Here is a 55,203-nt window from a genome sequence, read left to right on the forward strand (position 1 = left end):
CCTGGTGATCGCCCAGGATACCGGCTCGGCCATCGTCGGTCCGGCCCGGGGCGACCTCTATCTCGGCACCGGCGCCCGGGCCGGTGCCACGGCGGGGCTCCTGCGCGACCCGGCCCGCTTCGTCGTGCTGCTGCCGAAGCCGGATGCGCCAAGGGATGCGCCGGGGGCTGCGCCGTGACCGAGCCGCGCCGTCCCCGCCGCGTCCGACGCCTCACCACCGAGGAGAGCCGGCTCTGGGCCGAGATCTCCCGCCTGATCGTGCCGCTGCGCGGGCGGGCGCCCGCCCCCGTCGCGCCCTCCCCTCCCCCTCCCCCGGTATCGGTGCCGATGCCCGCCCCTGCGCCCACGGTGCCTCCGCCGCCGAAATTCGTGCGGCCCGCCAAGGCGGCGCGTGCCGCCCCCAAGGGGGCCTCGAAGAGTGCGAGCCCGCCTCCGCCGCCCGCACCGGTGCTGCCGCCGCTGGCGCCCCTGGAGCGCCGGGTGCGGACCAGCCTGCGCCGCGGTTCGCGCAGCGTCGACGCGGCGATCGACCTGCACGGGATGCGCCAGTCCGAAGCGCATGCGGCGCTGATCGGCTTCCTGCATCGCTCCCGCGCCTCCGGGCACGCGGTGGTGCTGGTCGTCACCGGCAAGGGCGGCGGCGGCGACGATCCCTATGCCGAGCGCGGCGTCCTCCGCCGCAGCGTGCCGCACTGGCTGCGCCTGCCCGAGCTGCGCCCCCTGGTCGTCGGCTTCGAGGAGGCCGCCCACCACCATGGCGGCGGCGGCGCGCTCTACATCCGCCTCCGGCGCCGCTGACTGGCGCCCTCATCCCTTCGTCGGTCAAGGCGGCGCGTCACTTTTCCCCCGTGGGGACTTGAGTCGGTGCCGCGGAGCCGCTACATAAAGTCGTTCCCTCCTCCATCGTCTTGTCACGTCGCATCCAGGACCGATCCGGTTCCTCCGCGCGACCTCCGGGACACATCAGGCGACGATTTCGCGACCGGTGCCCGCCTCGGCCACCCCGTTGCTTTCCGCTCAACGCCGCGACCCGCGGCGGCCGGACTTGTCCCGACATGACGACGCTCCCCAGCTTCGCCTCGCACCCCGATATCCCATGATCGAAGACACGCTCGCCCCGATCGAGACCCCGGCCGCCCCCGCCATGCGCGAGGTGAAGCTGCAGGATCTCAAGTCCAAGACCCCCACCGAGCTCCTGGCCTTTGCCGAGGAGGTCGAGGTCGAGAACGCCTCGACCATGCGCAAGCAGGAGCTGATGTTCGCGATCCTGAAGCAGCTCGCTGCCAAGGACGTCGAGATCATCGGTGCCGGCACCGTCGAGGTGCTGCAGGACGGCTTCGGCTTCCTGCGCTCCTCCGACTCGAACTACCTGCCGGGCCCGGACGACATCTACATCTCGCCGACGCAGATCCGCCGCTTCGGCCTGCGCACCGGCGACACCGTCGAGGGGCCGATCCGGGGCCCGAAGGACGGCGAGCGCTACTTCGCGCTGCTCAAGGTCAACACCATCAACTTCGAGAACCCGGACAAGATCAAGCACAAGGTCCATTTCGACAATCTGACGCCGCTGTTCCCGACGCAGCGCTTCAAGCTCGAACTGGCGGAGCCGACCCGCAAGGACTTCTCGCCCCGGATCATCGACATCGTCGCGCCGATCGGCAAGGGCCAGCGCGCCCTGATCGTGGCGCCGCCGCGCACCGGCAAGACGGTGCTGATGCAGAACATCGCCCAGTCGATCACCCTGAACCACCCCGAGTGCTACCTCATCGTCCTGCTCATCGACGAGCGGCCGGAGGAGGTCACCGACATGCAGCGCTCGGTGAAGGGCGAGGTCATCGCCTCGACCTTCGACGAGCCGGCGACCCGCCACGTCCAGGTCGCCGAGATGGTGATCGAGAAGGCCAAGCGCCTGGTGGAGCACGGCCGTGACGTCGTCATCCTGCTCGACTCGATCACCCGGCTCGGCCGCGCCTACAACACCGTGGTGCCGTCCTCCGGCAAGGTGCTGACCGGCGGTGTCGACGCCAACGCCCTGCAGCGGCCCAAGCGCTTCTTCGGCGCCGCCCGCAACATCGAGGAGGGCGGCTCGCTCTCGATCATCGCGACCGCGCTGATCGACACCGGCTCGCGCATGGACGAGGTGATCTTCGAGGAGTTCAAGGGCACCGGCAACTCGGAGATCATCCTGGACCGCAAGGTCTCCGACAAGCGCATTTTCCCGGCGATCGACATCACCCGCTCGGGCACCCGCAAGGAGGAGCTGCTGGTCCCGCCGGACGCGCTCAAGAAGACCTACGTGCTGCGCCGCATCCTCAACCCGATGGGCGTCACCGACGCGATCGAGTTCCTGCTCGACAAGCTGCGCCAGACCAAGAGCAACGGCGACTTCTTCGACTCGATGAACACCTGATCCGGCCTTTCGGTCGCGATCGTCAGGCTCACGCGCGGCGCCCCGAGAGGGGCGCCGTTTTCGTATCCAGCCCCTGCTCCCGGGTGCCGCGTTCCGCTGCCCGGGTGCCCGTGCGTGGCCCCCCGGTAGGTGGCCGGCGACACGGGGTCTTTCGCCAAAGGGGGTGGGTCCGAGTTCGCCGCCCGCTTGCGTGCACCCGTCTCCGCCCGCCTGGGTCCGGCGCCGGACAAGCCACGGTATCGCGGGCTCTCCACGGAGGCGGCACTACGCTCCGGCTGTCGACGCGATTCAGCAAGCCACCGCCCGTCCCGATCCGTTCGGCGGCAAGACCGGATCGTGCTAGCCACGGCGCCACCCTTTCGACGCCCCCTCCCCCGATTGCCCGATGCTCGCGCCCGACACCATCTTCGCCCCCGCCACCGGCTACGGCCGTACTGCCGTCGCGGTCATGCGGATCAGCGGCCCGCAGGCGGGCCCCGCCCTCGCAGCGCTGATCCGGACCCCTTTGCCGCCGGCGCGCCGCCTCACCCTGCGCACTCTGCGCGAGCCGAAGACGGGAGAACTTCTCGATCAGGCCCTCGTCGCCTGGCTGCCTGGCCCCGGGACCGCGACCGGCGAGGATATGGTCGAACTGCACCTGCATGGCGGCCCGGCGGTCCGTGCGGCGGTGCTGCGCAGCCTCGGCGCACGGCCGGGCCTGGTGCCGGCCGAGCCGGGTGCCTTCACCCGACGGGCCTTCCTCAACGGCCGGATGGACCTCACCGCCGTCGAGGGGCTGGCCGACCTGATCGAGGCCGAGACCGAGGCGCAGCGGCGTCAGGCCGTGCGCCAGCTCGACGGGGCGCTGGGCCGGGCGGTCGAGCGCTGGCGCGACACGCTGCTCACTGTGCTCGCCGGCACCGAGGCCGCCCTCGACTTCTCCGACGAGGGCGATGTCGACGACGACGCCCTGACCGCCTCGGGCCGGATCGAGGCCGCGCGGGTTCGGGACGAGATCCGCGCCGTCCTCGCCGACGGCCGGCGCGGCGAGCGGCTGCGGGACGGTTTCACGGTGGTGCTCGCCGGCGCGCCCAATGCCGGTAAGTCGACCCTGCTCAACGCGCTCGCCCGGCGCGACGTGGCGATCGTCTCGGAGGTGCCGGGTACGACCCGGGACGCGATCGAGGTACGCTGCGACCTCGGTGGACTGCCGGTGCTGCTGGTCGATACGGCCGGACTGCGCGAGACCAGCGACGCGATCGAAGTCGAGGGTGTCGCCCGCAGCCGTCGCCGCATCGAGCAGGCCGACCTCGTCCTCTGGCTGCGCGAGCCGGGCGGAGCCGAGCCCCCTGCCCTGCCGGTTCCTTTTCGCGTGGTCTCGACCAAACGTGACCTGCCGGGAGACCGGGCGGAGGGAGAGATCGCGATCTCGGCGCGGACGGGGGACGGCGTCGATCGTCTCCTGACCGAGATCGAGCGTGAAGCCGCGACCTCGCTCGGGAGCGGCGACGCCCTGGTCACCCGCGAGCGTCAACGTCTTGCCCTCGAGGCCTGCACGCGTCACCTCGACCGGGTGGCGGCTCAGGGGGGTACCCTGCCGGCGGAACTGGTCGCGGAGGACCTGCGCCTCGCGGTCCGCGCCCTCGGCGAGGTCGCCGGTCGAGTGGGCGTCGAGGAAATGCTGGACCGGCTCTTCGCCGGGTTCTGCATCGGCAAGTAGCCTTCTCGCCGCCGGTCCCGCGGAGTTTTCACGTGAAACGCGCGTGGCGCCCACAGGGTGATTGACGTCGTCGGGCGGCGCCCCCTAATCACCCCATGCACAGAGATGATTCCTCCTTCGACGTGATCGTCGTCGGCGGTGGGCATGCGGGCGCCGAGGCGGCCGCCGCCGCCGCGCGTTACGGGGCTCGCACCGCCCTGGTGACCCATCGCCGCGACACGCTCGGGGCGATGTCCTGCAACCCGGCCATCGGCGGCCTCGGCAAGGGCCACCTCGTCCGCGAGGTCGATGCCCTCGATGGAGTGATGGGCCGGGTCGCCGACCGGGCCGGTATCCAGTTCCGGCTCCTCAACCGCCGCAAGGGCCCAGCGGTGCGCGGGCCCCGCACCCAGGCCGACCGCAAGCTCTACGCCCGGGCGATGCAGGCCGCACTCGCCGACACCCCGAACCTGACCATCGTCGAGGGCGAGGTCGCAGACCTCACCGTCGCCGCCGGCCGGGTCGCCGGCGCCGTGCTGACGGACGGCCGTGCCCTCCCCTGCCGCGCCGTCGTCCTCACCACCGGGACCTTCCTGCGCGGCCTGATCCATATCGGCGAGGTCACCATGCCGGCCGGCCGCATCGGCGAGGCGCCGGCGCTTGGCCTCTCGGCGACCCTCGACCGGCACGGCTTCGCGCTGGGCCGCCTCAAGACCGGGACACCGCCGCGCCTCGACGGCCGCACGATCGACTGGCACGGCATCGACAAGCAGGCCGCCGACGACGAGCCGGTGCCGTTCTCGACCCTGACCGCGCGCATCACCACGCCCCAGATCGAGTGCGGTGTCACCCGCACCGGCCAGGCGGCGCACGACCTGATCCGCGCCAACCTGCACCGCTCGGCGATGTATTCCGGCGGCATCACCAGCCGCGGACCGCGCTACTGCCCGTCGATCGAGGACAAGGTCGTGCGGTTCGGCGACCGGGACGGTCACCAGATCTTCCTCGAGCCGGAGGGCCTCGACGATCCGACGGTCTATCCGAACGGCATCTCGACCTCCCTGCCGGAGGAGGTGCAGCACGGCATCGTCCGCCTGCTGCCCGGCTGCGACCGGGCGGTGATCCTGCGCCCCGGCTACGCGATCGAGTACGATTACGTCGATCCGCGCGAGCTCGACCCGACGCTCCAGACACGCCGCATCGCCGGCCTGTTCCTCGCGGGCCAGATCAACGGCACCACCGGCTACGAGGAGGCGGCCGGCCAGGGGCTGGTCGCCGGACTCAACGCCGCCCGCCTGGCGGGCCAGGCCGACCTCGCAGTGTTCGACCGGGCCGAGTCGTATATCGGCGTGATGATCGACGACCTCGTGACCCACGGGGTCAGCGAGCCCTACCGGATGTTCACCTCGCGCTCCGAGTACCGGCTCAGCCTGCGGGTGGACAATGCCGATGAACGCTTGACCGGCCGTGGCTTCGGGCTCGGCTGCGTTTCGGCGGAGCGGGCCGCCCACCATGCTGCGCGGCAGGACGCCTTGGCGCAGGCTCGCCGGATGCTCGAGGATCTCAGCCTGACCCCGAGCGAGGCCGAGCGCCACGGCATCATGCTGAACCGCGACGGTATCCGCCGGTCCGCCTTCCAGCTCCTGTCCTACCCGGAGATCGGGTGGGAGCGGCTTACCGCGGTCTGGTCCCAGCTTGCCGCGATCCCCCCTGCCCTCGCCGAGCGGGTCTGCACCGACGCGACCTACGCGGTCTATCTCGACCGGCAGAAAGCCGACATCGCGGCGTTCCGGCGCGACGAGGCGGTGACCCTGCCGGACCATCTCGATTACGGCGGCATCGCCGGCTTGTCGAATGAGCTGCAGTCGAAGCTCGACAAGGTTCGCCCCCTCACCCTCGGACAGGCGGCCCGCATCGAGGGTGTGACCCCGGCAGCGCTGACCCTGCTCGCGGCCCATGCCCGACGTACCCCCTCCCTCCAGGTTTCGGCTGAATGAAGACGTCCGCTATCGGCCGCGATGCCGTCCTGCGCCAAGCCGGCGTTTCACGTGAAACAGCCGAGGCGCTCGACCTCTACGTCGCCCAGCTCACTCGCTGGCAATCGATCAAGAACCTCGTCGGTCCCTCCACGCTGGCGGAGGTCTGGACCCGCCACGTCGCCGATTCGCTTCAGCTCCTGGCGCTGGCGCCCGACGCAACGCGCTGGCTCGACCTCGGCAGCGGTGCCGGCATCCCGGGCCTGATCCTGGCGATTGCCGGGCGCGATCGGCCGGGCTTCCACGTCGACCTCGTCGAGAGCAACGGCCGCAAGGGCGCCTTCCTGCGGGAGACCGCCCGGCTCACCGGCGCGGCGGCCAAGGTTCATGTCGCGCGGATCGAGACGGTGATCGGCGGCTTCACCGAGGCGCAAATCGTCACCGCCCGGGCGCTGGCGCCGCTGTCCCAGCTCCTCGCCTGGACCGCCCCGCTGTTGAAAAACGGCGCCACGGGGCTTTTTCCGAAAGGCCGTGATGTCTTAACCGAATTGACCGAGGCGGAGGAAAGGTGGAGATTTACCGCGGATCTGATCCCGAGTCGGACCGATTCTGATGCCAGGATCGTCCGCATCTCCACTGTGAGCGGCCTTCTCCCATGATCGCGGAATCTCCCGAGGCGCAGGCCGGCGACAGCGCGCGGCCCCTGCGCATCATCGCGCTTGCCAACCAGAAGGGCGGCGTCGGCAAGACCACCACGGCGATCAACCTCGGTACCGCACTGGCGGCGATCGGCGAGCGCGTGCTGATCATCGATCTCGACCCGCAGGGCAACGCCTCGACCGGCCTCGGCATCGACCGGCGCCAGCGGCGCCTGTCGACCTACGACGTGCTGGCCGGCGAAGCGCCCCTGGCGGAGGCGGTGCAGGCCACCGCCGTCCCGCGCCTGTCCCTTGTGCCCTCGACCATGGATCTCCTCGGGCTCGAGATGGCGATGGCGAGCGCGGCCGACCGGGCCCAGCGCCTGCGCCGGGCCCTCGACCCCCTCGACCGGGGCGAGATGCCGGAGGACCAGCGTTTCACCTACGTGCTGATCGACTGCCCGCCCTCGCTCAACCTGCTCACCCTCAACGCGCTCGCCGCGGCGCATGCGGTGCTGGTGCCGCTGCAATGCGAGTTCTTCGCCCTCGAAGGCTTGAGCCAGCTGCTGCGGACCGTCGAGCAGGTGAAGGGCGCCCTCAACCCGCGCCTGGCGATCCAGGGCGTGGTGCTGACGATGTTCGACCCACGCAACAACCTGTCGGCCCAGGTCGTCGCCGATGTGCGCGAGTTCATGGGCGACAAGGTCTACGAGACCATGATCCCCCGCAACGTGCGGGTCTCCGAGGCGCCGTCGCACGGCAAGCCGGTGCTGCTCTACGACCTCAAATGCGCAGGCTCGCAGGCCTATCTGCGCCTCGCCTCGGAGGTCATTCAACGGGAAGGCCGCCTCCCGGCCGCCGCCTGAACCGACGTAACGGAGTTGTTGAGAGGATGAAGGGCATGGCGGAGGAGGGAGCGCGGCCGCGCCTCGGGCGGGGTCTCGCGGCGCTGATCGGCGATTTCGGCGAGGACATCCCGGCCGCCACGGAGAAGCCGAAGGCCGGACAGCGGCGGGTGCCGATCGAGTTCCTGCGACCGAACCCGCGCAACCCGCGCCGCCACTTCGCCGAGACCGAACTCGAGGAGCTGTCGGCCTCGATCCGCACCCGCGGGGTGATCCAGCCGATCGTCGTGCGGGCGCTGGCCAACCTGCCGGACGCGTTCGAGATCGTCGCCGGCGAGCGGCGCTGGCGGGCGGCACAGCGCGCCGGCCTGCACGAGGTGCCGGTGGTCACGGTCGAGATCGACGACCGCACCTCGCTCGAATTCGCTATCCTGGAGAACGTCCAGCGCGCCGACCTCAACGCCATCGAGGAGGCGGCGGGCTACGAGCGGCTGATGAGCGAGTTCCGCTACACCCAGACCGAGCTCGCCGAGATCATCGGCAAGAGCCGTAGCCATCTCGCCAACACTCTCCGCCTGCTGCAGCTGCCGCCCTCGGTCCAGGAGCACGTCGTCGCCGGCAGCCTGACCGCCGGCCATGCCCGCGCGCTCCTGTCGGTCAAGGATCCGGAGGGCGTCGCCCGCCGGGTGATCGAGGACGGAATGACGGTGCGCGAGGTCGAGGCGCTGGCCGCTGGCGAGCAGGCCGGCACCGGGCCGCGCCCCGGCCGGCCGCGCAAGGCGGCGGTCGAGAAGGACGCCGATACCCGCGCCCTGGAGCGGCGCCTCGAGGATGTCCTGGGTGTCGTGGTGTCGATCGACGCCAAGGGCGGCGGCGGCGAAGTGCGGCTGCGCTACGCCAGCCTCGACCAGCTCGACGGCCTCTGCCGGCGGCTGGAAATGCAGATCGGCGAATGACGCGAAGGCCGGACCGGAAGGGTCCGGCCTTTTTCGCGACAGGCCGCCGCCTCATCCACGGGCCGAGGATCTTGTTCGGCGGGCGGATCGGAGGCCCGCCGTTGCGGGGCCGAACCGGCCGCCGCGACGATGGGGGAGGGGGCCTTCACCCCCGCCGCGCCGCCTCGCTGGCGAGGCGCAGGAAGAGGTCGGCCGCGATGGCGTGCGAGAAGTCGCCGCCGGCCCGGCGGGCGCCCAGCACCGCGTCCTGCAGCAGCGTCACCGCCCGGCGCAAGGAGGCCGGGCTCCAGCGGGCGAGCTGCGTCTCGACGATGCGCTGGCGGCGGAAATGCAGGCCGCGCCAGCCCGCCACCATCGCGCCCGGGCTCTTGCCCTCGCCGTCGAGACGGGTGGCGAGCAGCGTCAGGGCATGGCGCAAAGCGGCGCCCAGCATCACCGAGGCATCCATGCCCTCGATCTGGAAGCGGCGATAGCTGCGCTCGGTTTCGGCGATCCGCCCGGCGAAGGCGGCATCGACCAGGGTATTGAGCATCGAGCCCGAGACATCGCTGCCGATCGCCTCGACATCCTCGATCCCGACCTCGCCCTGGCCGCGGGCGTAGAGCGCCAGTTTCTCGATCTCGCCGAGGCTCGCCCGCCGGTCGCCGCCGAGGCCGGCGGCGAGGAGGTCGCGGGCATCGCGGGTGATGCGCAGGTTGTCGGCCCGGAGCGTCCGGTCGATCAGGTCGGCGAGCGTGCCGGCATCGTCGGCGTAGCAGGGGATGGCGAGCGCCCGGGGCGAGCGCTCGCAGACCACCCGCAGGGGCGCCGACTTGGCGAGGTCGCCGGCCTCCACCACGATCCGGGTGTCGGCACCCTCCTGCTTGAGCGCGGCCTCGACCGCCGGGGCGTAGTTGCGGCTGCCGGGGCGCACCCAGACGGCCCGCTTGCCGCCGAACAGCCCGACCGTGGCGGCCTCGTCGACGAGGCGACCGGGATCGCTCGCCAGCACGTCGCCGTCGATCTTGACCAGGGCGAAGGGATCGGCGGGATCGTCGACCGCCTTCTCGGCGAGCAGGCGGGCGCGCTCGGCGACGAGGCCGGTATCCGGGCCGTAGACCAGGATCACGGCGATGCGCGGGTCGGGGCCGCGGCGCAGCAGCCCTTCGACCTCGCCGGCCTTGATGGCGGTCACGACGCGCTCAGGGCTGGGTCGCCAGGATCGCGGCGACGCGGGTCTTGATCTGCTCGGAGAGGAGCTTGGCGAGCCGGATCTCGGCGTCGCGGGCGGCGCGCAAGCTGGCGAAGCGCTGGGACGAACGGTCGTAGGTGGCGGTGCCCTGGGCCACGCCCTCGGTGAGGATGCGGTCGCCCGACAGCGTCTGGACCTTGTAGGCGGCAGTGCCGAGCAGGGTCGCCGATTCCGCCCGGCCGGTGATCGAGCTGACGATCGGGGTCTGCACCGTCTCGCTGGCGGTGAGCGTCAGGCGGTACTTCTTGTCCGAAGGCTGGCCCGAGCCGTCGAGGTCGAACACCAGCTCGCTGCGCAGGTAATGGCCGAGGCGCTCCTGGCCCTGGGCGGTCTTGGCCGGATCGACCTGGATCGAGGCCAGCACGGCGCTCAAGGGGGCGCCGGACGCGGTCGGTCCGTAGAGCGGGCGGAAGCAGGCCGAGAGGCCGAGCGCCAGGGTGGCGACGAGAGTGAGGTTCCGCGCCGTCTTCACCGTGCTGCCTGCCATGAAGCCTGTCATGAAGGTCCGTCCTGCCGCCACACGTCCCGTTACCGCCCCGCCGGAGCTCTGCCAAGTGGCCGAGCGCCCCCGGGGAGCACCCCGACGAAGTCCGGCCTCGCGGGCCGTCAGGGTAGGGGCGGAGCCTAAAGAATCTCTGCGGCGACAGCAGGGCCGTGCGACCCGAAGAGGAAGAATAGCGGGGACGGCGCCGACGAGAGAAGGGCCCGGCGATCGTCGGATCGCCGGGCCCTTCAGGAGGTTCGGATCGTCGCCGCGGTCAGACGACGATGTTGACGATGCGCAGCGGCACCACGATCACCTTGCGGGGTGGCTTGCCCTCGAGCGCGCGCTGTACCGGCTCGAGCGCCAGCACGGCGGCCTGCACCGCGGCCTGGTCGGCGTCCCGCAGCACCGTCACGTCGGCGCGCTTGCGGCCGTTGATCTGGACCGGCATCGTCACGCTGTCCTCGACCAGGAGGTCGCGGCGGACCTCCGGCCAGCCCGCCTCGGCGACGAGGCCGTCCTGCCCGAGCGCCGTCCAGCAGGCCTCGGCGAGGTGGGGCATCATCGGGGCAATGAGCTGCACCAGGATCAGGGTCGCCTCGCGCAGGGCGGGGGAGGGGGCGTGGCCGCGCTCGGCCGCGACCGCCTCCTGCAGGCTGTTCGCCAGCTCGTAGACATGGGCGACGCAGCGGTTGAAGCGCAGGCGCTCGATGTCCTCGCCGACGGCGGCCAGGGCCTTGTGCGCGGCTTTCAGCACCGCTTGGCTGTCGGTGCCGGCCGGCTCCGCCCCGCCCTCGGCGACCTCGCCCACCATGCGCCAGACACGCTGGACGAAGCGCGAGGCACCCTGGACGCCGTCCTCGGTCCAGATCACGTCGCGCTCGGGCGGCGAGTCCGAGAGCATGAACCAGCGGGCGGTGTCGGCGCCGTACGAAGCGATGATGTCGTCGGGGTCGACGACGTTCTTCTTCGACTTCGACATCTTCTCGATCGCGCCGATCGAGACCGGCGCGTCGGTTTTCACGTGAAACGCCTTGCGGGCGCCGTCCTCGCTGACGATCCGGACATCGACCGGCTGCACCCAGGCGCCGGCCTCGTCGCGGTAGGTTTCGTGGACGACCATGCCCTGCGTGAACAGGCCCGCGAAGGGCTCGTCGACACCGGCCCAGCCGGTCTGGCGCATCGCCCGCATGAAGAAGCGGGAGTAGAGCAGGTGCAGGATCGCGTGCTCGATGCCGCCGATATACTGGTCGACCGGCAGCCAGTGATCGGCCACCGCCTTGTCGGTCGGCGCATTCTCCAGCCACGGCGCGGTGAAGCGGGCGAAGTACCAGGACGAGTCGACGAAGGTGTCCATCGTGTCGGTCTCGCGCCGGGCCGGCTTGCCGCAGGACGGGCACGGCACGTTGCGCCACGCGGCATCGCGCTCGAGCGGGTTGCCCGGCACGTCGAACGAGACCTCCTCGGGCAGCCGTACCGGCAGGTCGGCGACCGGCACCGGCACCGCACCGCAGGCATCGCAGTGGATCACCGGGATCGGGCAGCCCCAGTAGCGCTGGCGCGACACGCCCCAGTCGCGCAGGCGGAACTGCACCCGGCGCTTGCCGACCGAGGCGCCGTCGAGGGTCTCGGCCTCCAGGCGGTCGGCGACGGTCTTGAACGCCGTGTCGGTGTCCATCCCGTCGAGGAAGCGCGAGTTGATCATCCGGCCGTCGCCGTCATAGGCGGTGTCGGTGATCGTGAAGCCGGCCGGGTCCTGGTCCGGCGGGCACACGACCGGGGTGTTGCCCAGGCCGTACTTGTTGGCGAAGTCGAGGTCCCGCTGGTCGTGCGCTGGACAGCCGAACACCGCGCCGGTGCCGTACTCCATCAGCACGAAGTTCGCGACGTAGACCGGCAGGGTCCAGGACGGGTCGAGCGGGTGGCGAACCTTGAGGCCGGTGTCGAAGCCCAGCTTCTCCGCCGTGTCGATCGCCGCCTGCGCGGTGCCCATGCGCCTGCACTCGGCGATGAAGTCCTGCAGGGCCGGATTGTCCCTCGCCACCGCGGCGGCGAGCGGATGGTCGGCGGCGACCGCCAGGAACTTCGCGCCGAACAGCGTGTCGGGGCGGGTGGTGTAGACCGTCACCTCGGAGGCCGCGCCCTCGGGCGCCGTCTCGAGGGCGAAGCGCAGCTCCAGCCCCTCCGAGCGGCCGATCCAGTTGCGCTGCATCAGCCGGACCTTCTCGGGCCAGCGCTCCAGCGTGTCGAGCCGGTCGTCGAGGTCCTGGGCGAAATCGGTGATCTTGAAGAACCACTGGGTCAGCTCGCGCTGCTCGACCAGCGCGCCGGAGCGCCAGCCGCGCCCGTCGATCACCTGCTCGTTGGCCAGCACGGTGTGGTCGACCGGGTCCCAGTTCACCTTGGCGGTGCGGCGCGAGACCAGCCCGGCCTTCAGGAAGTCCAGGAACATCCGCTGCTGGTGCTTGTAGTATTCGGGATCGCAGGTCGCGATCTCGCGGCTCCAGTCCAGCGACAGGCCCATCGACTGGAGCTGCGTCCGCATCGTGGCGATGTTGGCGTAGGTCCAGTCCCGCGGGTTGACCTTGTTCTGCATCGCGGCGTTCTCGGCCGGCAGGCCGAAGGCGTCCCAGCCCATCGGATGCAGGACGTTGAAGCCCTTGGCGCGCTTGTAGCGCGCGACCACGTCGCCCATGGCGTAGTTGCGGACGTGGCCCATGTGGATGCGCCCCGACGGATAGGGGAACATCTCGAGGACGTAGTATTTCGGGCGAGGATCGTCGTTGCGGGTGCGGAAGATCTCGCGCTCGGCCCACACCTGCTGCCAGTGGGGCTCGGAATCCTTCGCGTTGTAACGTTCGGCCATGGGCGGCGTCTTTGCGACCGGTCGGCGCCGGCGCCGTGAGCACCGGCGGCAGGGATGAAGGGAAAACGTCACGGCCGCAAACGGTTGAGCTTGCTCGGCGCGGCGCCGGCGGACTAGGACACGGTTTGGTCCCGAGGGTCAACAATGGAGAGGCGCCAGTCATGATCGACCCGCAGACCGTCACGTCGAACCTGGCCGAGGTGCGCTCGGCGATCGCCCGGGCGGCCGAGGACAGCGAGCGCGATCCCGCCGGTGTCGCCCTGATCGCGGTGTCGAAGACGGTTCCCGCGGAGGGGATCCGGCCGGCGCTGGAAGCCGGGCAGCGGTGCTTCGGCGAGAACTACGTCCAGGAGGCGAAGGCCAAGTGGCCGGCCCTGCGCGAGGCCTGTCCCGACGTCGAGCTGCACCTGATCGGCCCGCTGCAATCGAACAAGGCCCGCGAGGCTGTCGAGCTGTTCGACGTGATCCATACCCTGGACCGGACCTCGCTCGCCGCGGCCCTGGGCAAGGAGATCCGGCGCAGCGGCCGGCATCCGCGCCTGCTGGTGCAGGTCAATACCGGCGAGGAGCCGCAGAAGGGCGGCGTGGCGCCCGGCGCGGTCGAGGCCTTCCTGGCCGAGTGCCGGGACGTGCACGGCCTCACGGTGTCGGGCCTGATGTGCATTCCCCCGGCGGAGGACCCGCCCTCGGCGCATTTCGGGCTGCTGGCGGCGATCGCCCGCCGCCACGCCCTGCCGCTCCTGTCGATGGGGATGAGCGCCGACTACCCGGCGGCGATCCAGATGGGGGCGACCCACGTGCGGGTCGGCAGCGCGATCTTCGGAGCGCGCCAGCCGAAGGACACCGCCGAGGACGAGAAGGGCTGACGCGCCGCCGTCAATTGGCGTGCAGGCAGCGGATCTCCTCCCGCGCCTGCTCCAGGAAACGGACGCGGTCTTCGTCCGTCAGCAGCACGGGGGAGTTCGGCAGCCCGTCGCGGTAGCGGGCGGAGCCGTTCCAGAGGGTGCCGCGCGGTCCCTCGACGGCGTGGATCTGGCGGGCCCGAACGATCTCGGTCGCGGTGTAGGCGTCGAGCATGCGTCTCTCCCTGCGTCCCGTGCGGTTTTTGTGTGGCAGTCGAACCCTAGCGCATGTCCTCGCGGTGCGCGAGTGTGGCAGCGTTACCAAATCTAAAGATTTCGTTGTGCCCTGCAGCATGGTTCGACGGGGAGGAGCCCCGTCCAATGCAGCGCAGGATTGGAGAAGATCTTTCTCAGATCGTCAGGCGTGTGCCGGGGCCGAGGCGGCGCAGGAGACGCACCAGGTCGGGGCGGCGCAGCGCGACGCAGCCCTCGGTCGGCCGGAAGCCCGGACGGGCGACGTGCAGGAAGATGGCGCTGCCATGCCCGGGGCGGATCGGGCCGCGGTTGTAGTCGAGGTCGATCACGAGGTCGTAGAGCCCGTCGTCGCGCCACATCGCCTCGGCGCTGATGCCGGGAGCCGGGAGGGACATCGGCCGGTTGTAGCGCCGGTCGCGCGGGTCGTCGCACCAGCCGTCGCCGGGGCGGATCGCCCGCAAGGGGAGGGCGGTCGGCGGCCGGGTCCCGAGCCGGTCGGGCCGGTAGAAGCCGCCGCGCAGCCGGAACGTGCCGCGGGGCGAGGCGCCGTCGCCCTCGCGCTTCACCTGCCGCTGGCCGCCCTTGCCCAGCGCGCAGGGGATCAGCACCGGGCCGGCGATCAGGGTGCCGCGGCGGCGGTCGAGGGGGTTCGGGCGGACCCGCAGGTGCGAAAGGGTGGTGCGCTTCATCGTCCTCCTCTTTAAGGCTCCGTCCGCGCCGGCTCCAGCGCCGCGACGGGGCGCCGGGCGCCGCCAGCCGCGCGCGGCCGATCCACGCTCACCGGGTGAACCCTCGACGCGATGCCGGAGTCGACCCCATCCCCCGTCCCGGACTGGCTCGGCTGGCTGCCGCCGCGCCTCGTCGCCCTCGACGTCGAGGCCACCGGCCTCTCGGCCGGCGACCGGATGGTGAGCGTCGGCGCCGTCGCGCTTGCCACCGCCTCCCTTGCCGCCGGCCGGCCCGAGATCGTCTGCCATCACCTGGTCGTCGATCCGGGGCGGCCGAGCCATCCGGCGGCGCTGGCGGTGCACGGCTACGACGACTGGCTGCTGCGCCATCAGGATCCGGCGGCGCTGCATCTCCCGGCCCTGGCGCAGGTCCTGGCGGGGACAGACCTCGTCGTTGCGCACAATGCCGCCTTCGACCTCGGCCTCCTCAACCGTGAGATGGCGCTGGCCGGGCTGCCGCCGGTCGCTCCCAGGGTCTACTGCACCATGGAGGCCTATCGCCGCCGGGGCGAGAAGGGCCGGGCCGCCCTCGACGCGGTGTGCCGCCGCATCGGGCTCGCCCGGTCCGGCGCCCGCCACGGCGCGCTGGAGGATGCCTGGCTGGCGCTGCGGGCCTATCTCTGGCTCCAGGCCTGCCCGGTGGCGGTGGCGCGCCCGGAGCTTGCCGCGCCCAGCAACCTGCGCCCGGTCCCGCCCCGTCCCGAGGGCCCGCTGCCGCCGCGGGGCTGAGCGCCGGGGCCGTGGACAGGCGGGGCCCCGGCCCTTGCCGCGGCTTGCCGCTCCGCTACTCTGCCCCGCACGCTGCCAGGCTGCGCTCCGTCCGGGACCGCAGCTCCGGCCGGCGGCAGGGCCCGGCCCGGCCGGCGGCCGTCCGTCCTGTTCGAGAGTGCCGGTTCGATGTCGAACGCCCACCGCCTGCTCGTCGTCGACGACGATCCGACCCTGCGCGACACCCTGACCGAGCAGCTCGCCCTCTCGGACGCCTTCGACGTGGTGACCGCCGAGACCGCGCAGGGCGCGATGGAGCGGGTCGCCGCCGAGCGGATCGACCTCGTGGTGATGGATGTCGGCCTGCCCGACCTCGACGGGCGCGAGGCGGTGCGGCAGATGCGCCATGGCGGCTTTCGCGGACCGGTGATCATGCTGACCGGCCAGGCCTCGGATTCCGACACCGTGCAGGGGCTGGATGCCGGCGCCAACGACTACGTGACGAAGCCGTTCAAGCTCGCGGTGCTGCTCGCCCGCATCCGGGCCCAGCTGCGCCAGTACGAGGCGAGCGAGGACGCGGTGTTCCAGATCGGCCCCTACACCTTCCGGCCGGGCGCCAAGCTGCTGGTCGGCGAGCGCGGCTCGAAGCTGAAGCTCACCGAGAAGGAAACCGCGATCCTGCGCTTCCTCTACCGCGCCGGCCGGCAGGTGGTGGGGCGCGACACGCTGCTGGCCGAGGTGTGGGGCTACAACGCCCAGGTCACCACCCACACCCTCGAGACCCACATCTACCGCCTGCGCCAGAAGATCGAGCCGAACCCGGCGACGGCCTCGATCCTGGTGACGGAGGGCGGCGGCTACAAGCTGCTGCCGTAGGCTGCCGCCGTCAGGGGGCCGCGCTCACGACGCGATCAGCCCCCGCGCCGCCACTGGCAGCGTCCCGACGATCGCGCCGCCGCGCACCGTCACCAGCGTGTCGACCATGTTGACGACGACGCAGACGTGGTTGGGCACCACCTCGACGAGCGTCCCGACCGGCGGGCGGTCCGTGCAGGCCGAGAGGTCGAGGAAGCCGTGCTCCTCGGCAAAGGCGTGGATGCGGGCGCCCGGATGATCGGGCAGGAGCCCGAACCCGTCGAGCCCGCCGCCGGTGTCGCTGGTGAGCGTCTTCGAGCCGGCATCCAGGATGCCGCGCTCGGGGCCGGCCCGGCTCACCACCCGGGCGAGCACGGCGAGCGCGCACTCCTCCAGGCCGGCGACGCCCGCTTCCATCATCATCCGGTCGTTGAAGATCACGGTGCCGGCCCGGTGCTCGGTGGCGCCGCGGATCTCGCCCAGTTCCGGCAGGTTCGGCGTGCCGCCGGTCGAGACGATGCGGGCCTCGAGCCCGTGGGCGGCGAGGCCCGCCTTCGCCTCGTCGAGGAAGGCCCGGGCCCCGGCGGCGGCGCCGGCCGGGGGATAGAGCAGCAGGCCCGCAAAGGCGAGGCCGGGCCGGGCCGCGATGTCGCGGGCGAGCGCCACCGCCTCGCCCGGGGTCTCGACGCCGGCGCGCTTGCGGCCGGTGTCGCATTCCACCACAACGTCGAGGGTGCGGCCGCCGGCACGCGCCGCCTCCTCCAGCCCCGCCACGGTCACCGGGTTGTCGGCCGCGACCGTGAGCCGGACCGGGCTCTCGCGCAGGAGCCGTCCGAGGCGCCCGACCGCGTGCGGGCCGACGAGGTTGTAGCTCACCAGGATGTCGTCGATGCCGGCCGCCGCCATCACCTCGGCCTCGCCGAGCTTCTGGCAGGTGATGCCGCGCGCGCCGGCCGCGACCTGCATCCGGGCGAGGACCGGGCTCTTGTGGGTCTTGATGTGCGGGCGGTTCGCGAGACCGGCCGCGTCGCAGGCGGCCTGGAGCCGGGCGATGTTGCGCTCGACCCGGTCGAGGTCGACGACGACCGCCGGCGTGCCGTAGCGGCGGGCGATCTCCTCGCGCAGGGAGAGGGGGATCATCGCGCGGTTTCCGCTGCGCGCCCCGCCCGCCTCGTCCGTTCCCGGCCTTGCCTCGCCGCCCATGGTCGTTCCTTCCCTGCGGGTCCCGCCCCGATCGTAGCCGTAAACCGGGCCCGCCGGCCACAGCCCGAAACGGTGGACGGGCAAGGCTCGGGCGCAACCCAATCTTAGACTTCGGGTCATACACCGGTCGTATTGCAGGCACTGCGCAACGGAGCGCCGATGCACCCTCGAGCCCGTCGGCGGGGTCCCGCCGCGTCCCGCATGCTGGCCGGGTCGATCGTCGCCGTCACCCTGGTGATCGGGGCCGCCTCCGGCCTGACGGTCATGCAGATGCGCCGCAGCGCCTGGGAGCAGGTCGGCCGGGTGTCGCAGAACCTGCTCGAGGCGGTCGAGCACATGGTCGACCGCAACATCGAGTTCTACGACCTGTCGATCCGGGCGGTGGTCGACGGCCTGCAGAACCCGGCGATCGACGAGAGCCCGCCGGAGCTGCGCCAGCTCGCGCTGTTCGACCGGGCCGCCACGGCCAACGGCCTGGGCGCGATCCTGGCGCTGGATCCGCAGGGGCAGGCCTTCGCCGATTCCGCGAGCGCGGTGCCGCGGGCGCAGGCCTATCCCACGGCGGACTTCTTCCTGGTCCACAAGCAGCGGGAGGATGTCGGGCTCTACATCGGCAAGCCGTTCCGCATGGCGCCGGATGGCCGCTGGGTGATCCCGCTCAGCCGGCGCCTGGCCTATGCGGACGGGGCCTTCGCCGGCGTGGTGATGGGCACGATCGACATCGGCTACTTCAACGGCCTGTTCGCCCGCCTCAGCATCGGCGACCAGAGCCGCATCGCGTTCTTCCGCGAGAGCGGCGAGCTCCTGGTGCGCAGCCCGGTGGTCGAGAGCATGATCGGCCAGAACCTGTCGTTCCTCGCGCATTTCCGGCGCTTCTTCGAGGGCAATGCGGGCCAGTTCGTCGCGACCGGCCACCCGGACGGGGTCGAGGCCCTGTTCACCTATTGCCGGGTGGGCCACCATCCGCTGGTGGCCACGGCGGTGGTGCCGACCGAGGTGATCACGGCCCTGTGGCGGCCAAAGGCCGTCGCGATCGGCGTGCTTGTGACGATCCTGTGCGGCGGCATGATCGCGCTGACCCTGCGGCTCCAGCGCGAGCTGGAACGGCGCAGCCGGGCCGAGACGCTCGCCCTCGACGCCAACCGCGACCTCGCCCGCCTCGCCCACACCGACGGGCTGACCGGCCTTCCGAATCGGCGCCACTTCGACGAGGCCTTCGCGCGCGCGCGCGAGCAGGTCCTGGACGGGACGCGGCTCTGCCTCGTCCTCCTCGATGCCGACCGGTTCAAGCGCTACAACGACACCTACGGCCACCTCGCCGGCGACGAGGTGCTGCGCGCCGTCGCCCGGGTGCTGCAGCGCCAGATCCGCGGGCCGGCGGAGATCGCCTGCCGGATCGGCGGCGAGGAGTTCGCCGTGCTGCTGCCGGGCGCCTCGCGCGCCGAGGCGGTCGCCCGTGCCGAGCGCATCCGTCTGGCGGTGGCCCGGCTGCTGATCCCGCATGCCGGCAACGAGGGCGGCGGCGTCACGGTGAGCCTCGGCGTCGCCGAGGCCGGTCCGGGCGAGAGCGACGGCCGGTGCTTCGCGGCCGCCGATGCGGCGCTCTACGAGGCCAAGCGCCGGGGCCGCAACCGCGTGATGGCGGCGCCCGCCGACGACGCGACGGGCGCGCAGGTCGCGTGATGCCTTCGCGGGGAGGTCCGGCCGGGCTCGGCGCGAGCGGCCGCGCACCGTAAGTGGGATCCGCCCGCATGGTGCCGCGGCGCCGGATCGGCTAGAGCTTGGCCGGATCGCCCGGGGGCGGGACGGTCGCGCCGGGGTTGCACGGCAGGGGGAGAGCGGGGCCGTTGGCGCTCGACGACGACATCTCGATCCTGGCCGCCGCGCCGCTGTTCGGATTGATGGACCGGGACGCCCTGCGGCTGATCTCGTTCGCGGCCGAGCGCCGCCGCTTGGCGCCCGGCGCCGTGCTGTTCTCCCGCGGCGCGCCGGCCGATGGCGGGTTCGTGGTGACGAGCGGCACCGTGGTGCTGGAGCCGCGCTCGCCCCACGGCGCGCCGGTCGCGGCCGGGCCGTCCGCGCTGATCGGGCAGACCGCCCTGTTCCTCCCCTTGGAGCGGCCGAGCACGGCCCGGGCCGGCGACGACCCGGTCGAGGTCATGGTCGTCACCCAGGCACTGATGCGCCGGGTGCTCGAGGTGTTTCCCGACGCGGCCGCGGTGATCCACGACGCGCTCGCCGACGAGCTCGCCGCGCTGACCCGTACCTTTGCCGGCAGCCGCGCCGCCGACCCGGCGTGACAGCGGGCCCGAGGCTTTGATAGAGGGGACGCCGATACGACTTTCCTCCCGCCCTGGACGCATCCCATGTCGCACGCCGATCTCGCCCGGACCATCGAAGCCGCCTGGGAGGACCGCGCGACCATCGGCGCGGACACGCGCGGGCCGGTGCGCGAGGCGGTCGAGGCCGCCCTGGCGCTGCTCGATTCCGGCGAGGCCCGCGTCGCCGAGAAGGCCGGCAACCAGGACTGGCACGTCAACCAGTGGCTCAAGAAGGCGGTGCTGCTCTCCTTCCGCCTCAACGACATGGCGCTGATCGAGGGCGGCCCCGGTGGCGGCGGCTGGTGGGACAAGGTGCCGTCGAAGTTCGAGGGCTGGGACGCCGCGCGCTTCCGCGCCGCGGGCTTCCGGGCGGTGCCGGGCGCGGTGGTGCGCCGGGGCGCCCACATCGCCCCCGGCGTGGTGCTGATGCCGTCCTTCGTCAATCTCGGCGCCCATGTCGGCGAAGGCTCGATGATCGACACCTGGGCCACGGTCGGCTCCTGCGCCCAGATCGGCAAGCACTGCCACATCTCCGGCGGCGCCGGCATCGCCGGCGTGCTCGAGCCGCTGCAGGCCAACCCGGTCATCATCGAGGACAACTGCTTCATCGGCGCCCGCGCCGAAGTGGCCGAGGGCGTGATCGTCGGCGAGGGCAGCGTGCTGTCGATGGGCGTCTATATCGGCGCCTCGACCAAGATCATCGACCGGGCCACCGGCGAGGTCACCTACGGCCGGGTGCCGCCCTACTCGGTGGTGGTGTCGGGCACGCAGCCCGGCAAGGCGCTGCCGGACGGCACCCCGGGCCCGTCGCTCTACTGCGCCGTCATCGTCAAGCGCGTCGATGCCGGCACCCGGGCGAAGACCGCGATCAACGACCTGCTGCGGGACTGACGTCCCGGGCGGGACCGACGTCCCGGGCGGGGTCGGACTCCGCCCGCCGTCGCGGCCGCGTCAGACCGCGACGTTGTCGATGAGGCGGGTGCGGCCGAGATAGGCCGCCACCAGCACCCGGGCCGGGCCCGCGACCCGCTCCAGCGGTGCCAGGCTCTCGGCGTCGTTCACCGACAGGTACTGCACGGGCCCGAATCCCGCCGCCTCGAGCGCGGCCCGGCCCTCCGCCAGGGCGGGCGCCGTCGCCGCGCCGCCGCGCACCGCCTCGGCCACCCGCTGCAGCACCGCGTGGATCGTCGGCGCGGCCCGCCGCTCCGCGTCCGAGAGGTAGCGGTTGCGCGACGACAGGGCGAGGCCGTCGGCCTCCCGCACCGTCGGCACGCCCTCGATCGCCACCGGCACGTCGAGGTCGCGCGCCGCGCGCCGGATCACCTGGAGCTGCTGAAAGTCCTTCTCGCCGAACAGGGCGAGGTCGGGCAGGGCCTGGAGCAGCAGCTTCGTCACCACGGTGGCGACACCCGCGAAGTGCCCCGGGCGCACCGGGCCGCACAGGACGTCCGTCAGGCCTGCGACCGTTACGGTCGTGGCGAAGCCCGGCGGATACATCGTCGCGACGTCCGGCAGGTAGGCGGCATCCGCCCCGGTCCTGGCGAGGAGCGCGATGTCGTCCTCGAGCACGCGGGGATAGCGCGAAAAGTCCTCGTTGGGTCCGAACTGCGTCGGGTTGACGAAGATGCTGACGACCACCCGCCGGCAGCGCGCCTGCGCGTGGCGCACCAGGGCGAGGTGCCCCTCGTGCAGCGCTCCCATGGTCGGCACCAGAGCCACGGTCTCCCCGGCGTTCCGCCAGGCCCGCACCTGCGCCCGCAGGGCGGCGACGTCGCCGAGGCGCAGGACGGCGGAAGGGGAGGGGGGTGGCGTCATCGTGGAAGGCTCCTGTCGGTCGGACTGGCGGCGACGGTAACCAGGGCGACGAGGCCACGCCAGGGGAGCCTTTGGAAGGGGGAACCTTGGGAGATGGAGTCTTGGGAGGGAGGCGATCGGCCGATCGCAGATGGCGGACTGCACGACGCCGAACGAATGGGATGTCGCGATCCCGCGATCGCCGTGCACGCCGCCGCCCTCCGCGAGGAGGCGCCCCCCGTGACGCCGCGCGGCATCGACGGGGTCGATCCGTTCAAGCCGGTCGCAATGGTCCACGTGCGCCGTCCCGGTAAGGCGGCCGGCAGCGACACCCCCGGCGACCGATCCCCGACCCGGCGACCTACCAGCAGCCCCGAGAGAGGCGCCGGCCGTACGGATCGTCGACGCCGCGCGGGGGCGGGAAGCCGTAGTAGCTCGGCTTGCCGATGCCGAAGGGCGAGCCGACATAGGTGGGATCGCCCGGCGCGTTGGTGGGCACGAAGCCCTGGCAGCCGGGATCGCCCCGGGGGCCGAGCGAGGCGTCGCTGTCGCCGCGGGGGAAGTAGCGCGGGGCCGGAACGGGGCCCGGCACGCGGCGCGGCTCCGGCCAGTAGCCCGGCTCGGGCATGTCGGCCGCCATCGCCGGCCCGGCGAGGCCGAGGACGATCGCGCCCGCCAGGAGCCTCACACTGTGACCCATCCCACGTCCCCGCCTGCGATCCGGGACCAGCCTTGGCGGATCGTGGTTAACGGGACGTTTCCGTCAGGTCACGGCCTCGGTCCGCGCCTGCAGCACGCGCACGAGGTCGTCGGGCCTCACCCGCACCTGCAGCCCGCGCTGGCCGCCATTGACGAAGATCTCGGGCAGCGCGAGGGCGGTTGCGTCGACCAGGGTCGGTACCGCCCGCTTCTGCCCGAGCGGGCTGATGCCCCCGACATGGTAGCCGGTCAGCCGCTCGGCCTCGGGCGGGCGCATCATCGCGGCGGACTTGCCTGCGAAGACCGCGGCGAGCTTCTTGAGCGAGACCTCCCGGTCGGAGGGCACCAGCACGCAGACCGGCTTGCCGTCGACGGCGGCCATCAGGGTCTTGAACACCTCGCCCGGCGACACGCCCATCGCCTCCGCGGCCTGGAGGCCGATGCGGGTCGCCTCCGGGTCGTAGTCGTAGGCGTGGACCGTGTGGGGGATGCCGGCGCGGGCGAGGACTTGCGTGGCGCGGGTGGTCTTCGACATCGGTGGCCGGGTCTTCGCAGGAGGCGTCTTCGCGGGCAGATCAGGCGCCCGGGAAGCTCCGGGCGATCAGACGGCCGACCTCGGCGTGCAGGGTGTCGCGCGCGGCGGGTTCGGCGGGTGATCCGGTGAGATACACCGCCGCGAGGATCGGCGCACCGTCCGGGCGGTGGATCAGCGCCACCACGTTGGCGGTGCCGTTGTCGCCGGTGCCGGTCTTGTCGGCCGTGCGCCACCCCTCCGGCAGGCCGGCGCGCACGCGCTTGAGGCCGGTCGGGCTCTCGTGCATCCAGCCGACGAGCTTGCCGCGCGATTCCGCCGAGAGGGCCTGGCCGAGCAGCACGTTGTCGAGCAGCCCGACCATCGCCGCCGGGGTGGTGGTGTCGCGCGGGTCGCCGGCGATCGCGGTGTTGAGCGTCGGCTCGGTGCGGTCGAGGCGGGTGACGCCGTCGCCATGCGCCCGCCCGAAGGCGGTGATGCCGGCCGGACCGCCCATCGTGGCCAGCATCAGGTTGGCGGCGGTGTTGTCGCTCCACACCACGGCGGCGGCGCAGAGCTCGGCCAGCGTCATGCCGGTCGCGACGTTCTTCGACGTCACCGGAGCGTAGCTGAGGAGGTCGTCGCGGCCGTAGGAGATGCGCCGGTTCAGGTCGTCCTGGCCCTTGTCCGCCCGGGCCAGCACCGCGGCGGCGGCGATCGCCTTGAAGGTGCTGCACATCGGGAAGCGCTCGTCGGCCCGGTGGCCGAAGCGCCGGCCGGTGGCGGTGTCGCGGACCTCGACGCCGAGCCGGCCGCCGTCGCGCCGCTCGAGCTGGGCGAGGCGGGCGGCGGCGTCCTCCATCGCGGCGGCGCCCCGCACCGCGCAGGTCGCGAGCGCCGCACCGATCAGGGCGGCGCGACGGGTGAGGCCGGTGGCGGACCGGGAAAGGGCGAGATCGGACATCGTGGCGGCTCCCTGCTGCACGCGGTACGTCAGGGATGTCCGCGTGCCGCACGACCTGGGCGATATCACGCTGAGGCCGTGACGGGATCGGGGCGCGGCGCCGGGGTCCGCTGGGGCGCTCCGGAGTGAGCCGCGCCGGGCGGAGCGCCCGGCGCGGCCGATGGTTTCACGGGAAACACCGTGGGCCGCACGGACGTGCCGACGCTCAGTGCGAGCGCGGCGAGCGGCCCTTGCCGTCGGGGTCGTGGGCGTGGTGCCGATCGCGCTCGCCGCCGCCGCCCGAGACGTGCGAGCGGCTGTCGCTGGTGGCTTCTCCCGGGGCCGGGCCCGCCTGGGCGGTGGGGTCCGGCCGGTCGGGCCGCTGATGGCTGCTGCCGGGGCCGCCGTGATGGCGGTCGGCGGCGTCGGTCTTGGTCGACGTGCTCATGTCCGGGGACTCCCTCGCGGTTCAGCGGTCCTGCTGATGGCCCTGATGGGTCGTGTTCACCTTCGCGTTGCCGGACTGGCCGATCTTGTCCGGATCGCGGGTCTGGCCCGTGTCCTTGGCGCCGGTCTCGGTCGGGGCGCGCTCGGCGCTGCCAGGTCCCTTGTCGGAGCGGTTGGCCGGCGGCACGGAGGGCGGGGAAGCGGTCATGCGGATCTCCCTCGTCTCAAGCGTCGGCCGATCGAGCGCTCGAGGCCCGTCGCCGATGGGGGCGGTCAACGCCTGCTGCCTGCCCGCGTTCCGCGCGACACCGGTTCCTAGATACTGCTTCATAGTATGAGTATTTTTCAGAACCGGCCCAGATGGGCGACGTTGGGCCGGACAGCCGATCCCGACCGGGATCGCCGCGCCGAGAAGGACCCCGCGATGCCCGAGGATATCCGTTCGCTGTACGTGACCGCGCTGAAGAACACCCATGCCCTCGAATTGCAGGCGCTCCAGATCATGGAGCGGCAAGTCGAGCGGCTGGAGCGCTACCCCGACATGGAGGCGGCCTTGCGCCGGCACATCGCCGAGACGCACGGCCAGCGCGACCGGCTCGACGAGGCGCTGGCGGCGATGTCGGAAAGCCCCTCGGCCCTGAAGGAGGGCGTGCTCGGTGTCATGGGCAACATGGCGGCGTTGGCCCATGCGCCGGCCCAGGACGAGATCCTGAAGAACGCCTTCGCCAACCGCGCCTTCGAGAATTACGAGGCGGCGGCCTACGACGCGCTGATCACGCTGGCCGAGGCCGCCGGCCAGGGTGCCCGGCTGCCGGCCTTCGAGATGTCGCTGCGCGAGGAGCTGGCGATGGCCCAGACGATGGCCGACCTCGTGCGACCGACGACGCGGCGTTACCTCGAACTCACGGTCAGCGGCGACAAGGCGGATCGCTGAAGACCAGAGCCCGTCGACGCATCAAGAGTGATGCTGATTTGTATCTTCCATCCCACCCATGACCTCATCCTGAGGTGCGACTGAAAGGAGCCTCGAAGGAGACCTCCAGGAATCGCAGCGATATCTGGATGCCTCCTTCAAGGTCAGACGATTGTCGATCGGCCGACACCTCAGGATGAGGTTGAGGGTGAGATAGAGCGACCAAACACGCTGTCATACGAGATCCGGAAGATGACTTCCGGATCTCGTATGACCAGCCAGCGCCGCGCCTGAGCGAAGCCGCTTTCCGCATCGCGAAGCGATCGATCGGAAAGCGTATCAGAGCCGGAACAGCCCGCCCCGGCCGGTGATCCGGCCGGGATCGGCACCCGCCGCGCGCAAGGCCGCCCACAGGGTGACGGCGATCGAATCGAAAACCGGAATGCCGAGCTCGGCCTCCAGCTCCTCGGCCATCGCCGCACCCGCCATGTTGGTGCAGACGATCGCCACGGCTTGCGCGCCCTCGGCGGCCACCGCCCGCGCCATGGCGGCGACCTCGGAAGCCGGCACCTCCGCGAAGGAGAAGTTGTCGGACAGGCCGCAATGCCGCTCGGCCGTGCAATCGAACCCGGCCGCCCCCCAGTTCGCCTGGATCCTGGCTTGCACGTCGCCGGTATAGGGCGTGACGAGGCCGACCCGGCGGATGCCCGCGCGGGTGAAGGCGTCGCGAAAGCCCAGCACGGCGGTTGCCGCCGGGATGCCGGTGACGTCGGTGATCCGGGCGCACAGGGCCTCGTCGCGGGCAAAGCCCAGCCACGCCGCCGAGGTGCCGTTCCAGGCGATGGCGTCGACCTTGGCGTCGGCGAGGAACCCGGCGGCCGACAGGATCGGCGCCTCGTCGAACTGCCCGAGCCCGGCCGCCGACAGGGTGATCTCGGTGACGCGAAAGCGCGAGAAGTGGGCGGTGATCCCGGGCGCGTCGTGCAGGAGGGCGGCGGTCGCCGGTTCGAGCCGGGTGTTCGACGACGGGGTGAGCATGCCGAGGCGAATCATCAGGCGGCGGCCTTCCTGGTCGATTCCTCGCGGATCATCCCGAGCACCCGGCGCTTCATGTCGTTGAAGTCCGGGCTCGTCACGTCCCGCGGCCGGGGCAGATCGAAGGGGATGAACTCGCGGATGCGGCCCGGGCGCCGGCTCATCACGGCGATGCGGCTCGCCAGCACCAGCGCCTCGTCGACCGAGTGGGTGACGAACACCACCGTGGCGCCGACCCGCTGCCAGATCGCCACCAGCTCCTCCTGCATCTCGATCTTGGTCTGGGCGTCGAGGGCGGCGAAGGGCTCGTCCATCAGGATCACCGCCGGGTTCATCAGGAGCGCCCGGGCGATGCCGACCCGCTGGCTCATCCCGCCCGAGAGCTCCGCCGGGTAGTGCCGCTCGAAGCCGGTGAGCCCGACGAGATCGATGTAGGTCTTGGCCCGCTCGTGCCGCTCGGCCTTGCCCATCCCCTTCAGCTTGAGATGGAAGGCGACGTTGTCGATCACCGTGAGCCAGGGCATCAGCGTCGGCTGCTGAAAGACCACGCCGCGGTCGGCGCCCGGCCGCTCGACCCGCCTGCCCGCGACGCGAACCTCGCCGGTGCTCGGCGCCTCGAAGCCCGCGATCATGTTGAGCAGGGTGGACTTGCCGCAGCCCGAGGGGCCGAGCAGGCAGACGAACTCGCCCGCCTCGATCGTGGCCCGGGTGCGGTCCACCGCCACGAGGTCGCGCCCGTCGCGGTCGCGAAAGACTTTCTGGACGTCGGCGAGGTCGATCGCGCTCATGGGATTCTCCGCGGGAAAGGAGCGGGGCGGATCACCGCCCCTGCACCGTCGTGCCCTTCTGCCAGTGCAGCACCGAGGCCATCAGCGCCTTGAGGCCGAGATCGGACAGGTATCCGAGCAGGCCGATCGAGATCATCGCGGCGAGCACGATGTCGTAGCGCAGGAAGTAGTAGGAATCCCACAGCACGTAGCCGAGCCCGCTCTTCACCGCGACCATCTCGGCGGTCACCGTCAGCATCCAGGCCGAGCCGATGGCGATGCGAAGGCCCGAGAAGATCGACGGCAGGGCGGCGGGCAGGACGATGTCGGTGAGGAGCTGGCGCTCGGAGGCGCCCATCATTGCGCCGGCCCGAATCAGGTTGCGGTCGACCCCGCGCACCCCGTGGATGGTGTTCATCAGGACGGGGAAGAACGCGCCGAGGAAGACCAGGAAGATTGCCGGCTTGTCGGCGATGCCGAACCAGATGATGGCGAGCGGGATCCACGAGACCGGCGGGATCGGCCGCAGCATCTGCAGGGTCGGCTCGACGGTGCGCTCGACGAGGCGCCACCAGCCGATGGCGACCCCGATCAGAACCGCCGAGACCGCCGCGATGGCGTAGCCGGCGGCGACCCGGGTCAGGCTCGCCAGCGCGTCCGCCACCCAGTGGCCGGAATAGGTCTGGGTGCTCTCGTCGATCCCGAAGAGCCAGTCGCCCAGCGCGTGCAGCACGGCGCTCGGGGCCGGCAGGAGCGCCGCCGGCAGGGCGCCGGAGCGAGCAAACGCCTCCCAGCCGGCGACGAGGAGGAGCGGCAGCGCCGCCCGCTCGGCGAAGCCGACGAGGCGCCGGGGCAGCCGGCGGGTGGGGGCTGCCGCGGGGGCGAGCGGCGCGGTCTCAGTAGCCGAGGCCATCGCGGGTCTTCCTGGTGGCGGCCTCGAGGAACGAGAAGTCCATGTGCTTCTCCACGTCGGCCGAGACGTCGCGGCCGATGTATTTCAGGTCCCGCATCATCGCGGCGATCGCCAGGGTCTTGGCGCGGTGCATCCGGTAATCGGGCTCGGCGTTCTCGATCGCCGCGGCGGCGACCTCCTTCGACAAGCCGGTCTTCTGGTTGATGACGTCGACCCAGACGCCCTTGTCGGCCTTGAGCTTCTCGACCAGGGCCACGTCGGCATCGACCACCGCCTGCACGCCGGCGCGGTTCTTCGCGATCACGTCGGAGCGGGTGACGATCAGGTTCGTCAGGTTGCCGGCCGCCTGGTCGTAGGGCAGCACGAAACGCGCGGCGGCGCCGGCCATGCGGATCTGCGAGGCGAAGGGCTCGACCGAGCAGACCATGTCGATCTCGCCCCGCTGCATCGCCGCGAGGTGGTCGGACGGGTTCGGGATGTTGACGAACTGGACGTCCTTGTTCGGGTTGATGCCCTGCTTGAGGAAGGCGCCGCGCATGTGGATGTCCTGCGCGTTGCCGCGGGAGGCCGCGACCTTCAGCGGCGTGCCCGCCGCCTTGGCCTTCTCGACCGCGGCCTTGAACCCGGCCCAGTCGTCGGCCTTCAGGTTCAGCGCCTTCGACGACAGGCATTCCGAGCCGCCATTCACCTCGCCGGCCACCGCCACGATGTCGAAGCCTTTGTCGAGGGCGGTGACGTAGTGGAGGTAGGTCACCTGCGCCACGTCGAGGCTCTTGGCGATCAGGGCGGTGAGCACGTCGTTGCCGGAATTGAAGCCGGTGGCGTCGATCGTCGCGCCTTTGGCCAGCCCCGGCAGCAGGGCGACCGGCAGGCAATGGGCGCACTTGGCGTAGCCGACCTTGACCGGCACATCCTGCGCCGCGGCGGGGGCGAGGGAGGCGGGCGTGACGGACCACAGGGCGGCGGCCAGCAGGGGGCCGAGGGAGCGGCGCATGGGGGACCTCGCGGTGGGGCGGCGCGCCGTCGATGCTCGGGCTCGACGTGCGGTCGGACGCGGCGTTCCGGGTGCCGCCGGATCAGGGTGTGACGGGCTGCAGACCCGCGCAACGCATTTTTGGTGCTCTGCATGCAATTTATGCCAAATGACGAGTTAGACAGCAGAAATGCCTTGAATTGATGCGCCCGTTGCCGGTCCGGGCGGCTATGGTCTCGAACCGTGAGGATGAGGGAGAGGACACGCATGGATCCGGTCCGGCGCCCCCGCGGGCGCCCCCGCAAGCCGGTGCTGCTGGCGCCCGAGGCCCTGAGTCCGCGGCGCGGCCTGCACGATCAGGCGGTGGAGCGCCTGCGCGCCCTGATCGTCGCCGGCACCCTGCCGGCAGGGAGCGCACTGGTCGAGACCGAGCTGTCGGCGGCGCTCGGCATCTCGCGCACGCCGTTGCGCGAGGCGCTGAAGCTGCTGGCCGTCGAGGGCTTGGTGGAGCTGCGCCCCAACCGCTCGCCGCTCGTGGCGGAACTGCGGCCGGACGCGGTGAGCGAGCTGTTCGAGGCGATCGCCGCCATCGAGCGCGGGGCGGCGGAGCTCGCCGCCGCGCGCATCACGCCGGCGGAGCTCGCGCGGTTGCGGCAACTCCAGGCCGAGATGGAGGCGCACCATGCCGCCGGCGACCTCGCGCCGTACTTCGCCCTCAACCAGGAGATTCACGCCCTGATCGTCGACGCCGCCCGCAACGCGCCCCTGCGGGAAGCGCACGAGGCCCTGCACGCCCGGGCCGAGATCGCCCGGCGCCGCGCCCTCGACAGCCGGGCGCGCTGGGACGAATCGGTCGCCGAGCACCGGGCGATCCTGGACGCCCTCGAAGCCCGCGACGCGGCGGGCGCCGGCCGGCTGCTCGCCGAGCATGTCGGCCATACCGGCACGGCCCTGCTCGCTGGCCTCGCCCGGCCCGCCGCCGCCTGATCCTTCGCCCGATCTTCGGCCGCCCGACGAAAGACCCCCGATGCGCCTGCTGCTCCTCAACCCCAACACCAGCCGGGACGTGACCGAGCTGATGCGCGCCACCGCCGCGGCCGTCGCCGCGCCCGGCACCGAGATCCTCACCGCCACCGCCCCCCGGGGCGTGCCCTACATCGCGACCCGGGCGGAGGCGCAGATCGGCGGGGCCATCGCGCTCGAGATGCTGGCCGAGGCAGCCCCGGTCGACGCCGCGATCATCGCGGCCTTCGGCGATCCGGGCCTGTCGGGTGCCCGCGAGCTGTTCGACCATCCGGTGATCGGCCTGGCGGAGGCCGCGATGCTCACCGCCTGCACGCTCGGCCGGCGCTTCGGCCTCGTCACCTTCGCGCGCGCCCTGGTGCCCTGGTACGAGGAGACCGTCGCCGCCCACGGGCTGGAGCGGCGCTGCGCCGGCGTGCGGGCGCTCGAAGGGCGCTTCTCCGCCCTGTCGGCGGTCCAGGACGAGAAGGAGGCGCAACTCCTCGACCTCGCCCGGGCGATGGTGGAGGAGGACGGCGCCGACGTGCTGATCTTCGCCGGCGCCCCCCTGTCGGGCCTTGGCCCCCGGGTGCGCGAGCGCCTGCCCGTCCCGGTGGTCGACCAGGTGGTGGCGGCGGTCAAGCTCGCCGAGGCGGTGGCGGCGCAGCGGCCGCGCAAGGCGACCGCCGGCACCTTCCGCCGACCGGACCCGAAGCCGAGCACCGGCCTGGCGCCGGCGCTGGCGGCCCGGATCGGGCGGACGGACTGACCCGTTTCCGCCCGGCTCTTCAGGCGGCCGCGCGGGCGGGCGCTGCGGCCGCGCCCGGTGCCTTGAGGGCGCAGAGCGTCCGGGCATCGAGCGGCCCGGAGGACAGGGTGATGCCGAACTGGCCCTCGTCGCTCCAGATCACGCGAGCCTGATGCGAGGCGCCGCCGAGCTCGACCGCCACCGCCGTGCCGACCGGCAGGGGCGGGCCGAACGCGGTGAGGCGCGCGCCCGTCGCGCTCACGTCCTGCAGGGTCGAGCGGTGGTGCCGGCCCGCGACCGTCACCCCGACTTCCGCCGCCGCCGGGAAGCGTTCCCCGCCGCGGCGGTCGGCGATCTCGACGAGGAGGTGGTTGATCTCGCCGTTGACGAGCCCGGCCTCGCCGCTCAGGTCCGACGCCATCGCGGCGAGCCGGGTCGCCAGGGCGTCGGTCTCGCGCGCGAGCCCCGGCAGGACCGCGATGCCGGTGATCACCGTCTGGGTCCGGTTCGCGACGGTCTGCATCATCTGGGTGATCTCGCCGGTCGCCGCGTTCTGCTCCTCGACCGCGGAGGCGATCGAGGTGCCGATGTCGGCGATCGTCCCGACCGTCGTGGCGATGCCGTCCACGGCGCCGAGCACGCTGCCGGAGGCGGCCCGCAGCGAGCCGACCTGCCGGTCGATCTCCTCGGTCGCCCGGGTGGTCTGGCCGGCCAGCGACTTGACCTCGGCGGCGACCACCGCGAACCCCTTGCCGGCCTCGCCCGCGCGGGCGGCCTCGATCGTCGCGTTGAGGGCGAGCAGGTTGGTCTGGCCCGCGATGGAGTGGATCAGGCCGGTGATGCTGCCGATGCGGTCGCTCAGCTCGGAGAGCTGCACCGCGAGGGCGCGGGCCGCCGCCGCCTGCCCCCGTGCGTCCTGCATCGCCGCGGTCGATTGCGCCGCCTGGCCGGCGATCTCGCCGATCGACGCGGAGAGCTGCGTCACCGCGCTCGCCGCGCCGGCGACCTCGGCGGCGGTGCCGTTGAGGTCCTCGACCGAGCGCGACAGCCGCTCGCGGGTATCGATGGCGTGGCCCTGCACGTCCGCGCTCGCTTCCTGCATCGCGCCGGCGACGTCCTGGAAGTGCCGCACCCCGCCGCCGACGGTGTCGCGGATCCGGGCGGCGAGCTGCGCCATGAACCGGCGCTCCTGCTCGACCATCTCCCGGCGGTGCTCGTCGTCGCTCGCCCGGGCGATCCGCTCGACGGTCCGATCGCGGAAATGCACGATGGCGCGCGCCAGGGCGGCGATCTCGTCGCCGCCGCCCGCCTCCGGTACGTCGGCGTCGAGCGACTGGTCGGCGAGGGCGCGCACCCGCCGGTCGAGCGCCGCCAGGCCGCGCACGACCGAGCGCGCGAGCAGGAAGGCGAGCAGGAAGGCCAATACCGTCACAGAGCCGGCGGCCCCGAGCGCCAGCACGAGGCGGCCCTGGAGGCCGGCGATCCGCGCGGCGAGCAGCCGGTCGAGCGCGACGGCGCCCTGCGACCACAGCCGGTCGGCGCGGGCGACGAGGTCGGCGGAGGCGGCCTGGAACGGCGCGAGGTCGGCCGCGCCGTGCCGGCCGGCCGCGTGGCCCTCGGCGAGGCCGGCGGAGTGCCGGCCGAGCGCCTCGACCACCTCGCTCAGCGCGGCGGCCGGCGCTGCCAGGGCGCCCTGGACCGTGCCGTCGCCGTTGGCCTTGAACGCCGCCTGGAGGGAGGCCTGGAGGCCGTCGGCGCTCGCCCGGAGCTTGCCCTGCTCGATCAGGAACCGCGCCGCATCCGACGGCGTCAGCGCCGGCCGGCCGCGCAGCTCGCCCGCCAGGGCCACCAGGGTGCCGGCCTGCTGCAGCAGGTCCGGCAGCTTCGTCACGACGGCGTCCATGACGTAGAAGGAGTCGAGGTCGGGATCGAGGATCAGGTTGGAGCCGTCGCCGACCTTGCCGATCAGGGTCCGGGCCGCGTCCACGACGGCGGCCGCTCCCTTGCCGCGGGCGAGCGCGAGGTCGCGGGCGGCCTCGCCGGTCCCCATCGCCGGATCGAAGCCCGCGTGGATCCTGTCGAAGGCGGCCCAGACGTCGTCGGTCGCCGCGGCGGGAATCCGGGACATCGTGCCGGACCGCAGGATCGGCCATGCCGCCGTCAGGTACGAGACCCCCGCCTGTTCCTGGCCGGCGAAGTCGATATCCTTGCGCGACTGCATCACGAACAGGCCGGCGAGCAGGGCGATCGGGATCAGGAACAGACCTATCGTGGAGATGAGCTTCGTACGGATCGTCAGCAGTCTCGACATCACCTTACCTCGCAGCCGATCGAACGCCGGGTTCGATCTCGTCGGGAGGCCCGCGTCGAAGCCGTCGCGCGCTGCCTGGCGGCGGCAATCGTCGATCGAAGTCTGGTGGGCTATTTAGGACTATAAGCCCAGATTGGTTTAAATATTTGTAAGATAATACAATAGGCCCCTACGCCGAAGGGCATAGTCGGGCCGGTTTTTCGGTCTAGGCAGGTCCGAGGACGGGGGCGTCCCCGGAGGCCGAGCCGGGGAGGGCCGGTCGTCCGGCCGCCCCCCGACGGGTCGCTCAGCCGCCGCTGCCGGCCTCGTCCTGGCAGCGGATCAGCTTGGTCTGGGCGGCGGCCCGGCCGGGCTCGGCCAGGCGGAACTCGCCGGTCTCGGGGTCGCGCACCCGCAGCTGCCCGGTGGCGATGCCGAAATGCGCGCCGTGGAGCTGCAGCTTGCCGCGTTCCACCAGGATCTTCACGCAGGGGAACGTCATCAGGTTCTTGAGGCTGTTCGTCACCGTGGCGAATTCGAGCTGCTCGAGGTAGTCCGGCCCGCGCGGCTCGTCGCCGAGCGCCTCCGCCGCGGGGCGGATCAGCGACACCCAGCGGCCGATGAAGTCGCCCGGCGAGAGCGGCGCGGCGTCGTCCGCGAAGGCGCGCACGCCGCCGCAGCGGGCGTGGCCCAGCACCACGATGTGCTTCACCTTGAGCGCCTGCACGGCGAATTCGAGCGCCGCCGAGGTGCCGTGGTACTCGCCGCCGGTCTCGAACGGCGGCACCAGGTTGGCGACGTTGCGCACCACGAACAATTCGCCCGGCCGGGCGTCGAAGATCACCTCGGGCGAGACCCGGCTGTCGCAGCAGCTGATGATCAGGATCTCGGGGCTCTGCCCCTCGGCGAGGCTGGCATAGCGGTCCTGCTCGCGCACGAACCGGTCGTCCAGGAAGGCGCGGTAGCCGTCCGCCAGCGCCGGGGGAAACGACAGATCGTCGGCCATGGGTCGTGATCTCCTTCGGATAGCCTCTGCGGCAGGCTTACGCCGCGCCCGGCCCCCAGGACAACGTCACGACCTCCGGGATCGTCTCGCCGGCCACGAGCCTTTTGGCCAGATCGGCGAGGCCTTGCGGCTCCACTCGCTCGTGGGTGGCGGCAAGCTCGTCGAGCGGCCACCAGCGCGTGCCGTAGACCGGGTTGTCCTCGGTCTCGGCGAGCCGGCTGGTATCGACCTTGTCGTCGGGCAGCCGCACCACGAAGTAGCGCTCGCGGGCGAAGCGCGACTTGTTGAACAGCGTGAAGGCGCCGTCGCAGCGGGCGACCTGGGGCCCGAGCGGAGCATCCTCGACGCCGATCTCCTCGTGCAGCTCGCGCCGGCAGGCCTCTTCCGGCGTTTCGCCGGGCTCGATGCCGCCGCCGGGCATGAACCAGAACGTCCGGTCGCCCGGCCGGGCGGGATCGACGTCGCGCGAGGCCTCGTAGGCGATGAGCAGGAGGCGGCCGGCGGGATCGAGCACCAGGGCGCGGGCGATGTCGCGGGTGGGCAGGGCGGCGGAAGCGTCGGTCATGCGGGGGCCTCGCTGTGGACAAAGGTCCGGGGCGAGCGTCCAGATCGCGGCCGTCAGGCCGTGGGCGTCGCGCTCCGGCGGATCGGGATAGGGCACGCCGCGGCCCTTGGCGATGGCCCGCGCCACGGCGAAAGCCGCCAGCGCGTCGAGGAGGTCGTCGGGCTTGGCGCCGCGCGGGACCGGGAGGTCGGCGGGCAGGCCGGCCCGGGCCAGGAGGTCGCGCCGCAGGGCCGCGCCCGCGGGCTTGCGCTTGGTCTCGGCCAGCGGCGTGCCGCCATTGAGGCTCCGGAAGGCGAGCTCCGGGTGCACCTCGTAGACCCGCGCCTGCAATTCGGGCCGGGCGCGCAGGAGGCTGTCGGCCTCGCGGATGCGCGGAAAGATCGCGTTGGCGGGCGGGGAGGGCGCGAAGGGCTGGGTCTCGGGCCGGCGCGACAGGGCGATGGCGGCGGTGTAGTCGGCTGCGTAGACGACGCTGCGGGCCGAGGTCGGGAAGACCGAGGCGCGCCGTGGGCCGAGCAGCGCCCGCACCAGCACTTCCGCCGTGCGGCCGCCGGGCCCGACCCGGTCGGGCAGGCCGATCGGGATATCGACCGCCACGATCGCCGGCGCTTCGGGCGCGTCGCAGATCGCCGCGAGGCTCGGCAGCACGCGGGCGCGGATTTTTTCGGGGTCGTCGCCGTCGCCCGGTCCGAAGACCGCGACCCAGCCGCCCGGGCACCCGTCCACCCCTGCGACCCATGGCATGCGCCGGCTCCCCATTCGGGGCGGGATCTAGGGCGGGGGAGGCGGTTGTCGCGAGGCGTGTCTTTGCCGAGACCGTTCTTCCAACCCGCGACCTCATCCTGAGGTGCTGGCGATCGGAGATCGCTGAGCCTCGAAGGAGGGCTCCAGACATCACCGAGGCTTCTGGAGCCCTCCTTCGAGGTCAGCCGATTTTCAATCGGCTAACACCTCAGGATGAGGTTCTGGGTTGAAGAGGACGACTTGCCGTCGTGGGATGCGTTCAAGTCGAGGTCGCGGCAGTGATACGGATCCCGGGCTCCGCTTCGCGGCCCCGGCATGACCCGGAGGATGTCGGTAATCGCGGGTGAGAGCGACGCCCCTCACGCTGCCTTGGCGTAGCGCGATTCGGCCAGATCCTGATGGTCGATCTCCGGCGCGCGGCCGCCGATCAGATCGGCCAGCAGCCGGCCCGAGCCGCAGGCCATGGTCCAGCCGAGCGTGCCGTGGCCGGTATTGGTGTAGAGGTTGTCGTAGGCCGTGGCGCCGACGATCGGGGTGCCGTCCGGGGTCATCGGGCGCAGGCCGGTCCAGAACTTCGCCTGCGAGACGTCGCCGCCCTGCGGGAAGAGGTCGAGGACCGAGCGCTCCAGGGTCGCCCGGCGCGGGCCGCGCAGAGCCTGGCTGAAGCCGGCGAGCTCCGCCGTGCCGCCGACGCGGATGCGGTCGCCGAGCCGGGTGATCGCCACCTTGAAGGTCTCGTCCATCACGGTCGAGACCGGGGCGGCCTCGGCATTCGTGACCGGCAGGGTCAGGGAGTAGCCCTTCACCGGATAGACCGGCAGCTCGATGCCGAGCGGCTTCAGCATCATCGGGGTGTAGCTGCCCATGGCGGCGACATACCGGTCCGCCGTCAGCACCTCGCCGCCGGCGAGCCCCACGCCGGCGATCCGGCCGCCTTCCTGGCGAAGGCTGGTGATGGTGGCGCCGTACCGGATGGTGACGCCCATGCTCTCGCAGATCGCCGCGAGGCGCTGGGTGAAGAGATGCGCGTCGCCGGTCTCGTCGCCCGGCAGGCGCAGGCCGCCGACGAAGGAGCCGCCGACCCGGGCGAGCGCCGGCTCGGCCGCGATGCAGCCCGCCGGGTCCAGCACCTCGTAGGGCACGCCGTACTCGTCGAGCACGCCGGTGTCGTCGCCGACATGGTCGAGCTGCTTCTGGGTGCGGAAGAGCTGGAGCGTGCCCTTCTCGCGGTGATCGTAGGTGATGCCGGTCTCAAGGCGCAGGTCGCGCAGCACGTCGCGGCTGTACTCGGCGAGCCGCACCATCCGGCCCTTGTTGCGGCGGTAGGCGTCCTCGGTGCAGTTCGCCAGCATCTTCGCGAGCCAGCCGTAGAGCTTCGGCTCGAGGCTCGGCCACAGCACCAGCGGGCGGTGGCGCATCATCAGCCACTTCATCGCCTTGACGGGAATGCCCGGGGCGGCCCAGGGCGCCGAGTAGCCGGGGGAGACCTGGCCGGCATTGGCGAAGCTGGTCTCGAGGCCCGCACCCGGCTGGCGATCGAGCACCGTGACCTCGTGACCGGCCTTGGCGAGGTAGTAGGCCGAGGTGACGCCGACCACGCCGCCGCCGAGGATCAGAACGCGCATCGCCGCAAAACCTTCTGTCGCGCCTCGCCTCTCGGTGTCCGACCCGGCGCCTGGTCGATGGAGAGAGTGTCGCGCAAGGATCGCCGAATTTCTCGCCGGATCGGCGCACGGCCTGCGAGAGTATGCTACGATACGCAACGATCTGCGGCTCGACGACAGGAAATTGCGCGGTGGCGGGACGGGACGAGATCGACGCGCGGATCCTGCGCGTCCTGCGCGACGATGGGCGCATCAGCAACGCCGATCTCGCCGCCAAGGTCGGCCTGTCGCCCTCGGCCTGCCTGCGCCGGCTGCGGCTGCTGGAATCGAACGGCACCATCCGGGGCTACACCGCCCTGATCGAGGCCGACGAGCGCGAGCACCACATGGTGGTGCTGACCCAGATCACCCTGGAGCGGCAGACGGAAGAATCGCTCAACCGCTTCGAGGCCGCGGTGCGCCGCTGCCCGGAGGTGCGCGACTGCTACCTGATGACCGGCCTGTCCGATTACCTGATGCGGATCGAGGTCTCGGATGCGGGCGATTACGAGCGCCTGCACAAGGAGGTGCTGTCGCGCCTGCCGGGGGTGGCGCGGATCCAGTCGAGCTTCGCGATCCGGACGGTGGTGGGGCGTGGGTAGGGGGCATCACCGCATGCGAGCGGCCCTTTTCCCGGACGACTGAAACGCAGTGGAAGGAGATCTGGGATCCAGCAGGAGAATTGCCGCGAAGCGGCTCTAAATACTGCGCCGGTGCCGGCGAACGGACGCTTCGCGACATTTAGCGCTGGTTCCCGGATCTCCTTCCGCTGACGCTCCACTCGTCCGGGAAAGGGGTGGGATGCCTAACTGATCAGGCGAAATAGGCCGGCCACCGCGCCCGGATCTCGTCGCCGAGCGCGATCGACTTCGAGAGGTGATCGCGAAGGGCCTCCTGGGCGGCCTCCGGCTCACCCTCGGCGAGCGCCGCCACGATGCGCCGGTGATCGGCCACGATCTGCTGCGCCTTGCCCTCCACCGGCAGGTGCAGGCGGCGCAGGCGGTCGATGTGGCCGCTGCGGCGGCGGATCAGGTCCCAGAGGTCGGGGACGGCGGCCGCCTCGCACAGGGCGCGGTGAAACGCCTCGTCGCTGGCCGACAGCCGCGCGAAGTCGCCCGCCTCGGCAAACAGCGCCTGCTCGGCCACGAAGGCCTGGAGCCGCACCACCAGCGCCCGGTCGGGTGCCCGGGCCAGGGTGCGCACGACCTCCTGCTCCACGGCGCGGCGCAGGAACTGCGCCTGGCGGGCCGCCGCGAGATCGATGCGGCTCACCACCGTCGAGGATTGCGGGAAGATGTCGACCAGCCCCTCCTCCTGGAGCCGCAGGAGCGCATCGCGGATCGGGGTGGCGCTGAGGCCGAAGCTCGCCTGCAATTCGGGCCGCGACAGCACTGTGCCGGGCGCGAGATCGAGCGACACGATCTTGTCCCGGATGAGGTCGAAGACCTGCGGGGCGGCGTGGCGCGAGCGGTCGCGGAGGCGCTGCGCACCGGCGAAGACGGCGTTCATGACGGTCGGACTCGGCAATGACCCGGCACCGCCGGAGCGGCCCTAGCGGCAGCCTAGCACGACTCGGCTCGGGTTGACATACTAATGCATTACCATTTTAGTGAGGTGGCTGGACCGGCGATCGACAACAAGCCGGCTTGCGCCGCCCCGCGGCGGCCTCGGGAGAACGCTCATGATCCACTCGCCCACGCGCCGCGCCCTCGCGGCGGGCTTTCTCGCTGCCGGCCTGCTCGCCTCCGGCTCGGCGCGGGCGCAGCAGAAGAGCGAGGTGGCGATCACTCGCCAGCCCGGCATCATCTACCTGCCGACCCACGTCATCGAGAAGCAGGGGCTGATCGAGAAGCATGCCGAGCGCCTGGGCGTGCCGGGCGTGAAGACGAAGTGGCTCACCTTCACGGGCGGCGGCACCCAGACCGACGCGCTGCTCGCCGGCAACGTCGACATCGTCAATACCGGCACCGGCAACCTGCTGCTGCTGTGGGACCGCACGCGGGGCGGGGTGAAGGGCATCGTCGCCACCTCGGCGCTGCCGCTGCTGCTCGTCAGCCGCGACCCGAAGATCAGGACGATCAAGGACATCGGCCCGGGCGACAAGGTCGCGGTGCCGACCGTCAAGGTCTCGACGCAGGCGATCCTGCTGCAGATGGCGGCGGGCGAGGCCTACGGCGCCGACCAGTCCGGCCGGCTCGACGCCAACACGGTGCAACTCGGCCATCCCGACGCGGCGATCGCGCTGGCCAACCCGACCCACGAGATCAAGACCCACTTCGCGGCGCCGCCGTTCCAGTACGTCGAATTGCGCACCGTGCCCGGCGCCCACATCGTGGCGCGCTCGCCCGACATCATCGGCGGGCCGCTGACGCAAGGCCAGTTCTTCACCACCACCAAGTTCGCCGACGCCAACCCCAAGATCGTCCAGGCGGTGCGGGCGGCCTCCGAGGAGGCGCAGGCCTTCATCCGCCAAGACACGCGAAAGGCCGTCGAGATCTACCGCGAGGTGACCGGCGACAAGACCAGCGTCGAGGACCTGCTGAGCTACCTGCGTGAGCCCGGCATGATGGAGTTCAACCTCCAGCCCCAGGGCACGATGCGCTTTGCCGAGCATCTCGGGCGGATCGGTACCCTGCGGACCAAGCCCAAGGCCTGGACCGACTACTACCTGCCGGTCGCCCACGACCTCAGCGGCAGCTGAGCCCTTCCGGTTCGAGAGGACACGACACCATGACCGCGCTCCTCGACGTCCGCGGCGTCACGCTCCGCTACAAGACCCCCAACGTGCTGGTCACCGCGACAGAGCGCGTCAGCTTCCGGGTCGAGACCTCCGACCGCTTCGTGCTGCTCGGTCCGTCGGGCTGCGGCAAGTCCACCCTGCTCAAGGCGGTGGGCGGCTACCTGCACCCGAGCGAGGGCGAGATCCGCATCAAGGACCGGGTGGTCAAGGAGCCCGGCGCCGACCGAATGATGGTCTTCCAGGAGTTCGACCAGCTCCTGCCCTGGAAGACGGTGCTGGAGAACGTCACCTTCCCGCTCCTCAACGCCCGCAAGATGACCCGCCGCGAGGCCGAGGAGCGGGCGCGGGCCTATATCGAGAAGGTCGGCCTGACGCGAGCCATCGACAGCTACCCCCACACCCTGTCGGGCGGCATGAAGCAGCGCGTGGCGATCGCCCGCGGCATGGCGATGGAGCCCGACATCCTGCTCATGGACGAGCCCTTCGCGGCGCTCGACGCGCTCACCCGGCGCACCTGCCAGGACGAGCTGTTGCAGCTCTGGGAGGAGACGAAATTCACGGTGCTCTTCGTCACCCACTCGATCGCCGAGGCGATCAAGATCGGCAACCGCATCCTCTTGCTCTCGCCCCATCCGGGCCGGGTCAAGGCCGAGGTGCGCGACGTCGACAAGGTGTCGTCCCAGGACGGCAGCGCCGGCCAGCTCGAGCAGCAGATCCACGATCTGCTGTTTTCCGACGAGCCCGCCCACCACTGACCGATCGTCGAGGAGGCACCCCCATGAGCAGCACGACGAGCGTCACGACGAACTCCCCGATGCCGGCCCGCATCATCATGAGCGAGGCGGCGCCCGCCGCCGACGGCGCGGTCGAGCGCCAGCTCGGCACCGCCGAGATCCTCTGGAACAGCGGCTTCGTCCGCAAGACCGTGATCATCGTGGTGCTGGCGCTGGTCTGGGAGGTCTACGCCCGCTTCCTCGACAATCCGCTTCTCTTTCCGACCTTCTCCGACACCGTCACGACGCTGTGGCAGCAGACCCTCGACGGCACGATCCCGAACCGGGCGTTCACCTCGATCAAGGTGCTGCTGATGGGCTACGTCGCCGGCATCCTGCTCGCCGCGACGCTGACCATGGTGGCGATCTCGACCCGCATCGGCACCGACTTCCTCGAGACGATGACGGCGATGTTCAATCCCCTGCCGGCCATCGCGCTGCTGCCGCTGGCGCTGATCTGGTTCGGCTTGGGCAACGGCAGCCTGGTCTTCGTGCTGATCCACTCGGTGTTGTGGGCGGTGGCGCTCAACACCCATTCGGGCTTTCGCGGCGTCTCGAATACGCTCCGGATGGTCGGGCGCAACTACGGGCTGAAGGGCCTGCCCTACGTCACCAAGATCCTGATCCCGGCGGCCTTCCCCTCGATCCTCACCGGCCTCAAGATCGGCTGGGCCTTCGCCTGGCGCACGCTCATCGCGGCGGAGCTGGTCTTCGGCGTGTCGTCGGGAGCCGGCGGCCTCGGCTGGTTCATCTTCGAGAACCGCAACCTCCTCGACATCCCGGCGGTCTTCGCCGGACTGCTGACCGTGATCATCATCGGCCTCGTGGTCGAGAACCTGATCTTCCGCACGCTGGAGCGGCGGACGGTGCAGAAGTGGGGCTTGCAGCACTGACCTGAACCCTCCCCCCTCTGCGGGGGAGGGTGCCCCGCGGAGGCGGGGCGGGAGAGGGGCAGCGCGACGCTGGTCCAGACGGCGCCCGTCATCATGGCCGCGACCTCTCCGGAAGCGGCGTCCCTCTCCCGGCCCCCGTTCGGGGGCCACCCTCCCCCGCAGAGGGGGGAGGGGACGGGCGGCGCGCGCCGGCGATAGAACGAACGACACCGACAGGAGCCTGGAAAAAGATGGCCCGCGATCCGCTCCCCCCGCCCGAGCTCGAACCCGGCGCGATTCCCGACGGCCCGCAGGCCGTGCGCCGCGAGCCCTCGTCCCTGCGCTCCGCCCGCTGGTTCGGGCCGGCGGACCTGCGTTCCTTCGGGCACCGCTCGCGGGCGATGCAGATGGGCTACGCGCCCGAGGAGTGGACGGGAAAGCCGGTCATCGCGATCCTCAACACCTGGTCCGACCTCCAGCCCTGCCACGCCCACTTCAAGCACCGCGTCGACGACGTGAAGCGTGGGATCCTGATGGCGGGGGGCTTCCCGGTGGAGCTGCCGGCGATCTCGGTCTCGGAGAGCTTCGTCAAGCCGACCACCATGCTCTACCGCAACATGCTGGCGATGGAGACCGAGGAGCTGTTGCGGTCCCACCCGGTCGACGGCGCGGTGCTGATGGGCGGCTGCGACAAGTCCACGCCGGGCCTGCTGCTGGGGGCCACCAGCATGAACCTACCGGCGATCTACATTCCGGCCGGGCCGATGCTGCGCGGCAACTGGCAGGGCAAGGTGCTGGGCTCCGGCTCCGACAGCTGGAAGTACTGGGATGAACTCCGCGCCGGCAAGATCACCGACCAGGACTGGCTCGGGATCGAGGGCGGCATCGCCCGCTCCTACGGCACCTGCATGACCATGGGCACCGCCTCGACCATGACGGCGATCGCCGAGGCCGTCGGCATGGTGCTGCCCGGCGGCTCGTCGATTCCGGCGGCGGATGCCGGCCATATCCGGCTCTCCTCGGAATCCGGCCGGCGCATCGTCGACATGGTGTGGGAGGACCTGACCCCGCAGCGGATCCAGACCCGGGAGGCCTACGAGAACGCCATCGCGGTCGCGATGGCGATGGGCTGCTCGACCAACGCCATCATCCACCTGATCGCCATGGCGCGCCGGGCCGGCCACGCCATCGGCCTCGACGATTTCGAGCGCTACAGCCGCATCGTCCCGGTGATCGGCAACGTGCGGCCGAGCGGCAACACCTACCTGATGGAGGATTTCTTCTACGCCGGCGGCATCCGCGCGCTGATGAACGAGATCCGCGAGCACCTCCATCTCGATTGCCTGACGGTGAGCGGCCGGACGCTCGGCGAGACGATCGAGGGGGCGCGTGTCCACAATGCCGACGTGATCCGGCCGCTGTCGAACCCGGTCTACGGCCAGGGCTCGCTGGCGGTGCTGAAGGGCAACCTGGCGCCAAGCGGCTGCGTCATCAAGCCGGCGGCGATGGACCAGCGCTTCCTCAAGCATTCCGGCCCGGCGCTCGTCTTCGACGACTACCCGTCCCTGAAACGCGCGATCGACGACGAGAATCTCGACGTCACCGCCGACCACGTGCTCGTGCTGCGCAATGCCGGGCCGCAGGGGGGGCCGGGCATGCCCGAATGGGGCATGCTGCCGATGCCGAAGAAGCTCCTCAAGGAGGGGCACCGCGACATGCTGCGCCTGTCGGATGCGCGGATGAGCGGCACCAGCTACGGCGCCTGCGTGCTCCACGTCGCGCCCGAATCCTTCGTCGGGGGGCCCCTGGCGCTCCTGCGCACCGGCGACATCGTCAGCGTCGACGTCGAGGCGAGGGCGATCCGCATGGAGGTGTCGGACGAGGAACTGGCGCAGCGCCGCGCCGCCTGGACCCCGCCGGCACCCCGCTACGAGCGCGGCTACGGCGTGATGTTCTCCCGCCACATCCAGCAGGCCGACGAGGGCTGCGACTTCGACTTCCTGCGCACCGAGTACGGCGCCCCGGTGCCCGAGCCGGCGATCTACTGACGATCAGGCCGGCGCGCCGCCCACCAGCGCGGCGGCGCGCATCACCCCCGGCAGGATCCGGGCGATCGCGTCCGGGTCGCCCCACCGCCCGGCCTCGCCGGCGACGTGCAGGGCGCCGAACGGCCGCCGTGCCGCGTCGGTGAGCGCCACCGCGACCACGACCTCGTCCTCGATCACCTCGTGGGCGGCGACCGCGTAGCCGTCGCGCCGTGCCTGCGCCACCAAAGCCATCACCTCCTCGATTCCGGTGCGGGTGAAGCGGGTCAGCGGCCGGCGGTCCTCCGCCGTCACCAGGGCGCGGGCCTCCGGTTCCGCAAGGGCGGCCAGCACCGCGCGCCCGCCGGCACTGCAGAAGAGCGGGATCCGGCGCCCGACCAGGTTGGTGTAATAATGCTCGGCCCGCGCCTGCAGCCGCAGCGCGTAGACCAGCGACGATTGCGAGAAAAGGCTGAGGTCCACCCGCGCGTCGCAGGTCCGGCGCAGGTCCATCAGGATCGGGGTCGCCCGCTCGATCAGCGGATGGTGGCGCAGGAAGGCGTAGCTCAGGTCGAGCACCCGATCCGCCAGGGCGTAGCGCCGGGTCGTCGCGCATTGGTCGAGATAGCCGAGCTGCGCCAGCGTGTGCACCATGCGCTGGCACGTACTCTTGTCGTGACCGCTGCGCTCGCTGATCTCCTGCAAGGACAGGGCGCGAACGCCGTGGAATGCTTCGAGGACGCTGAAGCATTTTTCGACGGAATGAACAAACAATCGGCTTCGCGCGGTTTCGCCGCTGGCATCCGTTGACATCGTGTCGTCCCTTGAACCAGCATAACATGCAATGCAACGTATTGCATAGCAATACGAACGCGCGGGGAACCGGATGGACGGCACGGTCGTGAGGATCGAAGCGGGGCAGGCGCGCGCGGGGATCGACCCGCGGGCCCGGCGGGCGATCGCCGCAGCCTGCATCGGCAACATGCTCGAATGGTACGATTTCGGGGTCTACGCCTTCCTGGCCGGGGCGATCTCGGCGGCGTTCTTCCCGTCGAGCGATCCCACCGCCTCGCTGCTCGCGACCTTCGCGGCCTACGGCGTCGGCTTCCTGGCCCGCCCCTTCGGCGGCGCGGTGATCGGCCGGCTCGGCGACCGGCGCGGGCGCAAGGTCGCCCTCGTCCTCACGCTCCTGATGATGGCGCTCGGCACGATCGGGCTGGGCCTGCTGCCGACCTACGCCCAGATCGGGATCGCGGCCCCGGCGCTGCTCGTCGCCTTGCGCATCCTCCAGGGTATCGCGGCGGGCGGCGAGTGGGGCGCCTCGACGGCCTTCATCATCGAGTGGGCGCCGGAGGGCCGGCGCGGCCTGTTCGGCTCGTTCCAGCAGGTCAGCACCGCGTCCGGCATCCTCCTCGGCTCGGGCGTCGCCGCGCTCCTCACCTCGCTCCTGACCCCGGAGGCGATGCTGGCCTGGGGCTGGCGGATCCCGTTCCTCCTCGGCGCCTCGCTCCTCGTCGTCGGCATCCTGATCCGCCGCAGCGTCGACGAGACGCCGGTCTTCGAGGATCAGGTGGCCCGGAAGGACGACGCGCCGGTCGCGCCCGCGCCGGAGAGCGGCCCGCGGCTCGGCCTGCGCGCCTTCGGCTTCACGATCTTCTGGACCGTGTCGTACTACATGCTGCTCTCCTACATGCCGACCTTCACCCAGAAGTTCGGTGCGCTCACCGCCTCGCAGGCCCTGTGGTCGAACACGATCGGCCTCGTCGCGATGGTGCTGGCGGTGCCGGTCTTCGGCCACCTCTCGGACCGGATCGGCCGCAAGCCGCTCCTGATCGCGAGCGCGGTCGCGGCGATCCTGCTGTCCTACCCGCTGTTCGAGATCGTCGCCGGCGGGGCGGGCTTCCTCACGGTGGTGGCGATCCAGGTCGTGTTCGGGCTGATCGTCGCCCTTTATTCCGGCCCCGGCCCGGCGGCGATCTCCGAGATGTTCCCGAGCCACCTGCGCTCGACCTGGATGTCGATCGGCTACACGCTCGCGGTCGCGGTGTTCGGCGGCTTCGCGCCCTTCGTCGCCACCTGGCTCATCGCGGTCACCGGCTCGCCGCTGGCGCCGGGCGCCCTCTACCTGATCCCGATGGCGGTCCTCACGCTCGTCGTCGTCGCGCGCATGCCCGAGACCGGCAAGAGCCGGCTCGCCTGACCGGAGGACGTTCCCATGACCGCCCCCTCGACCGCCCCCTCTTCCACCGACCTCAAGCCCTGGCAATGGCCCGAGGAGCACTGGCGCCGGCGCGTCGCCAAGGTCCGGGCCGGGCGCAGCCTGGCGCCGGCCTGGCCCGACGGCAAGCGGTGCGCCGTGGCGCTCTCCTTCGACGTCGACCACGAGACGAACGAGCTGCGCGACGGCGGCAAGTCGCTGGGCCGCCTCTCCTGGGGCCAGTACGGCCACCGCCAGGGCATGCCGCGCATCCTCGAGCTGCTGGCCGCGCACGACGTGCCAGCGAGCTTCTACGTGCCGGCGGTGGTGGCGATGCTCTATCCCGACGAGCAGCGCGGCGTGGTGGCGGCCGGCCACGAGATCGGCATCCACGGCTGGATCCACGAACTGAACTCGATCCTGCCGGCCGAGGCCGAGCGCGACCTGATGCTGCGCAGCGCCGACGCCCTGGAGCGGATCACCGGCACGCGCCCGGTCGGCCTGCGCACCCCGTCCTGGGACTACTCGGACGCGACGCTGGCGATCATCCGCGAGATGGGCCTCCTCTACGATTCCTCCCTGATGGCCGACGACACCTGCTACGAGCTGATGGAGGACGGCGCGCCGACCGGCATCGTCGAGGTCCCGGTCGAGTGGATCCGGGACGACGCGCCCTACTTCATGATGAGCCGGTTCGAGGGCCTGCGCCCGCATATCGGGCCCGAGGACGTGCTGGCGATCTTCATGCGCGAGTTCGAGGGCGCCTACCGCGAGGGCGGGCTGTTCCAGCTCACCATGCACCCGCACATCATCGGCTACCGCTCGCGGCTGTGGATCGTCGAGGAGCTGATCCGCGCCGCCAAGGCCAAGGGCGACGTGTGGTTCGCCACCCATGCCGACATCGCCGCGCACGCCGCCACCGCGTTGCGGTCATGAGTCCCCTCCCGGTGATCCCCGTCCCCGATCCGGCGGACCTCGCCCCCGCCCTCGACCGCCTGCGCCGCCTCGTCCTGTGCGAGACGCCGAGCTACGCGCCCGACGCGCTCGCCGCCGGGCTCGCCCTGATGCGCGCGGAACTGGAGGCGGACGGCCTCACGGTGGCGGACCCCGATCCCGATCTCGATGCCGCCGGGGCCGTCCGGGCCACCTATGACCGTGGTGGGGCACTCACCGGACCTCCGATCCTGATCCTCGGCCATCTCGACACCGTCCACCCGGTCGGGGAACTCGCCATCAACCCGTGGCGGATCGAGGGGGAGCGTGCCTTCGGGCCCGGAATCCTCGACATGAAGGGCGGGATCGTGCTGGCGCTCGAGGCGCTCCGGCGCGCCGGGCCGCACCTCGCCCGGCCGGTCGAGGTCCTGATCACCACGGACGAGGAGATCGGCTCGCCGCGCTCCCGCGGGCTGATCGAGGCGCGGGCGAAGGCGGCGGCCTGCATCCTGGTGCCCGAGCCCGCCCGCGACAACGGCGGCCTCGTCGTCGGCCGCCACGCCATCCTGCGCTTCGCGCTCTCGGCGACCGGCCGGCCCGCCCATGCCGGGCGCGACCCGGCCCGGGGCGATTCGGCGATCCATCGCCTCGCCCGCGCGGTCGTGGCGCTGGAGAGCCGCAGCGTCCCGGGCGCGAGCCTCAGCGTCGGGGTGATCGGCGGCGGGCTCTGGGTCAATTGCGTGCCCGAGCGCGCCGCGGCCGAGATGCTGTGCGTGGCCGCCGACGACGCGCGGCGGGACGAGATCCTGCGGATCGTCGCCGGGGAGGCCGACGACCGCCTGGCGATCGAGCTTGCGAGCGAGCGCCCGCTCTGGCGCACCGGCCCGGACGACCGGGCGCTCTACGGGGCCGCGCAGGCCATCGCGGCGGAACTCGGGATCGCGGTCTCGCCGGAGGTGTCGGGCGGCGGCTCGGACGGCAACTTCACCGGCGCCCTCGGCCGGCCGACCCTCGACGGGCTCGGGCCCTGCGGGGCCGGGCTGCACGCGCACGACGAGCACCTGGACCTCGCGAGCCTGGGGCCACGGATCGCCCTGATGGCGAACCTGCTGGTCCGGGTCGGACACCTTCCGACAGGCGATTGAGCCTGTTCACGGATACTGCGGCCCAAGCCCCCCGGAGAGCGCAGGGCTGTCCGGGGAAAATCTCTTTAAGAATCAAGCGCGGGATCCCCTCTCCCGGGTGGGAGAGGGGTAGGGGTGAGGGTGACACGTTTCCGTTTGAAGCGAAGAGCGTGGTGCTGGTAGCTGGACCTTCAGAGCCAGACTAAGAACCGTAGCACCCTCACCCCCTGCCCCTCTCCCACACGGGAGAGGGGAGACGCGCCACTTCTTTTCCCCGGACAGCCCTGCCGAGAGCGGGAAGGGGCCAGGTCCACGGGACGCCGTTCATCCGTTCCGCCATCGTCGCGGGGTCCACCCCCCGCTGCACGCAGCCACGCGGGATAGGGGCGTCGCCGCGGGTTCGGCACGAGCGGAGGGACGACGTGAAGGCGCCGATCCTCAAGCCGGCATCCCGGCCCGCAGCGGCGGGCCGGTGAGCACGGCCCGATAGGCTTCGAGCACGCCCGCCGTCATCGCCTCGACCGTGTAGGTCTCGGCCCGCGCCCGCGCGTCGGCGCCGAGGCGCGCCCGGATCGCGGGATCGGCCGCCACCATCTCGATGGCGTGGGCGAAGCCCGCATCGTCGTCGGGCGCGATGAAGATCGCGGCCTCGTCCCACAATTCGCGGAAGGTCGGGATGTCGGAGAGCACCAGGGCGCAGCCGGCGCTCGCGGCCTCGAGCACGCCGAGGCCGAAGGGCTCGTAGCGGGCGGCGGAGGCGTAGATCGGCGAACCGGCGAGCCAGCGCGCCACGTCCTGGTCGCTGAGCCGCCCGAGGGGACGCAGGTGCTCGGGCGCGAACTGCGCCGCGTTCGGGCCCTTCAGGTCGCCGGCGGCGAGGAGCGGCAGGCGCATCCGGGCGGCCGCCCGGTCGAGGGTGCGGGCGTTCTTGCCCTCGTCCCAGAGCCGGCCGGCCGTGAAGGCGAAGGGCGAGGCGGCGGCCCCCGCCGGGGTGCGCTGGCCGCGGTCGGCGGGCTTGCGCCGGCCGTTCGGCACCACGCGGGGCGGGCCGATCCCGTAGGTCGCCGCGGTCGCCTCCGCGAAGGCGCGGGTGGGGCTGAGCAGCGCATCGACCCGGCGGTAGCCCTCGGCGACGAGGCTCGCCCGCCAGGCGAGGTCCGGCGGCAGCGGGCCGGGGCGCATCGCCGCCCACCAGGTCGCCACGCAGGAATGCGCCACCGCGATCACGGGCGCGCAGAACTCGGCGAGCGCGGCGAGTGCCGGGCTGTTGAGGTGGATCAGGTCGGCGCCCGCCCGCTCGGCCTCGCGGGCGACGATGGCGGCGGCGGCCTCGACCTCGCGGCGGGTGAGCGCGGTCCAGTCGAGGCTGACGCCCAGCGGGCGCAGGTCGAGGCCCCGAATGGCACGGGCCGCCCGCATCTGGTCCTGGCTCGGCTCGGGGCCGAGCACCGCCAGGGTGACGGCGACGCCGCGGCGGGTCATCTCCTCGGCGAGGTCGAGCCCATATTGCCAGATGCCGCCGACCGCATCGACCGTCATGAACAGATGGAGGACGGGTGCCCCCCGGTGGGGGAGGGGGCGTCCGGCCGGGACCGTCAGGCTGGGCAGCATGCCGCCTCCAACACGTGCAACGGGGCCGGCCGTGCCGACGGGATGTCACCGGAGCGGTCGCGCCGACCGCGGTGAGGGACGCACGCGCCCTTCCGGGCTCTGCCGTCCCGCGCGCGCGACGGACGGCGGTCATACGGCGAGGACGGGCGGAGACGCATGGGATCGTCGGTCCGGACGCAGGCGCAGAGCGCGGCCCGCGGGGGGCGCGGGACGACCTCGTCGAGGCGGATTGCGCCGTGCGCGATCAACTGGTCGATCTCCTCCAGGGGCGGCGGCGCGTGCCGCCGGTCGGCATCCCCGGAACCGGTCTCGGCGCAAAAGGTGCAGGAATGAGGGCGACCTTGCGAGGGGCCCGGTTCCCCGGGCGTCCGCTCCCGCCGGGCGTCGAGCCGTTGGGGCGAGGGGCATCCGACGCACAGGCCGCTTCCGAAGCTCCAGGTCGGGTTGACGAGGGCGATTCTCAAAGCGGGCGTCCTGAACCGGGAACGGGCATCGCTGATACGGAAGACGACGATCGACGAAGGTGGCGGGGCCGCTCGGGACGACAAGGCCTTTTCGCCCGAATGCAGTTAAACGAATGATACCAGGGGCTCCGTTGCCATGACGGTGATGCATGGCCGTGTCGTCACCATGCGGCAAAAGCGGGCGTTCTTCGGGAACCGGATTACGTTTCGCGCGTGGTGCCGGCCCGAGGAGACCACGAGACGACCGAACGGTGGGCTCGGGCCCGCAGCGAGCCCATCCGTCGGATGCGCGTCCGGCGGCCCGAACGCGGTCCGGTCCGCGACGAGGATCTGCCCTCCGGACCGGCGACGCCGCCGGCCCGCCGACGGGACGTCTCGGTTGTATCCGAGAAACGCGACGCGCGGCCCGGCGTCATCGTTCTGGCGTCATTCAGACCGATTGCTCCATGACCACCAGCGGGATAGCGCAGCTACGGCACCGAGAGCCGCCTCCCGCGCCGGTTCCTCAGCGAGTTCCCGCACCGAGTCCCGTCACCCGAGTCCACGCACCCCGCATGTCCTTCGTTCCTCCGTCGCACGACGCCGTGCCGGTCGTTCCCGGTGCGAATCCCGCTTCCCCGCAGGAGGCCGCCGCCCTGCGCCGGCGGCGCCTGGCCCTCGCCCTCCCGACGGTGGCGACGGCGCTCGCGATCGCGCTCGCGGCGGCGGCCAGCATCGGCGTGCCGGACGGGCCGCTCGAGGCCGCGGTGCTGGGGCTGTTCTGCCTGGCGATGGCCTGGCAATCCTACATCGCCTGGCAGTACCTCTACGGGGCGATCGCGGCCGGCCTCGGGACCCGGGTGATGTCGGCGGTGGAGCGGCAGGCGGCGGATCTCGCGCCGCAGGCGAGCGGGCGCAGCCGCACCGCGGCCGTGGTGGCGATCCACGCCGAGGATGCAGGCGCCGTCTTCGCGGCGATCCGGGTGATGGCCCGGTCCCTCGCCCGCGCCGGCGGCGACGGGCGCGACCTCGACATCTTCGTCCTCAGCGACACCCGCGACCCGGAGATCGCCGCGGCCGAGGAGCGCGAATTCGCCCACATCCAGGCGTGGCGCGACACCGTCGGCACCGGCCTGCCGGCGATCCGCTACCGCCGCCGCCGGGACAATACCGGCCGCAAGGCCGGCAACATCGGCGAGTTCTGCGAGACCTACGGCCACGCCTACGACTTCATGATCGTGCTCGACGCCGACAGCCTGATGACCGGCGCCGCGATGCGCCGGCTGGTGCGGCTGATGGAGGAGAACCCTCGCGTCGGCCTGATCCAGACCGTCAGCTACGCCGCCGGGCGCGACACGCTGTTTGCCCGCATCCAGCAATTCGCCGTGCGGCTCTACGCGCCGCTGTCGATCCGGGCGCTCGAGACCTGGCAGGGGCCGGACGGCGGCTACTGGGGCCACAACGCGATCCTGCGCATCGCCGCCTTCGCGGCCAATGCCGAGTTGCCGGTGCTGCCCGGCCGGGCGCCGCTCGGCGGCGAGATCCTGTGCCACGACACGGTGGAGGGCGCGTTCCTGCGCCGCGCCGGCTGGGAGCTGCGCCTCCTGCCGGAGGAGCCCGGCACCTGGGAGGAGATGCCCACCAACCTCACCGACCTGCTCGGCCGCGAGCGGCGCTGGTGCCAGGGCAACCTGCAGCATCTCGGCGTGATCGGGATGCCGGGCCTCACGGCGGGCAGCCGCTGGCACCTCGGCGCCGGCATCCTGTCCTACCTCGCCTCGCCGGTCTGGGTCGCCTTCCTGGCGCTGGGCACCTGGCAGGCGATCCGCAGCGGCGAGCTCGGGCTGCTGGCCTACGGCCTCACTGGCGAGGGCGCGGCGGCGGCGATCCTGGCCTCGTTGAGCGTCGCCGTGCTGGCGCTGCCGAAGCTCCTCAGCCTCGGCCACGTCCTCCTGTCGCCGGAGCGCCGCGCCGCCTTCGGGGGCACGCGCCGGCTCCTTATCGGCGCGGCCCTGGAGCAGGCACTCTGGGTGCTGCTCTGGCCGGTCCTCACCCTGTTCAACGCCGGCGCCGTGCTCTCGACCTTCGCCGGAAGGGTGGTGCGCTGGGAGACCCAGGCCCGCGACGACCGCCGGGTGCCGTGGTCCGAGGCCTGCCGCCTCCAGGCCGATGCGCTGGTGGCCGGCGGGTTGCTGGCGGCGGCGCTCGTCTATGCCGGCGACCCGCTCCTCGCCCTCTGGATGGCCCCCGTCACCCTCGGCCTCCTCGGCAGCCCGGCACTCAGCGTGCTGACCAGCCGGGCCGATTACGGCCAGGCGGCGCGCCGGCGCGGCCTCTTCCTCACGATCGACGACACCGCCCAAGCACCGGAGCTGCGCGACCTCGCCGCCGCCCGCGCCGCGCCGCCGGCTCCCGCCCGCCCGCCGGTGCGCGGCGAGGCCCCGGTCTGGCTCGCCACCGCCACCGACGACGCGAAGGCGTCGCCGGTGCGGGAGATCTGAGAAGCGCCCGATCGCGGACCGGGACGGTGCGCTTCCTTAGAGGCTATGCCAGTAGGCCATAATGCCAAGCTTCCCCACCAGGAGACGAGGCGCGGCAGTAGGCCCAAGTGGGATAGCCTCTAAGCAGATTTCGCCGAAGTGGTTACCGGTTCGGCGCTGAAAATCTGCGACAAAACAACAACCTAAGCGGGCGAAGCGTTGGCAGGCCAACGCAAGTCTGCTTAGCGTTGCCGACATCGGCAACGCCTCCCACTGCACCGGACCGGACCTCGCCAGCCCGGTCTCGCGCGACCCCGGGCCTCTACTTGCCCAGCACCTTGAGCGGGTCGGTGCGCTGGCTCGGCGAGGGCTCGGCGGTGAGGCTGTCGGCACGCTCCTGCGGGCGGCCGCGGACGCTGCCGGTGGTGGCGGGGCTGCCCTGGCCGACGGTGGCGCGGTTGGTGGGGCTCGTCACCGGCACGGCACCGCTGGCGAGCTCGAGGCAGGTCAGCATCTCGACGTAGCTCGGGAAGCCGCCGGCGCGCGATTGCTGCGAGCACTGGGTCTTGGCCGGGCCGGAGAACTGGCTCCAGCGCTTGCGCAGCTCGTCGCCCGCCGAGCGCTCTGAGCGCAGGCAGCCGTCGGAGCCGGCTTCCTGGCTCACCGAGGAGCGGCCGGGCGAGTTGCAGGTGTGCTCGATGTCGAGCCGCGGCGGACCGTCCGCCGCGACGAGGACGAGATGCGCGCCGAGGAGCGCGAAGGGCAGGGCGGCGGGCATGATCGGTCTCCACGGGGCCGGAGAAGAAAAAGCTTCGCCGGTTCAACGCGCCGGGACCGCAAGAAGCTCCCGTCGTCGGCGCGTCCGTTCCTGTCGCCCGCTCGTCCCGCCCGCCTCCTCAATCCTGGCGCAGGGCCTGGTCGAGGTCGGCGAAGAGGTCGTCGGCGTCCTCGATGCCGACCGACAGGCGCAGCAGGTCCGGCGGGCAGGGGGTGGTCGGACCCTCGATCGAGGCGCGATGCTCGATCAGGCTCTCGACGCCGCCGAGCGAGGTCGCGCGCTTCCACAGGGCCACCCGGGCCGCCGTCGCGATCGCCGCCGCCTCGCCGCCGGCCACCCGGATCGACATCATCGTGCCGAAGCCGGTCATCTGGCGCGCCGCCACGGCGTGGCCGGGATGCGTCGCCAGGCCGGGATACAGCACCTGGGCCACGGCGGGGTGGGCGGACAGGCGCTGCGCCAGCTCGGCGGCGTTCGCCATCTGGGTGGCGATGCGGACGTGGAGCGTGCGCATGCCCCGCATCAGCAGGTAGGCCTCGAAGGGCCCGAGGATCGCGCCGTTGCCCGAGCGGATGCGCTGGATCCGGGCCCAGAACTCGTCCGCCCTGGCGCCGGCGAGGGCCCCGGCGATGACGTCGGAATGGCCGTTGAGCACCTTGGTGGCGGCGTGCATCACCACGTCGGCACCGAGCGACAGCGGCCGGGTCACCACCGGCGAGCTGGCGGTGGAATCGACGGCGAGCCGGGCGCCGGCCGCATGCGCGATCTCGGCCGCGCCCGCGATGTCGGTGACGGTCCAGAGCGGGTTCGACGGGGTCTCGAGCCAGACGAGCTTGGTCTGGCCGGGTCGCACCGCCGCCTTGAGGGCGTCGAGGTCGTCGGTGGCGACGAAATCGACCTTGAGGCCCCAGCGGGTCGCCTCCTCGGTCAGCCAGCGGCGCAGCGCCCAGTACATCACGGTCGGCGCCACGATGTGGTCGCCGGGATCGAGGGCGCCGAACACCGCCGTGGCGGCGGCCATGCCGGAGGAGAACAGCAGCGCGCCGGCCTCAGCCTCCTCCAGCATCGCGATCACGGCTTCCGCCTCGCGCACCGTGGCGTTGTCGGGCCGGCCGTAGACGTAGCCGGAGGAATACTGGTTGTCGGGGTCGCGGATGTAGGTGGTGGCGACGTGGATCGGCGGCACCACCGCCTTCGTGATCGGGTCGACATGGCCCAATGCCTGCGCGGCGAGGCTCTTCTTCGACCAGTGGCGCGGGGCGCTGCTCATGCCGGGGCTCCAGGGGACAACAGGGGCGTTTTGCTCCCCTGCCGCCCTTGCAGAACCGGTGCCGGCGCGCAACCTCCATCCCGGTATAGCACCCGAGCCCGAGATGCCGCCCACCGCAACGCTGCCCCGCCCGGAGCCCGCCCGGCCCGTCCTGTCGCCCCTGCCGCGCCTCGCCGCGGCGATCGTGCCCGTCGCCGCGGTCGCGGTGGTGGGCAGCCTGGCGACCTCGCCCAACATCCCGACCTGGTATGCGGGCCTCGCCAAGCCGGGCTTCACGCCGCCGAACTGGCTGTTTCCCGTCGCCTGGACGATCCTCTACGCGCTGATCGCGGTCTCGGGCTGGCGCCTGCTCGGCACCGCCCCCGCCACGGGGTCGCTGCGGCGCACCCGCACCCTCGCCCTGTGGGCGTTCTTCGTCCAGCTCGCCCTCAACGGCGCCTGGACGCCGGTCTTCTTCGCCCGCCACGATCCGGCCGGCGGCCTCGTCGTGGTGGTCGCCCTGCTGATCATGATCCTGTGGACGATCCGGCTCGTCCTGCCCCTCGACCGGCTCGCCGCCCTGATCCTCGTGCCCTACGCCGCCTGGGTGTCGTACGCGACGGCGCTCAACGCGGCGATCTGGTGGATGAACTGAGGGGCGCGGACAACCGGCTCGTCCGACCCTCGACCTCATCCCGAGGCCGCTGCGCGGCCCCCCGGGATGAGGTTGCGGACAGGGAAGAGCGAGCCCCGGTCATGGGCAAGGCAGTTCATGGGCAAGGGTGGCGCCTCACGGCACCAGCACGATCGCCCCGGTGACCTTGCGCGCCTCCGCCGCCTCGTGCGCCTCCACCACCTTCTCGAGCGGGAACCGCGCCCCGACATCGACCGCGACGTGGCTGCGGCCGATCGCGTCGAACAGGTCGGCGGCGTTGGCCCGGAAGGTCGCCGGGTCGGCGTTGTGCGGGAAGACCGAGGGGCGGGTGAGGA

The 55,203-nt window shown here is 71.9% G+C and carries 53 protein-coding genes and 1 pseudogene (2 of these 54 running past the window's edge); 27 read left to right on the top strand and 27 right to left on the bottom strand.

The features are described from left to right. From BMX97_RS13000 to BMX97_RS13035, 8 genes are all read left to right on the top strand, one after another. Window positions 1-178, top strand: the 3' portion of a protein-coding gene (locus BMX97_RS13000) for a murein transglycosylase A (RefSeq protein ID WP_348273121.1). It extends 1,004 nt beyond the left edge of the window; 178 of the gene's 1,182 nt are visible here — the last part of the coding sequence; the start codon falls outside the window, past its left edge; the stop codon is at window positions 176-178. Further along, on the top strand, window positions 175-798 hold the full coding sequence (locus BMX97_RS13005) for a Smr/MutS family protein (protein WP_091750460.1): 624 nt from the start codon (window positions 175-177) through the stop codon (window positions 796-798). The genes BMX97_RS13000 and BMX97_RS13005 overlap by 4 nt, the downstream gene beginning before the upstream one ends. Before the next feature lie 298 nt (window positions 799-1,096). After that, on the top strand, window positions 1,097-2,410 hold the full coding sequence (rho, locus tag BMX97_RS13010; protein ID WP_048461698.1) for a transcription termination factor Rho: 1,314 nt from the start codon (window positions 1,097-1,099) through the stop codon (window positions 2,408-2,410). 385 nt (window positions 2,411-2,795) lie between these two features. After that, on the top strand, window positions 2,796-4,109 hold the full coding sequence (gene mnmE / locus BMX97_RS13015; protein WP_091750463.1) for a tRNA uridine-5-carboxymethylaminomethyl(34) synthesis GTPase MnmE: 1,314 nt from the start codon (window positions 2,796-2,798) through the stop codon (window positions 4,107-4,109). Between the two features lie 95 nt (window positions 4,110-4,204). Beyond that, a complete protein-coding gene (gene mnmG, locus BMX97_RS13020) occupies window positions 4,205-6,085 on the top strand; it encodes a tRNA uridine-5-carboxymethylaminomethyl(34) synthesis enzyme MnmG (RefSeq protein ID WP_091750466.1) in 1,881 nt (626 codons plus the stop codon). Further along, window positions 6,082-6,723 carry a 16S rRNA (guanine(527)-N(7))-methyltransferase RsmG gene (rsmG, locus tag BMX97_RS13025; RefSeq protein ID WP_091750469.1) on the top strand — a complete coding sequence of 214 codons (642 nt, stop codon included), beginning with the start codon at window positions 6,082-6,084 and terminating at the stop codon, window positions 6,721-6,723. The genes mnmG and rsmG overlap by 4 nt, the downstream gene beginning before the upstream one ends. Then, window positions 6,720-7,568, top strand: coding sequence for a ParA family protein (locus tag BMX97_RS13030; RefSeq protein ID WP_091750472.1), 849 nt, complete (start codon window positions 6,720-6,722; stop codon window positions 7,566-7,568). The genes rsmG and BMX97_RS13030 overlap by 4 nt, the downstream gene beginning before the upstream one ends. A 35-nt stretch (window positions 7,569-7,603) precedes the next feature. Beyond that, on the top strand, window positions 7,604-8,503 hold the full coding sequence (locus BMX97_RS13035) for a ParB/RepB/Spo0J family partition protein (RefSeq protein ID WP_091750475.1): 900 nt from the start codon (window positions 7,604-7,606) through the stop codon (window positions 8,501-8,503). A gap of 145 nt (window positions 8,504-8,648) precedes the next feature. On the opposite strand, the gene holA is transcribed toward BMX97_RS13035, so the two are convergent. The 3 genes from holA to leuS form a co-directional block, all read right to left on the bottom strand. Further along, entirely contained in the window at window positions 8,649-9,677 is a 1,029-nt protein-coding gene (gene holA / locus BMX97_RS13040) for a DNA polymerase III subunit delta (RefSeq protein ID WP_091750478.1), read from the bottom strand. Between the two features lie 7 nt (window positions 9,678-9,684). Then, window positions 9,685-10,221 (bottom strand): LPS assembly lipoprotein LptE, encoded by a 537-nt coding sequence (lptE, locus tag BMX97_RS13045; RefSeq protein ID WP_091750480.1) that lies wholly within the window; start codon window positions 10,219-10,221, stop codon window positions 9,685-9,687. A gap of 271 nt (window positions 10,222-10,492) precedes the next feature. Then, window positions 10,493-13,084, bottom strand: coding sequence for a leucine--tRNA ligase (gene leuS / locus BMX97_RS13050; protein ID WP_091750483.1), 2,592 nt, complete (start codon window positions 13,082-13,084; stop codon window positions 10,493-10,495). Window positions 13,085-13,245: 161 nt separating this feature from the next. Here leuS and BMX97_RS13055 point away from each other — a divergent pair, with 161 nt between their 5' ends. Further along, entirely contained in the window at window positions 13,246-13,950 is a 705-nt protein-coding gene (locus tag BMX97_RS13055; RefSeq protein WP_091750486.1) for a YggS family pyridoxal phosphate-dependent enzyme, read from the top strand. Between the two features lie 10 nt (window positions 13,951-13,960). On the opposite strand, the gene BMX97_RS13060 is transcribed toward BMX97_RS13055, so the two are convergent. Next, window positions 13,961-14,161, bottom strand: a complete 201-nt coding sequence (locus tag BMX97_RS13060; protein WP_048427522.1) for a hypothetical protein — start codon at window positions 14,159-14,161, stop codon at window positions 13,961-13,963. A gap of 175 nt (window positions 14,162-14,336) precedes the next feature. Continuing rightward, the gene (locus tag BMX97_RS13065) at window positions 14,337-14,870 is read right to left on the bottom strand and encodes a L,D-transpeptidase family protein (RefSeq protein WP_091750489.1); all 534 of its coding nucleotides are present in this window, start codon (window positions 14,868-14,870) and stop codon (window positions 14,337-14,339) included. Between the two features lie 111 nt (window positions 14,871-14,981). Here BMX97_RS13065 and BMX97_RS13070 point away from each other — a divergent pair, with 111 nt between their 5' ends. Together BMX97_RS13070 and BMX97_RS13075 are read left to right on the top strand one after the other, a co-directional pair. Further along, a complete protein-coding gene (locus BMX97_RS13070; protein WP_091750492.1) occupies window positions 14,982-15,638 on the top strand; it encodes a 3'-5' exonuclease in 657 nt (218 codons plus the stop codon). A gap of 168 nt (window positions 15,639-15,806) precedes the next feature. Continuing rightward, entirely contained in the window at window positions 15,807-16,493 is a 687-nt protein-coding gene (locus tag BMX97_RS13075; RefSeq protein WP_091750496.1) for a response regulator transcription factor, read from the top strand. A gap of 24 nt (window positions 16,494-16,517) precedes the next feature. Here the strand turns inward: BMX97_RS13075 and BMX97_RS13080 are convergent, their stop codons facing one another. Continuing rightward, a complete protein-coding gene (locus BMX97_RS13080) occupies window positions 16,518-17,612 on the bottom strand; it encodes an alanine racemase (RefSeq protein WP_091750499.1) in 1,095 nt (364 codons plus the stop codon). 264 nt (window positions 17,613-17,876) lie between these two features. Between BMX97_RS13080 and BMX97_RS13085 the strand changes: the two genes are divergently transcribed. From BMX97_RS13085 to dapD, 3 genes are all read left to right on the top strand, one after another. Continuing rightward, window positions 17,877-19,358 (top strand): GGDEF domain-containing protein, encoded by a 1,482-nt coding sequence (locus BMX97_RS13085; protein ID WP_177202206.1) that lies wholly within the window; start codon window positions 17,877-17,879, stop codon window positions 19,356-19,358. 164 nt (window positions 19,359-19,522) lie between these two features. Continuing rightward, window positions 19,523-19,975 (top strand): Crp/Fnr family transcriptional regulator, encoded by a 453-nt coding sequence (locus BMX97_RS13090; RefSeq protein ID WP_091750505.1) that lies wholly within the window; start codon window positions 19,523-19,525, stop codon window positions 19,973-19,975. 66 nt (window positions 19,976-20,041) lie between these two features. Beyond that, window positions 20,042-20,887 carry a 2,3,4,5-tetrahydropyridine-2,6-dicarboxylate N-succinyltransferase gene (dapD, locus tag BMX97_RS13095; RefSeq protein ID WP_091750507.1) on the top strand — a complete coding sequence of 282 codons (846 nt, stop codon included), beginning with the start codon at window positions 20,042-20,044 and terminating at the stop codon, window positions 20,885-20,887. A 60-nt stretch (window positions 20,888-20,947) separates the two neighbouring features. Here the strand turns inward: dapD and panC are convergent, their stop codons facing one another. The 6 genes from panC to BMX97_RS13125 form a co-directional block, all read right to left on the bottom strand. Beyond that, entirely contained in the window at window positions 20,948-21,811 is an 864-nt protein-coding gene (gene panC, locus BMX97_RS13100; RefSeq protein ID WP_091750509.1) for a pantoate--beta-alanine ligase, read from the bottom strand. A 340-nt stretch (window positions 21,812-22,151) separates the two neighbouring features. After that, window positions 22,152-22,490 carry a hypothetical protein gene (locus BMX97_RS13105; RefSeq protein WP_091750511.1) on the bottom strand — a complete coding sequence of 113 codons (339 nt, stop codon included), beginning with the start codon at window positions 22,488-22,490 and terminating at the stop codon, window positions 22,152-22,154. 63 nt (window positions 22,491-22,553) lie between these two features. Continuing rightward, window positions 22,554-23,024, bottom strand: a complete 471-nt coding sequence (ybaK, locus tag BMX97_RS13110) for a Cys-tRNA(Pro) deacylase (protein ID WP_091750513.1) — start codon at window positions 23,022-23,024, stop codon at window positions 22,554-22,556. A 40-nt stretch (window positions 23,025-23,064) separates the two neighbouring features. After that, window positions 23,065-23,964 carry a class A beta-lactamase gene (gene bla / locus BMX97_RS13115; protein WP_091750516.1) on the bottom strand — a complete coding sequence of 300 codons (900 nt, stop codon included), beginning with the start codon at window positions 23,962-23,964 and terminating at the stop codon, window positions 23,065-23,067. A gap of 205 nt (window positions 23,965-24,169) precedes the next feature. Continuing rightward, window positions 24,170-24,391, bottom strand: a complete 222-nt coding sequence (locus tag BMX97_RS13120) for a hypothetical protein (protein ID WP_060845338.1) — start codon at window positions 24,389-24,391, stop codon at window positions 24,170-24,172. Between the two features lie 21 nt (window positions 24,392-24,412). After that, entirely contained in the window at window positions 24,413-24,598 is a 186-nt protein-coding gene (locus tag BMX97_RS13125) for a hypothetical protein (RefSeq protein WP_091750519.1), read from the bottom strand. Window positions 24,599-24,814: 216 nt separating this feature from the next. Between BMX97_RS13125 and BMX97_RS13130 the strand changes: the two genes are divergently transcribed. Further along, entirely contained in the window at window positions 24,815-25,324 is a 510-nt protein-coding gene (locus BMX97_RS13130) for a ferritin-like domain-containing protein (RefSeq protein ID WP_091750522.1), read from the top strand. A 318-nt stretch (window positions 25,325-25,642) separates the two neighbouring features. Here the strand turns inward: BMX97_RS13130 and BMX97_RS13135 are convergent, their stop codons facing one another. Genes BMX97_RS13135 through BMX97_RS13150 form a run of 4 tightly spaced genes read right to left on the bottom strand, consistent with a single transcriptional unit; the run spans window position 25,643 to window position 29,012 of the window. After that, the gene (locus tag BMX97_RS13135) at window positions 25,643-26,356 is read right to left on the bottom strand and encodes a maleate cis-trans isomerase family protein (RefSeq protein ID WP_177202207.1); all 714 of its coding nucleotides are present in this window, start codon (window positions 26,354-26,356) and stop codon (window positions 25,643-25,645) included. Next, entirely contained in the window at window positions 26,356-27,126 is a 771-nt protein-coding gene (locus tag BMX97_RS13140) for an ABC transporter ATP-binding protein (RefSeq protein ID WP_060845341.1), read from the bottom strand. The genes BMX97_RS13135 and BMX97_RS13140 overlap by 1 nt, the downstream gene beginning before the upstream one ends. Window positions 27,127-27,157: 31 nt before the next feature. Continuing rightward, complete coding sequence (locus tag BMX97_RS13145) at window positions 27,158-28,018, bottom strand: ABC transporter permease (RefSeq protein WP_091750529.1); 861 nt, start codon at window positions 28,016-28,018, stop codon at window positions 27,158-27,160. Beyond that, window positions 28,002-29,012 carry an ABC transporter substrate-binding protein gene (locus tag BMX97_RS13150; protein ID WP_091750534.1) on the bottom strand — a complete coding sequence of 337 codons (1,011 nt, stop codon included), beginning with the start codon at window positions 29,010-29,012 and terminating at the stop codon, window positions 28,002-28,004. The genes BMX97_RS13145 and BMX97_RS13150 overlap by 17 nt, the downstream gene beginning before the upstream one ends. Before the next feature lie 246 nt (window positions 29,013-29,258). Between BMX97_RS13150 and BMX97_RS13155 the strand changes: the two genes are divergently transcribed. Next, a complete protein-coding gene (locus BMX97_RS13155) occupies window positions 29,259-29,978 on the top strand; it encodes a GntR family transcriptional regulator (protein WP_091750539.1) in 720 nt (239 codons plus the stop codon). 40 nt (window positions 29,979-30,018) lie between these two features. After that, complete coding sequence (locus BMX97_RS13160; protein WP_091750545.1) at window positions 30,019-30,762, top strand: aspartate/glutamate racemase family protein; 744 nt, start codon at window positions 30,019-30,021, stop codon at window positions 30,760-30,762. Window positions 30,763-30,781: 19 nt separating this feature from the next. Here BMX97_RS13160 and BMX97_RS13165 read toward each other — a convergent pair whose 3' ends face one another. The 5 genes and pseudogenes from BMX97_RS13165 to BMX97_RS13180 form a co-directional block, all read right to left on the bottom strand. After that, window positions 30,782-33,052 carry a methyl-accepting chemotaxis protein gene (locus BMX97_RS13165; protein WP_091750550.1) on the bottom strand — a complete coding sequence of 757 codons (2,271 nt, stop codon included), beginning with the start codon at window positions 33,050-33,052 and terminating at the stop codon, window positions 30,782-30,784. A 286-nt stretch (window positions 33,053-33,338) separates the two neighbouring features. After that, window positions 33,339-34,037, bottom strand: a complete 699-nt coding sequence (locus BMX97_RS13170) for a carbonic anhydrase (protein WP_060845347.1) — start codon at window positions 34,035-34,037, stop codon at window positions 33,339-33,341. A 37-nt stretch (window positions 34,038-34,074) separates the two neighbouring features. Next, window positions 34,075-34,602 carry an NUDIX hydrolase gene (locus BMX97_RS33650; RefSeq protein WP_244538411.1) on the bottom strand — a complete coding sequence of 176 codons (528 nt, stop codon included), beginning with the start codon at window positions 34,600-34,602 and terminating at the stop codon, window positions 34,075-34,077. Window positions 34,603-34,683: 81 nt separating this feature from the next. Further along, window positions 34,684-35,361 (bottom strand): annotated as a pseudogene (locus BMX97_RS33655) (DUF429 domain-containing protein); the annotation flags it as partial. 344 nt (window positions 35,362-35,705) lie between these two features. Beyond that, window positions 35,706-37,109: a D-amino acid dehydrogenase gene (locus BMX97_RS13180; protein ID WP_280142796.1), complete on the bottom strand. Its 1,404-nt coding sequence runs from the start codon at window positions 37,107-37,109 to the stop codon at window positions 35,706-35,708. Between the two features lie 32 nt (window positions 37,110-37,141). On the opposite strand from BMX97_RS13180, the gene BMX97_RS13185 reads away from it, so the two are divergent. Next, complete coding sequence (locus BMX97_RS13185) at window positions 37,142-37,591, top strand: Lrp/AsnC family transcriptional regulator (protein WP_244538404.1); 450 nt, start codon at window positions 37,142-37,144, stop codon at window positions 37,589-37,591. A gap of 211 nt (window positions 37,592-37,802) precedes the next feature. Here the strand turns inward: BMX97_RS13185 and BMX97_RS13190 are convergent, their stop codons facing one another. Further along, window positions 37,803-38,498, bottom strand: coding sequence for a GntR family transcriptional regulator (locus tag BMX97_RS13190; RefSeq protein ID WP_091750573.1), 696 nt, complete (start codon window positions 38,496-38,498; stop codon window positions 37,803-37,805). Window positions 38,499-38,670: 172 nt separating this feature from the next. Here BMX97_RS13190 and BMX97_RS13195 point away from each other — a divergent pair, with 172 nt between their 5' ends. The 4 genes from BMX97_RS13195 (at window position 38,671) to araD (ending at window position 43,422) form a co-directional block, all read left to right on the top strand. Next, a complete protein-coding gene (locus tag BMX97_RS13195; RefSeq protein WP_091750578.1) occupies window positions 38,671-39,690 on the top strand; it encodes an ABC transporter substrate-binding protein in 1,020 nt (339 codons plus the stop codon). 29 nt (window positions 39,691-39,719) lie between these two features. Next, entirely contained in the window at window positions 39,720-40,484 is a 765-nt protein-coding gene (locus BMX97_RS13200; protein WP_091750581.1) for an ABC transporter ATP-binding protein, read from the top strand. 59 nt (window positions 40,485-40,543) lie between these two features. Continuing rightward, complete coding sequence (locus BMX97_RS13205; protein ID WP_091750695.1) at window positions 40,544-41,395, top strand: ABC transporter permease; 852 nt, start codon at window positions 40,544-40,546, stop codon at window positions 41,393-41,395. A 230-nt stretch (window positions 41,396-41,625) separates the two neighbouring features. Continuing rightward, the gene (gene araD, locus BMX97_RS13210) at window positions 41,626-43,422 is read left to right on the top strand and encodes an L-arabinonate dehydratase (protein WP_091750584.1); all 1,797 of its coding nucleotides are present in this window, start codon (window positions 41,626-41,628) and stop codon (window positions 43,420-43,422) included. Window positions 43,423-43,425: 3 nt separating this feature from the next. Here araD and BMX97_RS13215 read toward each other — a convergent pair whose 3' ends face one another. Further along, window positions 43,426-44,382, bottom strand: a complete 957-nt coding sequence (locus tag BMX97_RS13215; RefSeq protein WP_143074614.1) for an IclR family transcriptional regulator domain-containing protein — start codon at window positions 44,380-44,382, stop codon at window positions 43,426-43,428. Here BMX97_RS13215 and BMX97_RS13220 point away from each other — a divergent pair. The 3 genes from BMX97_RS13220 to BMX97_RS13230 are packed head-to-tail and all read left to right on the top strand — an operon-like array spanning window position 44,300 to window position 47,673. Then, complete coding sequence (locus tag BMX97_RS13220; RefSeq protein ID WP_244538405.1) at window positions 44,300-45,598, top strand: MFS transporter; 1,299 nt, start codon at window positions 44,300-44,302, stop codon at window positions 45,596-45,598. The two genes, BMX97_RS13215 and BMX97_RS13220, sit on opposite strands and share 83 nt — an antisense overlap. Before the next feature lie 15 nt (window positions 45,599-45,613). Beyond that, a complete protein-coding gene (locus tag BMX97_RS13225) occupies window positions 45,614-46,531 on the top strand; it encodes a polysaccharide deacetylase family protein (protein WP_091750589.1) in 918 nt (305 codons plus the stop codon). Between the two features lie 11 nt (window positions 46,532-46,542). After that, on the top strand, window positions 46,543-47,673 hold the full coding sequence (locus BMX97_RS13230; RefSeq protein WP_210187633.1) for a M20/M25/M40 family metallo-hydrolase: 1,131 nt from the start codon (window positions 46,543-46,545) through the stop codon (window positions 47,671-47,673). A gap of 417 nt (window positions 47,674-48,090) precedes the next feature. Here BMX97_RS13230 and BMX97_RS13235 read toward each other — a convergent pair whose 3' ends face one another. Beyond that, window positions 48,091-49,263, bottom strand: coding sequence for a glycosyltransferase family 4 protein (locus BMX97_RS13235; RefSeq protein ID WP_091750594.1), 1,173 nt, complete (start codon window positions 49,261-49,263; stop codon window positions 48,091-48,093). 1,018 nt (window positions 49,264-50,281) lie between these two features. Here BMX97_RS13235 and mdoH point away from each other — a divergent pair. Continuing rightward, window positions 50,282-52,207: a glucans biosynthesis glucosyltransferase MdoH gene (mdoH, locus tag BMX97_RS13240; RefSeq protein WP_091750597.1), complete on the top strand. Its 1,926-nt coding sequence runs from the start codon at window positions 50,282-50,284 to the stop codon at window positions 52,205-52,207. Window positions 52,208-52,508: 301 nt separating this feature from the next. On the opposite strand, the gene BMX97_RS13245 is transcribed toward mdoH, so the two are convergent. Together BMX97_RS13245 and BMX97_RS13250 are read right to left on the bottom strand one after the other, a co-directional pair. Further along, window positions 52,509-52,964, bottom strand: a complete 456-nt coding sequence (locus BMX97_RS13245) for a hypothetical protein (protein ID WP_091750600.1) — start codon at window positions 52,962-52,964, stop codon at window positions 52,509-52,511. 118 nt (window positions 52,965-53,082) lie between these two features. Continuing rightward, entirely contained in the window at window positions 53,083-54,234 is a 1,152-nt protein-coding gene (locus BMX97_RS13250) for a trans-sulfuration enzyme family protein (protein WP_091750602.1), read from the bottom strand. A 103-nt stretch (window positions 54,235-54,337) separates the two neighbouring features. On the opposite strand from BMX97_RS13250, the gene BMX97_RS13255 reads away from it, so the two are divergent. After that, entirely contained in the window at window positions 54,338-54,868 is a 531-nt protein-coding gene (locus tag BMX97_RS13255; protein WP_091750605.1) for a TspO/MBR family protein, read from the top strand. Window positions 54,869-55,003: 135 nt separating this feature from the next. On the opposite strand, the gene BMX97_RS13260 is transcribed toward BMX97_RS13255, so the two are convergent. Then, window positions 55,004-55,203: the 3' end of a quinone oxidoreductase family protein gene (locus BMX97_RS13260; RefSeq protein WP_091750608.1), read on the bottom strand. Its footprint extends 781 nt past the window's final position; only the last 200 of its 981 coding nucleotides appear in the window; the start codon falls outside the window, past its right edge; its stop codon occupies window positions 55,004-55,006.

It is taken from the genome of Methylobacterium sp. ap11, from assembly GCF_900110515.1.
In the GTDB taxonomy this organism is placed as follows: Bacteria; Pseudomonadota; Alphaproteobacteria; order Rhizobiales; family Beijerinckiaceae; genus Methylobacterium; species Methylobacterium ajmalii.

Bases quoted from the DNA above. Each gene is read 5' to 3' on its own strand.
- rho (WP_048461698.1), top strand. From the start codon at position 1,097: ATGATCGAAGACACGCTCGCCCCGATCGAGACCCCGGCCGCCCCCGCC.
- mnmE (WP_091750463.1), top strand. From the start codon at position 2,796: ATGCTCGCGCCCGACACCATCTTCGCCCCCGCCACCGGCTACGGCCGT.
- mnmG (WP_091750466.1), top strand. From the start codon at position 4,205: ATGCACAGAGATGATTCCTCCTTCGACGTGATCGTCGTCGGCGGTGGG.
- rsmG (WP_091750469.1), top strand. From the start codon at position 6,082: ATGAAGACGTCCGCTATCGGCCGCGATGCCGTCCTGCGCCAAGCCGGC.
- BMX97_RS13030 (WP_091750472.1), top strand. From the start codon at position 6,720: ATGATCGCGGAATCTCCCGAGGCGCAGGCCGGCGACAGCGCGCGGCCC.
- BMX97_RS13035 (WP_091750475.1), top strand. From the start codon at position 7,604: ATGGCGGAGGAGGGAGCGCGGCCGCGCCTCGGGCGGGGTCTCGCGGCG.
- lptE (WP_091750480.1), bottom strand. From the start codon at position 10,221: ATGGCAGGCAGCACGGTGAAGACGGCGCGGAACCTCACTCTCGTCGCC.
- leuS (WP_091750483.1), bottom strand. From the start codon at position 13,084: ATGGCCGAACGTTACAACGCGAAGGATTCCGAGCCCCACTGGCAGCAG.
- BMX97_RS13055 (WP_091750486.1), top strand. From the start codon at position 13,246: ATGATCGACCCGCAGACCGTCACGTCGAACCTGGCCGAGGTGCGCTCG.
- BMX97_RS13060 (WP_048427522.1), bottom strand. From the start codon at position 14,161: ATGCTCGACGCCTACACCGCGACCGAGATCGTTCGGGCCCGCCAGATC.
- BMX97_RS13065 (WP_091750489.1), bottom strand. From the start codon at position 14,870: ATGAAGCGCACCACCCTTTCGCACCTGCGGGTCCGCCCGAACCCCCTC.
- BMX97_RS13070 (WP_091750492.1), top strand. From the start codon at position 14,982: ATGCCGGAGTCGACCCCATCCCCCGTCCCGGACTGGCTCGGCTGGCTG.
- BMX97_RS13075 (WP_091750496.1), top strand. From the start codon at position 15,807: ATGTCGAACGCCCACCGCCTGCTCGTCGTCGACGACGATCCGACCCTG.
- BMX97_RS13080 (WP_091750499.1), bottom strand. From the start codon at position 17,612: ATGATCCCCCTCTCCCTGCGCGAGGAGATCGCCCGCCGCTACGGCACG.
- BMX97_RS13085 (WP_177202206.1), top strand. From the start codon at position 17,877: ATGCTGGCCGGGTCGATCGTCGCCGTCACCCTGGTGATCGGGGCCGCC.
- dapD (WP_091750507.1), top strand. From the start codon at position 20,042: ATGTCGCACGCCGATCTCGCCCGGACCATCGAAGCCGCCTGGGAGGAC.
- panC (WP_091750509.1), bottom strand. From the start codon at position 21,811: ATGACGCCACCCCCCTCCCCTTCCGCCGTCCTGCGCCTCGGCGACGTC.
- BMX97_RS13105 (WP_091750511.1), bottom strand. From the start codon at position 22,490: ATGGGTCACAGTGTGAGGCTCCTGGCGGGCGCGATCGTCCTCGGCCTC.
- ybaK (WP_091750513.1), bottom strand. From the start codon at position 23,024: ATGTCGAAGACCACCCGCGCCACGCAAGTCCTCGCCCGCGCCGGCATC.
- bla (WP_091750516.1), bottom strand. From the start codon at position 23,964: ATGTCCGATCTCGCCCTTTCCCGGTCCGCCACCGGCCTCACCCGTCGC.
- BMX97_RS13120 (WP_060845338.1), bottom strand. From the start codon at position 24,391: ATGAGCACGTCGACCAAGACCGACGCCGCCGACCGCCATCACGGCGGC.
- BMX97_RS13125 (WP_091750519.1), bottom strand. From the start codon at position 24,598: ATGACCGCTTCCCCGCCCTCCGTGCCGCCGGCCAACCGCTCCGACAAG.
- BMX97_RS13130 (WP_091750522.1), top strand. From the start codon at position 24,815: ATGCCCGAGGATATCCGTTCGCTGTACGTGACCGCGCTGAAGAACACC.
- BMX97_RS13135 (WP_177202207.1), bottom strand. From the start codon at position 26,356: ATGATTCGCCTCGGCATGCTCACCCCGTCGTCGAACACCCGGCTCGAA.
- BMX97_RS13140 (WP_060845341.1), bottom strand. From the start codon at position 27,126: ATGAGCGCGATCGACCTCGCCGACGTCCAGAAAGTCTTTCGCGACCGC.
- BMX97_RS13145 (WP_091750529.1), bottom strand. From the start codon at position 28,018: ATGGCCTCGGCTACTGAGACCGCGCCGCTCGCCCCCGCGGCAGCCCCC.
- BMX97_RS13150 (WP_091750534.1), bottom strand. From the start codon at position 29,012: ATGCGCCGCTCCCTCGGCCCCCTGCTGGCCGCCGCCCTGTGGTCCGTC.
- BMX97_RS13155 (WP_091750539.1), top strand. From the start codon at position 29,259: ATGGATCCGGTCCGGCGCCCCCGCGGGCGCCCCCGCAAGCCGGTGCTG.
- BMX97_RS13160 (WP_091750545.1), top strand. From the start codon at position 30,019: ATGCGCCTGCTGCTCCTCAACCCCAACACCAGCCGGGACGTGACCGAG.
- BMX97_RS13165 (WP_091750550.1), bottom strand. From the start codon at position 33,052: ATGTCGAGACTGCTGACGATCCGTACGAAGCTCATCTCCACGATAGGT.
- BMX97_RS13170 (WP_060845347.1), bottom strand. From the start codon at position 34,037: ATGGCCGACGATCTGTCGTTTCCCCCGGCGCTGGCGGACGGCTACCGC.
- BMX97_RS33650 (WP_244538411.1), bottom strand. From the start codon at position 34,602: ATGACCGACGCTTCCGCCGCCCTGCCCACCCGCGACATCGCCCGCGCC.
- BMX97_RS13190 (WP_091750573.1), bottom strand. From the start codon at position 38,498: ATGAACGCCGTCTTCGCCGGTGCGCAGCGCCTCCGCGACCGCTCGCGC.
- BMX97_RS13195 (WP_091750578.1), top strand. From the start codon at position 38,671: ATGATCCACTCGCCCACGCGCCGCGCCCTCGCGGCGGGCTTTCTCGCT.
- BMX97_RS13200 (WP_091750581.1), top strand. From the start codon at position 39,720: ATGACCGCGCTCCTCGACGTCCGCGGCGTCACGCTCCGCTACAAGACC.
- BMX97_RS13205 (WP_091750695.1), top strand. From the start codon at position 40,544: ATGCCGGCCCGCATCATCATGAGCGAGGCGGCGCCCGCCGCCGACGGC.
- araD (WP_091750584.1), top strand. From the start codon at position 41,626: ATGGCCCGCGATCCGCTCCCCCCGCCCGAGCTCGAACCCGGCGCGATT.
- BMX97_RS13215 (WP_143074614.1), bottom strand. From the start codon at position 44,382: ATGTTGCCGATGCAGGCTGCGGCGATCGCCCGCCGGGCCCGCGGGTCG.
- BMX97_RS13225 (WP_091750589.1), top strand. From the start codon at position 45,614: ATGACCGCCCCCTCGACCGCCCCCTCTTCCACCGACCTCAAGCCCTGG.
- BMX97_RS13235 (WP_091750594.1), bottom strand. From the start codon at position 49,263: ATGCTGCCCAGCCTGACGGTCCCGGCCGGACGCCCCCTCCCCCACCGG.
- mdoH (WP_091750597.1), top strand. From the start codon at position 50,282: ATGTCCTTCGTTCCTCCGTCGCACGACGCCGTGCCGGTCGTTCCCGGT.
- BMX97_RS13245 (WP_091750600.1), bottom strand. From the start codon at position 52,964: ATGCCCGCCGCCCTGCCCTTCGCGCTCCTCGGCGCGCATCTCGTCCTC.
- BMX97_RS13250 (WP_091750602.1), bottom strand. From the start codon at position 54,234: ATGAGCAGCGCCCCGCGCCACTGGTCGAAGAAGAGCCTCGCCGCGCAG.
- BMX97_RS13255 (WP_091750605.1), top strand. From the start codon at position 54,338: ATGCCGCCCACCGCAACGCTGCCCCGCCCGGAGCCCGCCCGGCCCGTC.